The following is a 56,119-nucleotide window of genomic DNA, read 5'->3' on the forward strand; positions in this document are numbered from 1 at the left end:
TGACCCCGAGCAGCAGCAGTTGCAGGAACGGCTCGCCCTCGGTCTGCGCGCGCACGACGAAGGCGGCGAAGAGCATCAGGAAGCCGGTGAGCATCCGGATCGAGCCGTTGCCCCAGAGCGCCACCACCACGGTCCGGCCGAGGGACTGGCGCTTCGGCTTCTGGGGCCTGGCCCGCAGCGACGTCGGCACCTCGCCCTCGGTCAGCTCCACCCAGGACGGGATGCGCAGGCACAGGACGGCGTTGCCCAGGCACAGCGCGGCGGTGAACCAGAGCGCGCCCGGTGAGCCGAAGATGTTCGCGAAACCCGCCGCGACCAGCCCGAACACGCCGCCCGCCGCCAGGCCGAAGACGGTCATCCGCGCGTTGGTCTTGGACAGCGTGATGTCCGGTGGCAGCACCCTCGGCGTGATCGCGGCCTTGAGCACGGTGAACGACTTCGACAGGACCATGCTGCCCAGCGCCGCCGGGTAGAGGCCCCAGTTGTCGAAGTTCACCGCCATGACGACCGACAGGACGACCCGGAGCACGCACGACGCCGCCAGCGCGACCCGCCTGCCGTGCTGGATGCGGTCGAGCGCGGGTCCGATCACGGGCGCCACCAGGGCGAACGGGGCCACCGTGATCAGCAGGTAGAGCGCCACCTTGCCCTTGCTCTCGCCGGTCGCGGCCGAGAAGAACAGGGTGTTGGCCAGGGCCACCGCCATCGCCGCGTCGGCGGCGTAGTTCATCATCACCGCGTAGGTGAGCGACGACAGGCCGGACTGCTTGGCCCCGTCCGCGTGGGCCGCCTTCCGGAACGCCGCCACCGCCTGCGCGCTGAGCTGCCTCGTCCGCCACAGCGCCACGCGGGTGACCGTCAGCTTCTTCGGCATGGTCGGCGCGGTGGGCCGCTCGTCGGCCGGTGGTGGCGGCGGTGGCGGGGCGCCGGTCGGGTACGGCCGGGTGCGCGGCTTGTACTCGTCGCCTTCCCACGGGTACCGCCGTGACTGGTCTTCCGGCCGTTGACGCGTCACGGGCTCAATCCTGCCTCACGCGCACCGCCCTGTCCCGGACATTGCGCCCGGTGAGCACGGTTGCGGCAGGTTCACCCGGTGGCGTCGACCGCCGCCCGCCGGCGGGCGTCACCCCGTCCTGAGGCGCACGCGGAACAGCTTCGGCCAGTTCTTGCCGGTGACCAGGAACTCGTCCGCCGCGCCCGGCACGGCCGCGATGCCGTTGAGCACGTCGGTCCTGGGCACGTCCGGCGGGCGCAGGGAGGTCAGGTCGACGGTGGCGAGCACGTCACCGCTCGCCGGGTCGATCCTCACCACCTCGTCCTGCTGCCAGAGGTTCGCCCAGACGTGGCCGCCGACGCACTCCAGCTCGTTGATCCGCACCAGCGGTACGCCGTTGCGCCGCACGGTCACCCGGCCCCGCTCGGCGAACGTCTCCGGGTCCACGAACCGCAGCTCCTCGGTGCCGTCGCTCATCACCAACCGGTCGCCGTCCCGGCACAGGCCCCAGCCCTCGCCGTCGTACGTGACGCGCTTCACCTCTTCGAGGGTGCGCCGGTCGCGCAGGATGGCGACGCCGTTCTGCCAGGTGAGCTGCCAGATCCGGTCGTCGACGACGGTCACGCCCTCGCCGAACAGCGGCGGCGGCAGGTCGACCCGCTGCCGCACCTCGCCGGTGGCCGGGTCCACGCGGCGCAGCGAGGACCGCCCCACCAGGCCGGTGCCCTCGTACAGCTCGCCGTCGGCCAGCTCCAGGCCCTGCGTGAACGCCGCCGGGTCGTGCGGGACCTCGCCCAGCACCTCCACGCCGGGTCCGGGCCGCTCCGGCTCGTCCGGGGGCGTCGTGCACGCCGTCGTCAGGACGAGGACCAGAGCCATCGGGAGCCACCGCACGTCCGAAAGAGTGGCACGTGTGCACGGGCCCGCGCGGTCGTGCGGCACAATTCACCCGTGACCGCCACACCGACCCAGCAGCCCGACCCAGTGCTCGCCGACCCGGTGCTCGTCGACTCCGGGGCGGTGGCGCTCGCCCGAGCGGCGGCGCAGGAGGAAGCAGGCGCCGAGCCCGTCGGCGACCACGTGGGTGTGCTCGCCGAGGACGAGGCGTCGGTCACCCACCTGTTCCCCGCCGAGCACGCCGGCTACCGGGGCTGGAACTGGGCGGTGACGGTCGCGTTCGCGGGCCCCGGCACGCCGGTCTCGGTCTCCGAGGTCGTGCTGCTGCCCGGCCAGGACGCGCTGGTCGCGCCGGACTGGGTGCCGTGGCGCGAACGGGTGCGCGCGGGCGACCTGGGCGTCGGCGACCTGCTGCCGCCGCGCGAGGACGACCCGCGGCTCGCGCCCGGCTACGTGGGCTCCGACGACCCGGCGGTCGAGGAGGTCGCGCTGGAGGTCGGGCTCGGCCGCGTGCACGTGCTGTCCCGCGAGGGCGTGCTGGAGGCCGCGTCGCGCTGGCAGGGCGGCGACTTCGGCCCGCGCAGCGACATGGCCCGCGGCGCGCCCGCGAAGTGCGGCACGTGCGGCTTCTACCTGCGGGTGGCCGGTTCGCTGGGCGCGGCGTTCGGCGTGTGCGCGAACGAGCTGACGCCCGCCGACGGCCACGTGGTGCACGTCGAGTACGGCTGCGGCGCGCACTCCGAGGTCGAGGTCGAGCACGGCTCGGCCGTGCCGGTGGCCGACGTGGTCTACGACGACGCGGTGCTCGACGTCGAGGTGAACGCGACGCCCGCGGCGGACGCGGCCCCCGAGCCCGGTCGGTGAGCCGCGACCCGTTCGGCACCGAGGCGCTGCGCGAGTCGGTGCTGGCGGCGTGGCGCGGTTCGCCCACCCGCTTCCGCGAGGACGCCAACGCCGAGGAGGACCTGAGGCTCGGCGGCTACCGCGACCGGCTGCTGGTGGAGCTGGCGCAGAACGCGTCCGACGCCGCCGGTGGCGCACCGGGCGTCCTGCGGCTGTCCCTCATGGACGGCGAGCTGCGGGCCGCGAACACCGGCGCGCCGCTCACCGCGTCCGGGGTGGCGGCCCTGGCGTCCCTGCGCGCCTCCGCGAAGTCCACCGACACCGTCGGCCGGTTCGGCGTCGGTTTCGCGGCCGTGCTGGCGGTGACCGACGCGCCACGCGTGGTCTCGACCTCCGGCGGCGTGCTGTTCTCCGCCTCCCGCACCCGCCAGGCCGTGCCGGAGCTGGCGTCCGCGCGCGGCGGCGACGTGCCGGTGCTGCGGCTGGTGTGGCCGACCGACGAGGCGGACCTGCCCGCCGGGTTCGACACCGAGGTGCGGCTGCCGCTGAAGGTCGACGGCGCGGCGCTGCTGGCCGAGTTCGCCGAGCAGGCGCCCGACCTGCTGCTGGCGCTGCCGGGCCTGCGCCGGGTGGAGATCGGCGCGGACGCCTGGGAGCGCACCGAGGACGCCGGCGTGGTGGTCCTGACCGGACCGTCCGGCGCGGCCCGCTGGCGGGTGCACCGGGTGGGCGGCGAACTGCCCTCGTCCCTGGTGCAGGGCGTGGAGGCGCGTCCGCACTGGACGGTCTGCTGGGCGTGGCCGATGGACGAGCCGCTGTCCGGCGACGTGCTGCACGCGCCGACGCCCACCGACGAGAAGACGTCCCTGCCCGCGCGGCTGATCGCCTCGCTGCCGGTGGAACCGTCCCGGCGGCGGGTCCTGGTGGGCCCGGCCGCCTCCTACGTGCTGGACCAGGCCGCCCGCGCGTACCCGGACCTGGTGGCCGCGCTGCCCGCGGTGGAGCGCACCGCGCTGGTGCCGCTGCCCGGCTTCCCGCTGTCCGAAGTGGACGGGGTGCTGCGCGCCGGCGTGCTCGCCGCGCTCCGGGAGGCGGCCTGGCTGCCCCTGGCCAGTGGCGACTGGGCGGCCCCGGCGGCGGCCAGGGTGCTGGACGCGCCGTCCGAGGACCTGGTCGAGCTGCTGGAAGACGTCGTGCCGGGCCTGCTGGACGCCGAGCTGACCCTGCCCGCGCACGCGAAGGCGCTGGCCGCGCTGGAAGTGCCCCGCATGTCGGTCGCCGAGGTGGTCGAGGCGCTGGCCGGCGTGGGCGGCGACCCGGAGTGGTGGCGCCAGGTCTACGAGGCGCTGTCCCCGCTGGCGGACGTCGACCCGTCGGCGCGCGAGGACATGGGCGGCCTGCCCGTGCCGCTGGCCGACGGGCGCCTGGTCGGCTCGCCGCGCGGGGTGCTGCTGCTGTCGTCGGACCTCCCCGTGGAGCTGTCCGGGCTGCGCATCGCCCACCCGGCGGCGGCCCACCCGCTGCTGCTGCGCCTGGGCGCGGCGGAGGCGGGCCCGGCCGAGCTGCTGGACTCCGACGCGGTGCGCGAGGCCGTGGACCGCAGCCTGGACGACCCGGCGATGGACGGCCCCGACCTGGTCCGCACCGTCCTGTCCCTGGTCGAGCGGGCAGGGGGCCGGCCCTGGCTGGCCGGGTTGGCGCTGCCCGACGCGGACGGCGAGTGGCGGCGGGCCGACGAGCTGGCCCTGCCGGACTCGGCGCTGCGGTCGGTGCTGGAACCCGACGCGCCCATCGGCGTGCTGGACCCGGCGCTCGCCGCCGAGTGGCCGCGGTCGGTGCTGACCGACGTCGGCGTCCTGGACGGCTTCACGGTCGTGGTGGACGACGCGCCGACCGAGCCCGACCACGACCTGGCCGACGAGGGCTACTGGTGGGACGGCGCGGACGAGCCGCCGACCCGCGTGCGCGGCATCCGCGACCTGGACCTGGTGGCCGGCGACAAGTGGCCCGAGGCGCTGCGCATGATGGCCGCCGACCCGGTGACGTGGCGGGCGGTGACCGAGCCCGACGGGTACACCGGCTGGTGGCTGGCGCGGTACGCGGCGTTCGACGGCGCGCCGCCGCGCGCGTGGCGGCTGCCGGACGCGGTCGGGCTGGACGGCCTCTACGACGTGGTGCCGGACGTGGACCTGCCGCCGCACGTGCTCGCGGCGGCCGGTGTGCGGACGACCTTGGCGGTGCTGGACGAGGACGACGTCGCCGACCTGCTGGACCGCCTGGGCGACCCGGACCGCGCGCTGTCCGACGCCCTGGTGCTGCGCGTGCACGCGGCCCTGGCCGAGGTGGCGGACGCGGTGAGCGTCGAACCACCCGATCGGGTCCGGGTGCTGACCGGGCGGGCCGTGCCCGCCGACGACGTGGTGGTGCTGGACCTGCCGTGGCTGCTGGGCGTCCTGCCCGGCGCCAGGGTGCTGGCCGCCGAGGGGGCGGCGGAGGCGCTGGCCGAGCTGCTGGCGCTGCCCCTGGCCTCGGAGGAGGTCGACGGCGAGGTGGTCGGCGAGGGCGACGAGGTCGTGTGGTCCGAGCTGGGCGCGGTGCGCCTGGCGTGCGAGCTGCTGGGCGTCGAGCTGCCCGCCACGCCGGTGGTCGTGCACGACGAGCTGGTGGTCGCCGCCGACGGCGAGGAGCACGAGGTGTCCTGGTGGGTGGCCGACGGCGTGCCGCACGCCGCCGACACGCCGGAGGGCCTGGCGCGGGCGCTGGCGTGGTCGGCCGGCCGCTGGGCCGACCGGCACACGTTCGCGGCGCTGATCACCGACCCGACGCCCACCGTCCTGCTGGGCTGACGGCGCGCGTCCGGGCGCTACTCGACCAGGCCCTGCTGGGCCGTGCGGGAACCCCGGCGGGCGGCCGAGCGCTGCCACCGGAAGATGCCGTAGCCGAGCAGCCCGAGCCCGCCGCCGGACAGGCACGTCCACAGCAGCGTGGTCCGCTCGCGGAAGAACAGCAGCACCACGAGGAACGCGAGGAACCACAACGCCGTGCCGCCGGCGATCGCGGGCACCGGGTCGGCCAGCCGCGCGGGCAGCGGCGGCGGGGCGGGCGGCGATTGGGTCTGTTCGGCCACGTCAGGCAGGCTACCCGCCGGGGCGTCGGCGCGGCGCGCGCCGAAGCGCCCCGGCAGGACCGACCACCCCGGACCACAAGGGAGACGACATGGCCACGAAGGCCGCCGGCCTGGACGGCTTCTTCAAGATCTCCGAGCGCGGCTCCACGCTCGGCCGCGAGGTGCGCGGCGGAGTCGTCACCTTCGTCACGATGGCCTACATCATCGTCCTGAACCCGCTGATCCTCGGCAGCTTCGCGGCCGACGACCCGTCGGCCAAGAAGGACCTGCTCGGCGCGATCCTGCCCGTCTCGCAGGTGGCCGCGGTCACCGCGCTGGTGGCGGGCGTGCTGACGATCCTCTTCGGACTGGTCGCGAACTACCCGTTCGGGCTGGCGGCGGGGTTGGGCATCAACTCGTTCCTGGCGGTCACCATCGCGCCGCAGATGACGTGGCCCGAGGCGATGGGCCTGGTGGTGGTCAACGGCGTCGTGGTGCTGCTCCTGGTGGTCACCGGGGTGCGCACGGCGGTGTTCAACGCGGTGCCGCCGGAGCTGAAGGCCGCGATCGCGGTCGGCATCGGGTTGTTCATCTGCTTCATCGGCCTGGTGGACGCGGGGTTCGTGCGGCGCGTCCCGGACGCGGCGGGCACGACCGTCCCGGTAGGACTGGGCATCAACGGCTCGATCGCGTCGTGGCCGACGCTGGTGTTCGTGGTCGGGCTGCTGCTCACCGGCGTCCTGGTGGCGCGCAGGGTGAAGGGCGCGATCCTGATCGGCGTGCTCGGGTCGACCGCGCTGGCGATCGCGCTGGAGGCGGTCGTCCAGGCCGGGCCGTCGAAGGGCGTTCACCCGGAGGGGTGGAACCTCGGCTACCCGGCGCTGCCCTCGCAGGTGTTCGGCCTGCCGGACCTGTCGCTGCTGGGCGACGTGTCGTTCGGCGCGTGGACGCGGGTGCCCGCCCTGACCGCCGCGCTGCTGGTGTTCACGCTCGTCCTGACGGACTTCTTCGACACCGTCGGCACCATGACCGGCCTGGGCAAGGAGGCCGACCTGATCGACAAGGACGGGCAGCTCCCCGGCGTGAGCAAGGCGCTGTTCGTGGACGGCCTGGGGGCGGTGGCCGGCGGCGCGGCCTCGGCCTCGTCGAACACGGTCTTCGTCGAGTCGGCGGCGGGCATCGCGGAGGGCGCGCGGACCGGCCTGGCGAACGTGGTCACCGGCCTGCTCTTCCTGGCGGCGATGTTCCTCACCCCGCTGTACTCGATCGTGCCGGTGGAGGCGGCGGCGCCCGCGCTGGTGATCGTCGGCGCGCTGATGATCGCGCAGGTGCGGGAGATCGACTTCGGCGACTTCTCGGTGGCGCTGCCCGCGTTCCTGACGATCGTGGTGATGCCGTTCACGTACTCGATCGCCAACGGCATCGGGGCGGGCTTCGTGAGCTACGTGCTGCTGCGGGCGTTGACCGGGCGGGCGCGCAGCGTGCACCCGTTGCTGTGGGTGGTGTCGGCGGCGTTCGTCGTGTACTTCGCGATCGAGCCCGTGCGCGCGGTGCTGGGCGGGTGACGGACGGGACCGGCGGTGATGGGCAAGTTCACACGATGGGTGCAGAGATCGTGAGGTATGCTAACTACGTGGCGGAGATCGACGCGGAACGGGGACTGGCCAGCCGGCTGCGGCTCGCCGTGGTCCGCTTGAACCGGAGGCTCCGCGCGCAACGGGTGAACTCGGCGATCTCGCTGACCCAGGTCTCGGCGCTGTCCACGCTGCACAAGTGCGGACCGCTGACGCCGGGCGAGCTGGCGGCCAAGGAAGGCGTGCAGCCGCCGTCGATGACGCGGGTCATCGCGGCGCTGGAGGAGTACGGGTTCGCCACCCGCCGCCCGCACCCCACCGACGGCAGGCAGGCCATCGTGGAGCTGAGCGAGGCGGGCAACAGCTACATCCAGGAAGAGGTGTCGGCGCGCGAGGCGTGGCTGGACAAGCGGCTCGCCGAGCTGACACCGGAGGAACGGGGCGTGCTGTCGCGCGCCGCCGAGATAATCGACAGGATGGCGGGGCAGTAACGGGTGCCGGCGTACGCGGGTGGTGGAGAGTCCGATCAGCTCGATCGAGGCAACGCCCTACCCGCACCGCCACCGCCCGCCGCGCCGCCGGGCCCACCGGGTGACGCCGGTCCGGGCGAGCGGTCCGGTGGACCGCAGTCACCGCCGAAGAACCGCATGTTCGGCTCGCTGCGGGTGCGCAACTACCGCCTGTACGCCTCGGGTCAGGTGGTCTCGCTCGTCGGCCTGTGGATGCAGCGCGTCGCGCAGGACTGGCTCGTCCTGGAGCTGTCCGACGGCTCGCCGGTGGCCCTGGGCGTCGCGGCGGCCCTCCAGTTCGCGCCGACGCTGTTCCTGTCGCTGTGGGCGGGCGTCCTGGCCGACCGGATGGACAAGCGGAAGCTGCTGCTCGTGCTAGAGACCGGGCTCGGGCTCTGCGCGCTGACCCTCGGCCTGCTCGACGTGACCGGTGTCGTGCAGCTGTGGCAGGTCTACCTGCTGTGCCTGCTGCTGGGCGCGGTCTCGGCGGTGGAGACGCCGGTGCGGCAGTCGTTCGTGGTGGAGATGGTCGGGCGCGACCAGCTCACCAACGCCGTCGCGCTGAACTCGATGACGTTCAACCTGGCCCGCATGGTCGGTCCGGCGGTCGCGGGCGGGCTGATCGTCTTCGTCGGCACCGGCTGGGTGTTCCTGATCAACGCGATCAGCTTCGTCGGCGTGCTCACCGGCCTGCTGCTGATGAACGCGCGCGAGCTGCACCGCGGCGACCCGGTGCCGCGCGAGAAGGGCCAGCTCCGCGAGGGCCTGCGGTACGTGCGCCGGCGCGCCGACCTGGTGATCCTGCTGTGCCTGGTGTTCTTCATCAGCACGTTCGGCCTGAACTTCTACGTGACGCTGGCGGTGCTCGCCCGCAACGAGTTCGGCGGTGACGCCGACGCCTACGGCCTGCTGTCGACCATGCTCGCGGTCGGCACGCTCGCGGGCGCGACGCTGGCGGCCAGGCGCAGCGCGAAGGGCAAGCCTCGCCTGCGCCTGCTGATCCTGGGCGCGCTCGCGTTCGGCGTCCTGGAGATCGCGGCCGGCCTGATGCCGTCGCTCTGGCTGTCCGGCGCGGCGCTGGTCCCGGTCGGCATCGCGATGATGACCTTCACGACCACGGCGAACGCGACCGTCCAGCTCGCCGTGTCGCCGGCCATGCGCGGCCGGGTGATGGGCCTCTACATGCTGGTCTTCCTCGGCGGCAACCCGGTGGGCGGCCCCGTGATGGGCTGGCTGGCCGAGCACTTCACGGCACGCGCGCCGCTCGTGTTCGGCGGCGCGGTGTCCATCGTGGCGGCGCTGGTCGGCGGGGTCGTGCTGGCCCGGCGGGGCGGCCTGGCGCTGCCCGGCCACCGCCTCGGCCTCCGCCGCCGCGCCCGCGTCTGATCGGATACCGCCGTGGTCGTCACGATGGACTGGGCGCGCCTGCTCGCCGTGTGCGCGCTCTTCACGGCGGCGGCCGGCGGGACGCTGTGGTGGGCCGGCCTGGCGTCGCCGGCACCGGTGGTCAAGGCGGCGCTGCGGGCGGTGGCCCAGCTGGCGGCCGTGTCGGCCGTCCTCGCGGTCGTGCTCGCCTCGCTGCCGCTCACGGCCGCGTTCCTGGTCCTGATGGCGGCGGTGGCCACCGGCACGTCGGCCGCCCGGACGAGGACGGGCCGCCGGGGCGCGTGGGTGGGCGTGGCGATCCTGGTGGGCACGGTCCCGGCCCTGGCCGCGCTCGTGCTGACCGGGCTCCTGCCGCCGGCCGGCCTGGCGCTGGTCCCGGTGGGCGGCATCCTCATCGGCGGCGCGATGACCGCGACCACGCTGTCCGTCCGGCGGACCCTGGACACCCTGAGGGACCGCCACGGCGAGTACGAGGCCGCCTTGGCGCTGGGCTTCACCGAGCCGGTGGCCGTGCGGGAGCTCGTCCGGCGGCCCGCGGCGGAGGCGCTCCTGCCCGCCCTGGACCAGACGCGGACCGTCGGCCTGGTGACGCTGCCCGGCGCGTTCGTGGGCATGCTGCTCGGCGGCGCGCCGGTCTGGCAGGCGGGCGCGCTGCAACTGGTCGTGCTCCTGGGCCTGCTGGCGGTGCAGGCGGCGGCCATCGCCACCGTGGTGGAGCTGGTGGCGCGCGGCCTGGTGCGCAGGACTTCCCCTGAAGGCGAAGTTAGGCTAACCTAAGTGTCGTCGCTTCGTGGTGGGAGCGGCAGTCAGTTCGGGAACAGACGAGGCCCCGCCACCCGGTCGAGCACCGGGTGGCGGGGCCTCGTCGTGCCGGCGGAGAGGGCTTGTCGGAGCACCCACCGCCGAGCCTGGGCCCTCAGCGCGTCACTGGGCGGGCAGCTGGAGGCCGTTCTGGCCGGCCCGCGCCGCCTCGAACCGGGCGTTCACGTCGTCCCAGTTGACGACGTTCCACAGCGCCGAGATGTAGTCCGCCTTCAGGTTGCGGTACTGGAGGTAGTACGCGTGCTCCCAGATGTCGAACACCAGGAGCGGCGTCGTCGCGATCGACAGGTTGGAGTGGTGGTCCTTGAGCTGCTGGGTGATGAGCCGCTGACCCACCGGCTCCCAGGCCAGGATGCCCCACCCGGAGCCCTGGATCGTCGAGGCGGCGGCGCTGAGCTGCGCGCGCAGCTTGTCGAACGAGCCGAAGTGCTCGTCCACGGCCGCGGCCAGCTCGCCGACCGGCTTGTCGCCGCCGTTGGGCGAGAGGTTCTTCCACCACACCTGGTGCAGCGCGTGGCCGGCCAGGTGGAACGCCAGCGTCGTCTCCAGGCCGACGATCGAGCCGTAGGAGTCCTTCTCCCGCGCCTCGGCGATCTGCTCGATCGTGTCGTTCGCGCCCTTGACGTAGGCGGCGTGGTGCTTGCTGTGGTGCAGCTCGTTGATCTCGCCGATGATCGCCGGTTCGAGGGCGCCGTAGTCGTAGTCGAGATCCGGCAGCACGTACTGGGCCATGACCATCCCCTCGTTGCAACTCCCTTGTACCTGCAATCTACTTGCAACTAAGGTGCGCCGAAACCGGGTGCTGATCACAGGACTTCTTGCGAAGATCGGGAATGTGCAGGCGCTGACCGCTCGCGGCATCACGTTGTCGCTCGGACCGAGGACCGTCCTCCGGGGAGTGGACCTGGACGTCGGCGCGGGTCAGCGCGTCGGCCTGGTCGCGCCGAACGGGGTGGGCAAGTCCACCCTGCTCCGCGTGCTGGCCGGTGAGCTGACGCCCGACGAGGGCGTCGTCACCGCGCGCGGCGCGGTGGCCCACCTGACCCAGGAGACGACCGTCGAGCCGGGCGAGGCGCTGCGCGCCCACCTGGCTCGGCGGACCGGCGTCGCGCGGGTGGTCCGGCGGTTCGACGAGGCGACCCGCGCCCTGGCCGCCGGCGAACCGGGCGCCGACGACGCCTACGCCCGCGCGTTCGACGCCTGGACCGCCGCCGGCGCGGCGGACTTCGACGAGCGCGCCGACGAGGTCTGCGAGCGCCTCGGCCTGCCCGCCGGCCTGCTGGACGGCGAGCGCACCCTCTCCGGCGGGCAGTCGGCGCGGCTGCGCCTGGCGTCGGTGCTGCTCGTGCGCGCGGACGTGCTGCTGCTGGACGAGCCGACCAACGACCTGGACGCGGCGGGCCTCGCGCTGCTGGAGGACCACGTGCTGGGCAGCCCGGCGGCGATGGTCCTGGTCAGCCACGACCGCGAGTTCCTGGCCAGGACCGCGACGGCGATCGCCGAGCTGGACGAGTTCACCCACGGCCTGACCGTCTTCGGCGGCGGCTGGGACGCCTACGTGGCCGAGCAGGCGTCGGCGCGGCGCAAGGCGCGCGAGGAGTACGAGACCTACGCGGCCAAGCGCGACCACCTCGTGCAGCGCGCCCGCCAGGCCCGCGAGTGGTCCAGGGCGGGCGTGCGCCGCAACGCGAAGTCCGACGAGCGCGACAAGAACATCAAGTTCGCCCGCAAGCAGGGCGCGGAGAACACGGCGGGCAAGGCGTCCGCGGTGGACCGGGCGCTGGAGCGGCTGGAGGAGGTCGAGGAGCCCCGCGAGCCGTGGGAGCTGCGCCTGGCCCTGCCCACGGCCGGCCGCGGCAGCCAGGTCGCGTTCACGCTGCGGGACGCGGTCGTCAGCCGGGGCGACGTCACCCTCGGCCCGATCGACCTGACCGTCGGCGCGGGCGAGCGCTGGCGCATCACCGGTCCCAACGGGTCGGGCAAGTCGACCCTGCTGGCCGCCCTCCTGGGCCGCCTGCCCCTGCGCTCGGGCGAGCGCGGCCAGGGCGCGTCGGTGGTGGTCGGCGAGGTCGACCAGGTGCGGGCGTCGTTCGCGACGGACGCGCCCGCGCTCGCCGTCGTCGCGGAGGCGACCGGCCTGCCGGAGGTCGAGGTGCGGACCCTGCTGGCCAAGTTCCGGGTGGGCGCGGACGCCGTCCTCCGCCCCGCGCGCACCCTGTCGCCCGGCGAGCGCACCAGGGCGTGCCTGGCCGTGCTCCAGGCGAGGGGCACCACCTGCCTGGTCCTGGACGAGCCGACGAACCACCTCGACCTGCCCGCCATCGAGCAGTTGGAACAGGCCCTGGAGACCTACGGCGGAACCCTGCTCCTGGTGACCCACGACCGGCGACTGGCCGACGCGGTGGGGGTTGACCACACGCTCGACGTGCGGACCCTGGCAAGATGACCGCATGGGCACCGAGGAGGACTGGCCGATCGAGCAGACGTGGTCACTGCGCAACACGCACTGGCACGCCTATGTGGAACACACGTCCCTCGACCACGCCTCCCCGCGGCAGGAACGCCTGGAGCGCACGCCGGAGGAGGTCCTGACCACGCCGACGGAGGTGGCGGCCTGGCTGGAGGTCAACCTCCGCAGCGCCACCAAGCCGGAAGAGGCGGGCAAGAAGCGCACGAAGGACGACCGCGACTTCTCCGACTCGAACCGCGTGCACACCTCCCTGGCGTCGGCGGGCGAGTCGATCTACACCGGCGTCAAGGGCATGCTGACCCTGGCGGTGGAGGCCGTGACCCCGGACGAGTGCCGCAGCTCCCACGACGGCGCGGACGTGGCCCCCCTGAAAGCCGGCCGCCGCCGCTGACCCCGGCTCCCTCGCTCGTGCCACCGCCGGCACGGACCACGGTCGAGCGTGTCATCCCCGTATGGCCTGCCCGCAGGGAACCGCGCTTGTCCGGCCAGGTCAAGCACGCTTTCCGCTTGACCTGGCCGGACAAGCGCGGTTGTCTTCAGACCAGGCCATACGGGGATGACACGCGCAAAGCTTCAAGCGAAGCTTGAAGCTTTGCCCCCATCCTCGGTGGCCGGCCCGTCCGGCGAGGACGCTTTTCCAGCTTTGACCAGGACCCGAGCCGCTCCAGCTCGTTCTTCGACCAATCCGCGCCGCCCCTACAACCCGACCGGCCACGTGTGCACGGGCTCCCCGCCGTGCATCAACTCGACGTACTGCCCCAACATCGCGCTCAACGCGCCTTGCCGGTCCACCCCGCGCGACTCCAACAACGCCACCGTCTCGCGCTGCCACTGCGACCCCGTCCGCCGGGACAGGCACCGGGCCTCGATCACCCCCAGGTACCGCTCCCGCGCCGAGTCCGACACACCGCACGCCTGCAACCCCTCGTGCGCCAGCGGCAGCAGCCGGCGCAGCACCAGCTCGTCCGGCGGCACCCACCCGATGCCGGGCCAGTACAGCTGCGCGCCCATGCCGTGCCGAGACCCGGCGTACAGGTTCTCCTCCGCCGCGTGGAACGACATCTGCGTCCACAGTGGACGCTCCAAAGTAGTCAATGCCCGTTGCGCGCCGTAGAAGAAGGCGGCGTTGGCCATCGTGTCGAGCACCGTCGGACCGGCGGGCAGCACCCGGTTCTCCACGCGCAGGTGCGGCACCCCGTCCACCACGTCGTACACGGGCCGGTTCCAGCGCCACACGGTCCCGTTGTGCAGCCTCAGTTCCGTCAGCGACGGCGTGCCGCCTCCGTCGAGCACCTCCAACGGGTCCTCGTCGCCGGTTTCCGGCAGCAGGGCCGGGAAGTACCGGACGTTCTCCTCGAACAGGTCGAAGATCGAGGTGATCCACCGCTCGCCGAACCACACCCGCGGTCGCACGCCCTGGTTCTTCAGCTCCGGCGTCCGGGTGTCGGTGGCTTGCAGGAACAGCGGTATGCGCGTCTCGTGCCACAGCGCCTTGCCCAGCAGGAAGGGGGAGTTGGCCGCGATCGCGACCTGCACGCCTGCCAGCGCCTGCGCCGCGTTCCAGTGCGCGGCGAAGTCGTCCGGCGCGACCTGGAGGTGCAGCTGCACCGACGTGCAGGCGGCCTCCGGCACGATGGACTCCGCGTAGCTGAGCAACCGCTCCGCCGGTGACCCGCCCGGCATGGGCGAACCCTCCATCGACAGCACCGTCTCCTCGCCGCGCGCGGCGAGGATCTGGTCGTTGAGCAGGCCGTAGCGCGGGCTGTTCGACAGCCACCGCCGGTCGAAGTGCTCGTGCCGCAACGTGGGCAGCACGCCGATCATGACGATCGAGGTGCCCGCGTCGTGCGCCTTGACGTCCGCCGACGCCAGCGTGTCGCACAGCTCCTTCTCCAGGTCCAGCGTCTCGTTCCCGGCGAGTTCGCGCGGCGGGACGTTGACCTCCAGGTTGTGCTGCCCCAGCTCCAGGGTGAAGGACGGGTCGCCGATCTTCTCCAGCACCTCGGCGTTGGCCATCGCGGGCCGGCAGTCGTCGTAGACCAGGTTCAGCTCGATCTCCAGGCCCATCTGCTGGCGGGGGAAGGAGAAGCTGTCCTCGGCCAACATGGTTCCCAGCGCGTCCAGGCACCGCTGGACCCGCTCGCGGTAGCGCTGCCGGTCCTCCCTGGTGAACGTCCGACTGGACACATTGCTACCCATGCCGCCTCCCAATCGGTCGGGCTGCTCCGGCGGGCTCAGCGGAGCCCAACCGTGACACAGCGCCCCCCGACCCGCCAGCGTCCAAATCGGTGCTCTCTGTCACATCGCAGTAACAATGAGCGAGAAGACGCAGGTTGGAGGCTTGTGGTTCGGCCCTCTGGACTACGAGCAGTGTTCACATGTCGAGAAGTGGGACACTTTCGGGGTGATCGAGATCGACGACCCGGCGGACCCGCGACTGGACGACTTCCGGGACCTGTCGACGGCCGACCGGAGGCCCGACCGGCCCGGTGGCCGGGGACTGGTGATCGCCGAGGGCGTGGTCGTCGTCGAGCGGTTGCTCGCCTCGCCGTACCCCGTCCGGGCGTTCCTGGGCGTCCGCCGCCGGATCGAGGCGTTGGGCGACCTGCCCGCGCCCGCGTACGTGGCGTCGGCCGACGTCATGGCCGAGGTGGTGGGCTTCCACCTCAACCGGGGCGTGCTGGCGGCGGCCGACCGGGCGCCGCAGCCCGCCGCCGGCGAACTCGCCCGCACCGCGCGCCGGCTGGCCGTCCTGGAAGGCGTTGGCGACCACGAGAACCTGGGTTCGCTGTTCCGCAACGCGGCGGCGCTCGGCATCGACGGCGTCCTGCTCGGACCGGGGTGCAGCGACCCGCTGTACCGGCGCAGCGTGCGGGTCTCGATGGGGCACGTCCTGCGGGTGCCGTTCGCCCACCTGCCGGATCTCGCGGGTGGGATGGACATGTTGCGGCACAACGGGTTCACCGTCGCCGCCCTGACGCCGAGGCCGTCCGCCACGAGCCTCGCCGACGCGGGGCTGCGGCACCGGCGGGTCGCCGTGCTGCTCGGGTCGGAGGGGCCGGGCCTCACCGAGGAGGCGATCGCCGCCGCCGACGTGGCCGTGCGCATCCCGATGGCGTCGGGCGTCGATTCGCTGAACGTGGCCACCGCTGCGGCCATCGCCTTCTACGCGATCGCCTGACCGACTACGGTCGAGGCAGCATCCGTGAGGAGGACATTCGTGGAACTGCGGGTCCAGGGCGGCCGTGCCGTGCTGGCGGGCGACGACGACGCGGGTGTGCGGGAGGTCGACCCGCACACGTTGCCGCTCGGCGCGGGCCTCGCGGAGGCGCTGCACGAGTGGGCGAAGGTCGCGGAAGCCGTGCTGCGCACGGACCCGCCACCCGACGGCGCCGCCGGCGCGCTGGTGACCAGGCGCGGTCGCCAACTGGCCGGGCGCGTGGCCGCCGACATGGGCGCCCCCGTCGCGTACACCGACCCGGTGACGGGTGAGCAGTACGTGGTGGAGGCGCCCGTGAACGGCGCGGCCGCGCCCGAGCCCGCGCCGGACGCCGCGCCCGCGGAGTCGTCCGAGCCGGCGGAGCCGACCCCGTGGGGCACCGGCCTGACGGTCAGCGTGTTCTGCGCCGCCGTGGTGGCGGTCATGGTCGTCACGCTGTCCCTGGGCCTGGGTGAGACCGGCTGGTGGCTCGCCCTGCTGGCGAACGTGCTGGTCGTGGGCGGGATCTCGCCGTCGGTGTGGCTGGCGCGCACCGTGCCGGTCTGGCGGTGGGTGGCCTACGGGGTGGTGGCCGGCGTGCTCCTGGCGTGGTTCGCGCTGCTGCTGACGCTGCTCTGACGGGAGCCGACCCGCGGGTCGGGTGAGCGTGGATCGGATCGAGTGAGGCCGGATCGAGTGAGGCCGATCGTCCGAGCGAGCCCCGGACCGAGCGAGCCCCGGATCGAGTGAGCCCGATCGGACCGGGCCGGCGCCCGGACCCGATCGGGCTCCCCGAACTTCGCAGACCTAGGCCAGCGAGTCCCGCCAAGCGGTGTGCAGCGCGGCGAACCGCGTCCGCCCGCCGATCAGCTCCTCCGGCGTGCCGTCCTCCACGATCCGCCCCGCGTCCATCACCAGCACCCGGTCCGCGATCATCACCGTGGACAGCCGGTGTGCGATGATGAACGCCGTCCGGTCCGCCAGCACCGTCTCCAGCGCGCCCTGCACGAGCCGTTCCGAGGGCACGTCCAGGCTGGAGGTGGCCTCGTCCAGCACGAGCACCGCCGGGTCGGCCAGGAACGCCCGCGCGAACGCCACCATCTGCCGCTGACCGGCTGACAGCCGACCGCCGCGCTTGCGCACGTCCGTGTCGTACCCGTCGGGCAGCGCGCTGATGAACTCGTGCGCGCCCACGGCCCGCGCGGCGGCCACCACCTCCTCACGGCTCGCCGAGGGCCGCCCGAGCGCGATGTTGTCCGCCACCGACCCGTCGAACAGGAAGTTCTCCTGGGTCACCATGACGACGGCCCGCCGCAGGTCGAGGTCGGTGACCGACCGCAGGTCCACGCCGTCGAGCCGCACCGCCCCGTCGGACGGGTCGTAGAACCGCGCCACCAGCTTCGCCAGCGTCGACTTGCCCGCGCCGGTCGTGCCCACCAGCGCGACCGTCTGCCCGGCGGGCACGTGCAGGTCGAACGACGGCAGCACCACCGGGGTCGTCGGCGAGTACCGGAACTCCACCCGGTCGAACGCCACCTGCCCGCGCACGTCCCGCAGCGGGGCCGGGTCCTCCGGCTCCGGCACGGACGGCCGCTCCTCCAGCAGGCCGGAGATCTTCTCCAGCGCCGCCGTGGCCGAGGCGTACGAGTTGGCGAACATGGCGATCTCGTCGAACGGGTCGTAGAACCGCCGCACGTACAGCGTGAACGCGGCCAGCACGCCCAGCTCCAGGTCGCCGTCGGCGACGCGCCACGCGCCCCACGCCAGGATCACCGCGAGCGACACGTTGCCGATCACCCGCACCAGCGAGGTGAACGTCGCGACCACCCGGAACGCGTCGGCGTTCGCGTCGCGGAACCGGACGTTCAGCTCGTCCATGATCTTCTCGTTGCGGTGCTCGCGGCGGAACGCCTGCACGGCGCGGATGCCGTTCATGGTCTCCACGAACTGCACGATGATCTTCGCGATCGCGCCGCGCGTGCCGCGGTAGATCCGGCCCGAGCGCCGCTGGAACCAGCGGATCAGCAGCATCAGCGGCAGGAACCCGAACAGCACGGCGAGCGCCAGCGGCGGGTCCAGCGCCAGCATCACGACCGAGATGCCGACCACCGACAGCAACGACGTGAAGAACCCGTCCAAGCCCTGCTCCAGCAGGTCCTGCAACGAGTCGACGTCGCTGGTCAGCCGCGAGATGACCTTGCCGGAGGTGTACTTCTCGTGGAACGAGACGGACAGCCGCTGCACGTGCCGGAAGACCCGCTCGCGCAGGTCGAACAGCAGGTCCTGGCCGATCCGCCCGGTGAGCCGGACGAACGACCAGCGCAGCACCGTCGCCGCCAGCGCCGTCACGACGTACCCGCCGACGCACCAGGCGAGCACGTCGGGCCGGCCGTCCAGCGCCGCGGGCACACCCCGGTCGATGGCCGCCGCGATCAGCAGCGGGCCGGCGAGGTTGGCCAGGTTCTCCGTCACCACGATGACCAGCGCCAGCACCGCGGCGCGCGCGTGCGGGCGCAGCAGCGAGCCGAGCAGCCGCCGCGACCGGGCCTGGAGCTTCAGCCCGGTGGCGCGGTCGAGGTCCTCGGTGTCCTCGGCGGCGACACCGCGCCAGCTCTCCTCGTCCTCCGCCGCCCCGGTGTCGGCGCTCGTCGTGCCCGCGGTCACGCCGGCACCTCCTCATCCTCCATAGTGGACAAGAGGTGTCGGTACTCCTCGTTGTCCGCCAACAGTTCCCGGTGCGACCCGACGGCCGCGATCCGACCGTCCACGAGCATCGCCACCCGGTCGGCGAGCTGCACGGTGCTCGGCCGGTGCGCGACCACCAGCGCCGTCACGCCCTTGAGCACGCGGTGCAGCGCGGCCTCCACCTCGGCCTCCGTGTGCACGTCCAGCGCGGACAGCGGGTCGTCCAGCACGAGCACCGCCGGGTGCCCGACGACTGCGCGGGCCAGCGCGAGGCGCTGCCGCTGCCCGCCGGACAGCGACAGGCCCTGCTCGCCGATGCGCGTCGCCAGGCCCCACGGGAGGGCGTCCACGAACTCCTCGGCCCGCGCCACCCGGAGCGCCTCGCGCACCCGAGCCTCGCCCACGTCGTGGTTGCCCAGGGCGATGTTCTCGGTGACGCTCGCGGAGAACAGGATCGGCTCCTCGAACGCCGTGCCGACCACCGCGCGCAGCTCCGCCAGGCCCAGGTCGCGCACGTCGACGCCGTCGATCGTGACGCGCCCGGCCGTCACGTCCGCGAGCCGCGGCACCAGCGCCGTCACGGTGGTCTTGCCGGACCCGGTCGCGCCGACCAGCGCGATCGTCTCGCCCGGCCGGATGTCCAGGTCCACGCCGCGCAGCACCTCGCGGTCGCTGCCGGGGTGCGCGAAGTGCACGCCCTCGAACCGCACGTGCCCGCGCACCCGCTCGGGCAGCGCGGCAGGCCGCTCCGGGTCGGTGATCGTCACCGGCGCGTCGAGCACCTCGAAGAACCGCTCGGTCGCGGACGCGGTCTGGTTCGTCTCGGCCAGCAGCCACCCGATCGAGTCGATCGGCCACCGCAGGAACGCGCTGACCGTGACGGCGGCGACGAGCGTGCCCACCGTGACGGTGCCGTCCGCGATGCCCACCGCGCCGAACGCGAGCTGCCCGGCGATGGCCAGCTCGGGCAGCACGATCAGCACCGCCCACAGCAGCGCGAACACCCGGACCTTGGCCAGCTCGGTGTCCCGCAGCTCGCGGGCCTGCTGCCGGAACCGCTTGGTCAGGTGCGGTCCCCGGCCGAACGCCTTGAGCACGCGGATCCCCAGCACCGACTCCTCGACCACGGTCGTCAGGTCGCCCGCCTGGTCCTGGGCCTTGCGCGCCACCACCTTGAACTTCGACTCGAAGAGGTAGGACAGGGCGATCAGCGGCAGCGTGCAGCCCAGCACGATCGCGCCCAGCGCGGGCGACAGCCAGAACAGCACGACCAGGCCGACCAGCACCACGACCGTGTTCACCACGAGGAACGTGACGACGAACGCGCCGAACCGCCGCACGGTGTTCAGGTCGGTGGTGGCGCGCGACAGCAGCTGCCCCGACTGCCACCGGTCGTGGAACGACACGGGCAGCCGCTGGAGGTGGTGGTACATGTCGGCGCGCATCCGCGCCTCGACCTCGGACGCCGGCCGCGCGATGAGCCGGCGGCGGGTGTAGAAGAAGGCCGCCTCGGCGATGCCCAGCAGCAGGACGAGGCCGACGAGCGGCGGCAGCGCGCCCAGGTCGCGCGCGGCGATCGGGCCGTCGACGATGCGTTGCGTGATGAGCGGGATGCCGAGGCCGCACAGCATCGCCAGCAGCGCCGACGCCATGCTGAGCAGCATGGGCGCGCGGGCGGGCCGGAAGTACGGCCACAGCCTGGCCACGGTGGCCGCGGTGGAAGTGCGTCGTTCAGCGGTGTTGGATGGTGGCTCCGCTTGGTCGGTCACTGGTGCAGTCCCCCTCAAGTCCGCTTCCACGTTACGAACCCCACCCCGCGGGGGCATCCGGTTTTCCCGCCCGTGAACTTGCAGGCTCGACTTAGGTGGAGGTCAAGATGGATGTGCGCTACCTCCGCGCGGAACCGGTCATGGCGTTCCCGCGCGGCAGGCTGCTGGCGGTGCGCGGCGGCCGGCTCCACGTGCTGGCACCCGACGGGTGGGACGCGCTGGGCGGCACCCGTGCCGAGGGCGCTCGGCCGATCACGCGGGAGGAGGCCGAGGAGTGGTGCGAGCGCGAGGGGTGGGACCAGCGGCTGCTGGACGAGGTGCCCCGACCCGACCTGGAGCTGTGACCCGGTTCTCGCCGCGCCCCTGGCGGACCGGCGCCCTCGACCGACCTGAGAACCCCCTCAGCGCCGGCACGCCGGATTGTCGTGCCCCCGTGGGACGATCGAAGCGGGGGCCGGAGGCCAAGCCCGTTCTGATCGGGGCCAGGCCCGCGCCTGACCAGGGGGCACGTTCGCGCCTGGTCAGGGCCAGGTTCGTACCTGGTCAGGGCCACGTTCGCGCCTGACCGGAGGCCAAGCCCGTTCCTGACCGGAGGCCAAGCCCGTTCCTGATCGGGGCAATGCCCGTGCCTGACCGGGGCCACGTCCGCGCCTGGCCGGGGCTGCGTCTGCCTGGCCGGAAGCCTCGTCTGTCGCGCGGATCGGCGGGGTGTGGGGGCGCGCGGCAAGCCGGGCCGATCGTCGTGCGGCGAAGATCGAGCATCCCGAGGCCCCGGGTCGGAAAGAAGGGGGATTTCGGCTGAGATCGGGTCTCAGCGAAGGGGTGGTCGTTCTGCGTGGCGTTCCCGACGACCATCCAAGACTTGCGTAGCTGGGGCTCACCCGGCCGTCGTGGTCACCCTGCTGTGGTCCCGTTGCTTCAAAAGCGGTGCTCGGAGCCTCTGCGGGCGGGTGCGGCGGATGTCAGTCACGGCGGGCCGCGCGGCCCGCGACGTGCCGCGCTGTCACGGGTGCGGCCAGCGCGAACCCGAGCGCACCGGCCGGCACCGCGCCGGCGGGCACCGAGATCCACGCGGTCGCCAGCGTCAGCACCGCGGCGAAGGACACCCCGACCAACGCCATCCCCAGCGGTCGGTCGACCCGCGCGGCGGACAGCACGGCCCACCCGAGCAGGACGCCGACGACGAGGCCGACCGGGATGGCGAAGAGCCCGGCCGCCAGGCAGCCGAAGCCCTCCGTGGTGCAGACGGCACCGGACGCGATCAGTTCCCGCACGCCCCACCAGGCCGCGCCGAGGCCGGCGCCGACCACCGCGCCCACCGCGATCCGCCCCAGCATGGCCGGGGACTACCCGACGCCCGCCCAGCGCAAACGAACCCGTGCACACCGAACCCCGCCGACCGATCCCGCCCAGCCCGAAGCCGACCGCGTGCCGCGCGGTCCGAACCCGGCCGCGTCCCGCCCAGCCCGAAGCCGACCGCGTCCCGCGCGGTCCCAACCGGCCGCGTCCCGCGCAGGTCGAAGTCCGTACCGGCCGGACCCGCGCACGCCGAAGGGGCCCCGCCGGGAGGCCCCTTCGACGTCAGCCGCGGTTCGAGCGGACGCCCAGCAGGACGTCCTCCCACGACGGCACGATCGGGTGGTTCTTCTTGCCGCGCTTGGGCGGTTCCTTCTTGCCCTGCCCGGACGACGGCGTCGGCGCCGCCGGCGGTTCCTCCACCAGCGGCGCGGGCGTGGGCGTCGGGAGCGGCGCCCTGGCCGTCACCGGCAGCGGCTCCGGTTCCGGCACGGGCTCCTGCACCACCGGTGGCGGTGGCGGCGGGGTCGGCTCCTCGCGCGCCAGGATCTCCGGTTCCGCCGCCTTCTCCAGCGCGAGCGCCTGCCTGGCCAACTGGGTGACCGGGCGGACGGTGCGCAGCGTCCGGTTCGGGTTCGGGTCCATCAGCTCGACCGCGCCGTCGTCCAGCGCGGTCACCGTGCCGCCGTGCGCCCCGGGGTGGAACGCCCAGTGCGCCCGGTTGTCCGAGCGACCCGCCGTCCACTGGAGCTGCACGACCCAGCGGCCGTCCTCGCCGCGCCACGAGTCCCAGCTCACGTCGGTGTAGTCCTGACCGCGCAGGCCGAAGGAGTGCGCGACGACCTCGCCGAGGGTCTGCACGTCCGGCCCGTCCTCGCGCACCGGGTGGGCGCGCTGGGCCAGCTCGGCCGTGCGCGACCGCTCCAGCAGCACGGGGTAGGCGTACCGCTCGACCCGGTGGGTCGGGATGCCCGCCGCCGCGGCGACCTGCTCGACGGACTCGCCCGCGCGGATTCGCGCCTGGATCTCCCGTGGACGCATCTGGCTCTCCACCTCGATCTCGATCTGCCCGAGTCGGGTGAGGTCGCCGCGCGCAGCCGCGCGCAGCCGTTCGTCAGCGGGCAGCACGAAGCGCTCGCCGCGATCCGGGTCTTCGAGGATGACGGACTTGCCGTCGTCTTCGAGCCCGATGACCCGCAGCGCTCGCATCATGGCCTCCCGTATGACTTCACCTCGCCAGGTGCCGACGTTAATCCGGCGTGCCGCCTTGACGCGGGAGGCTCGCCGGGTCCACCGATATCTTCATGTGATCTTGCCGTATGTCGTCGGTGTCCGCACGCCTGTTACGTCAAGGTTCACCTCGACGACGGCGGGGCCCTCCCCGTGCTCGGGAAGGGCCCCGCCGTCCGCCCCGGTGGTCAGAGCTTGGCCACGACCCAGTCGACGGCCTTGGTCAGCGCGCTCACGTCGGTCGGCTCGACGGCCGGGAACATGGCGACCCGGAGCTGGTTGCGGCCGAGCTTGCGGTACGGCTCGACGTCCACGATGCCGTTCGCCCGCAGCACCTTGGCCACCACGGAGGCGTCCACCGAGTCGTCGAAGTCGACGGTGCCGACGACCTGCGACCGGTACGCCGGGTCCGCCACGTACGGCGTGGTGTAGGAGGTCGCCTCCGCCCACGTGTACAGCCGCGACGACGAGTCGGCGGTGCGGTCGACGGCCCACGACAGGCCGCCGTTGGCGTTCAGCCACTCGATCTGGTCGTTGAGCAGGAACAACGTGGCCAGCGACGGCGTGTTGTACGTCTGGTCCTTCGTCGAGTTGTCCAGCGCCGTGGTCAGCGACAGGAACTCCGGCACCCACCGGCCGGACGCCCCGATCTCGGCGACGCGCTCCAGCGCGGCCGGGGACATGAGGGCGATCCACAGGCCGCCGTCGGAGGCGAAGCACTTCTGCGGCGCGAAGTAGTAGACGTCGAAGTCCTCCGCCTTCACCGGCAGGCCGCCCGCGCCGGACGTGGCGTCGATCGCGATCAGCGCGCCGTCGGAGCCGTCCGGCCGCGACACGGGCACCGCGACACCGGTCGACGTCTCGTTGTGCGCCCACCCCACCAGGTCGGCGCCCTCGGCGTAGGCGATCTCCGGCGCGGAGCCGGGCTCGGCCTTGACCACGATCGAGTCGCCGAGGAACGGCGCGTCCGAGGTGACCTTGGCGAACTTCGAGGAGAACTCGCCGTAGGTGAAGTGCTGCGCGCGCTCGCGGACGAGGCCGAACGCCGCCGCGTCCCAGAACGCCGTGGTGCCGCCGTTGCCGAGGACGACCTCGTAGCCGTCGGGCAGCGAGAACAGCTCCCGCAGGCCGGCGCGGACCGAACCGACCAGGGACTTCACCGGCTTCTGCCGGTGGGAGGTGCCCATCAGCGCGGCGCCCTCGGACGCCAGGGCGGCGAGGGCCTCCGGGCGGACCTTGGACGGGCCGCAGCCGAACCGGCCGTCGGACGGCAGCAGGTCGGAGGGCAGGACCAGGGTGGTCGGGTCGGCGGTCTGGGTCATCGCGAAGCCTCCGGTCACGGGGGAGGGGGACAGCCTGACCGGCGCCGTTGCCGGAGGGGCACCAGTGTTGCAGCCGCGTGGACGAATGGTGACGTCCGGGTGTCGCTGCTCACGTTGGTCGCGATGCGCCCGGTCCTGACCAGGGCGGACGGGACCGGTCGGTGACGGGCGGGCGATCGGGGGCGCACCGGCCACCCGGTGGGCGGCACCGCCTACCCGGCGCGGGCAGCACCGCCCCACCTGGCGCGGGCAGCACCGGGTGGGCGGGTGTCGCCGGCGTGGCGGGCGAGCGCGGTGTCACCGGTGGGGCGCGGTGTCACCGGTGGGGCGAGGTGTCACCGGTGGGGCGAGGTGTCACCGGTGGGGCGCGGGTGTCACCGATGGGCAGCGGGTCAGGCGATCTCCGCCCAGCCCTCCACCTCGGACGGCACGCGCGGGCCGGGGCCCACGTAGGAGGCGGACGGCCGCACGAGCCGGCCGGTGCGCTTCTGCTCCAGGATGTGCGCCGACCAGCCGGCCGTGCGGGCGCACGTGAACATCGCGGGCATCATGTGCGGCGGCACCTGCGCGAAGTCGAGGACCACCGCCGCCCAGAACTCGACGTTGGTCTCGATCGCGCGGTCCGGCCGCCGCTCGCGCAGCTCCGCCAGCGCCGCCTGCTCCAGCGCGGCGGCCACCTCGTACCGGCTCGCGCCCAGCTCGCGGCAGGTCCGCCGCAGCACCCTGGCCCGCGGGTCCTCCGCCCGGTAGACCCGGTGGCCGAAGCCCATCAGCCGCTCGCCCCGGTCGAGGATGCCGGTCACCACGGCCCGCGCGTCACCGGTCCGCTCGACCTCCTCGATCATCGGCAGCACCCGCGCCGGCGCGCCGCCGTGCAGCGGGCCGGACATGGCCCCGATGGCGCCGGACATCGCCGCCGCCACGTCCGCGCCGGTGGACGCGATGACGCGCGCGGTGAAGGTCGACGCGTTGAGCCCGTGCTCGGCGGCCGACACCCAGTAGGCGTCCAGCGCCTTCACGTGCGCCGGGTCGGGCTCGCCGCGCCACCGGGTCAGGAAGCGCTCGGTGATGGTGCGGCACTCGTCGATCCGCCGCTGCGGCACGGCCGGCCGCCCGATGCCGCGCGCGGACTGCGCCGCGTACGACAGGGCCATCACCGACGCGCGGGCCAGCTGGGCGCGGGCCTCGTCATCGGTGATGTCCAGCAGCGGCTGGTAATCCCAGATCGGCGCGACCATCGCCAGCGCGGCCTGCACGTCCACCCGCACGTCGCCGGTGTGCACGGGGATCGGGAACGGCTCGGCGGGCGGCAATCCCGCCCCGAACCGGCCGTCCACCAGCAGCGCCCACACGTTGCCGAAGGTGACCTTGCCCGCCAGGTCCTCGATGTCCACCCCGCGGTAGCGCAGCGCGCCACCGTCGCGATCAGGTTCGGCGATCTCGGTGCGGAAGGCGACGACCCCTTCCAATCCCGGTCGGAACCCGTCCTGCTCGGTCTGCTGCACCACGCTGTGCGCTCCTCGTCCGCGAGAGTCAGAAGTGGGGAAAACCTTGCTCCCCCGCGGACCCGCCGGCAACGACGCATTTCCGTGGCGTCGGTCACGATTCAGGAACCGATTCAGAAAGAACCGGCCTCGGTGGTCCGGGATTTCCGTTCTGCGGTATCGGCGTTTCGCTGGGCAGAGTCGGCTGCGGCGTTCGGGTGGTGCGCTGGTCCGAGTGGCGGCGGTGCCGCTCCGGCGCGCTCGGCCGTCCGGCGAGCGCCCGGCGGGCGTGGTGTTGCCCACCTGAGCGGTCCAGCGCGGTCCGGTGGGCGTCGACCCCGTCACCACGACGGCCGACGCCCACCGGGCCGGGCACCGTGATTCACCGGGCACCGTGCTTACTCTGTGCTTACTCGGCTCGCTGCGCTCACGCGCGCACGCTGGTCACGGTCAACTGGTTGCCGAACGGGCTGACGTCGCCCGCGCAGCCGTACTGGTCGGTCATCGGCAGGTAGAGCGGCGCGGTCTCGTCCGGCGGGAACACCTTGATGCCCCACACCGGCGTCTTCCGGCAGACGTCCGGGTCGAAGTTGTCGACCTGGGCGAACCCCACGTCCGAGGTGACGGTCGCCCCGTGCGGCAGCGTGAGCAGCGGGCCCCGCTCGCCGACCCGCACGGCCGCCGCGCCGACCTGGTTCCTCCCCGCGTCCACGTAGGACACGCCGGGGAAGCCGCGCAACACGCACGTGGCCGGACCCCGGTTGGTGAACAGCACTTCCCGGTAGACGGTGCCCGCCGCACCTCCGGTGCGCCCGAACGCGATGCCCAGGTCGACGGACTTGCACGTGTCGACCTCGGCCGGGGCGGGTCGGGCGGCGGCCGTGCCGCCCAGTGCCGACAACGACGCCATGGCGGCCACGGCGACACCGACGAATCTCCTCATCACGATCTCCCCCGTATTCGTGGACGGAAAAACCCGTCCACTCGGAGGACGTGACGCAGAACGCCTGGGGTTGCTCGTCGGGGCGACAAGAACGGCCTGGAATACCGGACCGCGATCGCCGTGCGGCCGAATGCCCGGCAACCGGGGAATCACGGGTACCCACCGAACCGGTGTTTCACACCTTCGAGGGTCACTCGTTCAGTCGGCACGTTGTGGTGCTCCGCCGACCGTCCCGGCTGACCGGGAGCCGTGGTCCTGACCGGCGACGATGCGGCGTTCCCTGGTCGAGTGATGATCTGACTCGATCTCGTGCTCGATTCCGATCGGAAGATCACACCGTCCGTCACGGGACGGGTGGTCCTCATCACCGCGCAGGCGGTTTCGCGCGGGCGCGGAAACCCGTACGGTCGCTGGATCGTTGGGTGCCACAAGTGCCTTGCCAGGTAGAACCTGCTCGGGAGGTCGGGATGTCGGAGACGACGAACATCGCTTTGCCGTCGATGCGCGTGTCTTACGAACAGGGCTCGCTCACGGAAGGCGATCTCGCCGCCACCTGGCACGAGCAGTTGCAACTGTGGCTGGACCAGGCCGCAGGCGCGGGACTGCCCGAGCCCAACGCGATGGTGCTCGCCACCTCCGACACCGAGGGCCGCCCGTCGTCGCGCACCGTCCTGGCGAAGGGCCTCGACGCGCGCGGGCTGGTGTTCTTCACCAACTACACGTCCGCCAAGAGCCACGACCTGATGGCGACCCGCTACGCGTCGGCGACGTTCCCGTGGTTCGCGATGCAGCGCCAGGCGCACGTGCGCGGCACGGTGGAGAAGGTCGGCGCGGAGGAGACCGCCCGGTACTGGGAGAGCCGCCCGCGCGGCTCGCAGATCGGGGCCTGGGCCTCGCCGCAGTCCCGCGTGGTGTCGGGTCGGTCCACGTTGGAGAGCGCGCTGCACAAGATCGAGCGCCAGTTCGCCGACGCCGACCGCGTACCGGTGCCGCCCCACTGGGGCGGCTGGCGCATCCGGCCCGAAGAGGTCGAGTTCTGGCAGGGCCGCCGCGACCGGATGCACGACCGGCTCCGCTTCCGCCTCGGGCGGGACGGCTGGGAACTCCAGCGCGTGGCCCCCTGACGGTTCCCCGCTCCGACGTCGTGCGGGCCCGGCGGCTCCGGTCGCCGGGCCCGACCGCGCCGGGCCCGACCGCGCCGTGGACGTGCGAGCCGTGGACGTGCCGGCAGTGGTCCACGTCTCGGTGAACGAGCTGTTAGTTGTCGTACGCTAACTGGAGTGAAAAGCCTGCTCGGCAAGGTAGCGATCGACACCCGCCCGTTGCGGATCAAGGCGTTCCGCCGGCTCTGGTTGTCCACCGTGATCACGGCCGTGGGCAGTCAGTTGACCGCCGTCGCGGTGCCCAAGCAGGTGTACGACGTCACCGGCTCGTCCGGGTGGGTCGGCGTCGCGGCGGGCGTCGCGCTGGTGCCGCTGCTGGTGTTCGGGCTGTGGGGCGGCGCGGTCGCCGACGTCGTGGACCGGCGCAAGCTGCTGGTCGTGACCAACGCGGGCATCGCCGTCACGTCGGTGCTGCTGTGGTTGCAGGCGGCGTTCGACACCCGGTCGGTGTGGGTCGTGATCGCGCTCCTCGGCCTCCAGCAGGTGTTCTTCGCCGCGAACTCACCGGCCCGCACGGCGTCGATCGCGCGCCTCGTGCCCGAGGACCAGATCCCGGCCGCCGTCGCGCTCAACTCCACGGTGATGATGTTCGGCGGCGTGTTCGGCCCGATGCTGGCCGGCGCGCTGATGCCGGTGGTCGGCCTGTCGACGCTGTACCTGGTCGACGCGGTGGCGCTGACGCTGACCATCTGGGCGGTGTGGAAGCTGCCGCCCCTGCCGCCGCTCGACGGGGTGTCCCGCCGGCCCGCGCTGGCCGACGTGGTCGACGGCTTCCGGTACCTGGCGTTGCAGAAGGTGCTGCTCGCGTCGTTCCTGCTGGACATCATCGCGATGGTGTTCGGGATGCCGCGCGCGTTGTTCCCGGAGATGGCCGAGGAGACCTTCGGCGACCCGGTCGGCGGCGGCCTGGCGCTCGGGTGGCTGTTCGCGGCCATCCCGCTGGGGGCGATGGTGTGCGGGCTGGCGTCGGGCTGGACGTCGAGGGTCCACCGGCACGGCGTCGGCGTGGTCGTCTCGATCGTGGCGTGGGGCCTGGCGATGGTCGGGTTCGGCATGTCGCACGCGCTCTGGTTGGCGGTCGTGTTCCTGGCGATCGGCGGCGCGGCGGACATGATCAGCATGGTGTTCCGCAGCGCGATCCTCCAGTCGGCGGCGACGGACGAGATGCGCGGGCGGATGCAGGGCGTGTTCATCGTCGTGGTGGCGGGCGGGCCGCGGTTGGCGGACCTGCTGCACGGGACGACCGGCGCGGTCGTGGGCGCGGGGGCCGCCACCGCCTGGGGCGGTGTCGCGGTGGTCGTGGCGACGGTGCTGGCGGTGGTGGCGATCCCGTCGTTCTGGCGTTACCGGTTCAGCGTCGGGTCTGTCGGAGGAAGCGTGCCCACGAAGCAGCCGGCAGGCTGATCGTCGGGCTGGGGTTCTTGGAGTCGCGGGCCAGCACGTGGTCGGCGTGGTGCGCCACCTCGACGCAGTTGGCGGAACTGGCACTGCGAGAACTCTTGCGCCACAGGGTCATGCACCCATGATTTCATGTCAGGTGTTTCAGGAACTCGACCGTTTCCGCAGGTGTGAGAGCGAGTTCGCGGAGTGATGCCCAAGTGGACTCGAAGACCTCGATCTGCTCGGGCTCGTCGAGGAAGAGGCTGGAGACCTTGTTCTCCAGCAGGACCAGGCTTGCTTCCTCGTCGTACTCCAGGATCACGAACCCGCCGGTCATCGCTGCGTGCAGTTCGACGTCCGAGGGCAGCACCTGAACGGTGACGTTCGGCAGTTCGGCGGTGTCCAGGAGGTGTCGGATCTGACGCGCATGGGCTCCAGGCCCGCCGAACCGCCGCCCCACCGCGCTTTGCTCGATGATGACGTGCAACTTCAGCGGGTTGGCCCGGTGCAACATCCCCTGGCGTGCCATCCTGCTCGCGACCAGAGCCTCGACCTCGTCGGCGGTGAGGCCGTGCCCGGTCACTTGGATGATCGAGGCCGCGTATTCGGTGGTCTGCAACAGACCTGGGATCATCATCGGCTCGTAGAAGAGCAGGCCATTGGCCTCCTCCTCGAAGTCGGCCCAGGTCTGCCAGTCTTCTCCCGGCAGGTTGGTGTTGTTGATGCGCAGCAGCCCTCGCTGCTCGGCGTGCCGGGCGAGGTCCAGCAGGTAGACCCGCTGCTGCTTGGTGACGTTGTAGAAGTCGAGCAGCTTCTCGACCTCGTCCAGGTAGATGCCGCTGTCGGCGCTCTCGACGCGGCTGATCTTGCTGGCGGACATGTCGACCGCCTTCGCGACGTCGGCACCGGTGAGGCCGGTGGCGCGGCGCAGCTTGCGGAGGGTGACTGCGAGTCGGCGTGAGCGGACGGACGGTCCGGCGCGGCGTGCCATGTCCTCACGTTAGGACTGTGCGCAACTAGTCGACAGCATGGTCACTCGATCGTGTAATTGAGTAAGTGAACGCAAGCTTGCGATTATTCCCCCATGAACCAAGAGCGGATCATCAAGGTGGACGAGCCGAGGCGTGACTGGGTGTTGCGGTGCGAAGGGGCCGCGAAGAGGGTGTTCGAGCTGGGCGTGAGCCGGGGGACGGTCGAAGTCCACCTGCCGGTGGGCGTCGACTGCATCCGGCTCGAACTCCAGCAGATCGTGGACTTCAGGTCCGCCCTGGACGAGGCCATCGAGCGGGCCGAGGCGGACCTCCGGGCCGGGCTCGCGGCGGGCTGAACCTCAAGGCTTGCCCAAGCCCCGTCGATCCGACTACCCCGGCCTGGTGTGATCCGGCACACTCATCCGGCATGGCGGAACCGACGAGCGCACCGGCGCAACCGGAACTGAACCGGGCCATCGGCCCGAAGTTGCTGCTGTTCTTCGTGGTCGGCGACATCCTCGGCACCGGGATCTACGCCCTGACGGGCAACGTGGCCGGCAAGATCGGCGGCGCGCTGTGGCTGCCGTTCCTGATCGCCTTCGTCGTCGCGTTCCTGACGGCGTTCAGCTACCTCGAACTCGTCGGCAAGTACCCGCGGGCGGCCGGCGCGGCCCTGTACACCAACCGCGCGTTCAAGATCCAGTTCCTCACGTTCATGGTCGCGTTCGCGGTGATGAGCTCCGGCATCACCTCCGCCTCGTCGGCCGCGCTCGCGTTCGGCAAGACCTACCTCCAATCCGTCATCAAGGAGTTCTTCTCCGACACGTTCACGGTGTCGGCGACCCTGGTCGCGGTCCTGTTCATCGCCGGGCTCGCGGTGGTCAACTTCCGGGGCGTGTCCGAGTCGGTCAAGGCGAACGTCGTCCTGACCTGCATCGAGCTGTCCGGCCTGGTGATCATCATCGCGATCGGGGTGTACGCGATCGCGGCCGGCGACGGCGACACCGCCCGGCTGACGCAGGTGGACCCGGCGCCCGGCCAGTCGGCCCTGGTCGCCATCACCTCGGCGACGGCGCTGGCGTTCTTCGCGATGGTCGGGTTCGAGGACTCCGTGAACATGGCCGAGGAGACCCGCGACCCGGTGCGGATCTTCCCGCGCGCCATGCTGTGGGGCATGGGCATCGCCGCCCTGATCTACGTGCTCGTGGCGGTCACGTCGTCGCTGCTGATCCCGGCCGACGAGCTGGCGACGGCGGGCAGCTCGGCGCTGCTGCGCGTGGTGCAGGTGGGCGCGCCCGGCTTCCCGCTGTGGGTGTTCTCGCTGATCGGCCTGTTCGCGGTCATCAACTCGGCGCTGATCAACATGCTGATGGCGAGCCGGCTGGTCTACGGCATGTCGCGGGAGCGGATCATCCCGAAGGTGTTCGGGACCGTGCACCCGTTCCGGCGGACGCCGTGGATCTCGATCGTGTTCACCAGCGGGGTGGCGATCATCCTCGTGTCCACCGCCGACATCGCCAAGCTGGGCGGCACGACGGCGTTGCTGCTGCTGGTGGTGTTCACCATCGTCAACGTCGCGGTCCTGGTGCTGCGCAAGGAGAAGGTCGGGCACCGGCACTTCCGCGCGCCCACCTGGGTGCCGGTGCTCGGCGCGCTCACCTGCGCGTACCTGGCGAGCCCGCTGTCCGGCCGGCCCGCCGACGACTACCTGATCGCCCTCTACCTGCTCGGCGCGGGCCTGGTGCTGTGGTTGATCAACCGGTTGGTGCACGGCAAGGTCGAGTTCGACGCCGAGAAGCTGTCGAAGTAGCGCCGGCGCGGGAGGATGACGACCATGCTGGAGATCGCCCGCGGCGCGGCGCGCGCCGTCGTCACCGCGGACGGCGCGGGGCTGAAGTCGTTCGAGGTCGGCGGCGTGCCCTACGTCGAGACCTACGACGCCGAGCCGCCGATGGGCAGTGGCGCGGTGCTGGTGCCGTGGCCCAACCGCACCGCCGGCGGCCGGTGGGTGCTGGACGGCGTCGAGCAGCGGTTGGCGATCACCGAGCCCGAGCGCGGCAACGCGATCCACGGGCTGGTCCGGCGCGTCGCGTGGACCGTGGTCGAGCACACCGGGTCGCGGGTGTCGCTGGAGGCGCCCGTCGCCGGGGCCGGGTGGCCGGTGGAGCTGACGACCTCCGTCACCTACGCGTTGGACGACCACGGGCTGACCGTGTCCCACGGCGTGCGCAACGCGGGGTCGGCGCGCACGCCGTTCGGGGTCGGCGCGCACCCGTACCCGCGTGCCGGGCTGTCGTCCACCGACGAGTCGGCGCTGTCGCTCGCGGCGACGACCGTGCTCCCGCTGGACCGCGCGACGATGATCCCGTCCGGCCCGGCGGTGCCGGTGACCGGCGAGGACGACTTCCGCGTGGCGCGCCTGCTGGCGGACGTCCGGCTCGACACCCCGTTCGGCGGCTGCGAACCGGTGGACGGGCTGGTGCGGCACGTGCTGCGCGGTCCGGGCGGCGCGGTGGAGGTGTGGGCCGACCCGGACTTCCGGTGGGTGCAGGTCTACACGCCCGACGACTACCCCGGACGCGGTCGGGCGGTCGCGGTCGAGCCGATGACGTGCCCGCCGGACGCGTTGAACTCGGGCGTCGACCTGCTGTGGCTGGAGCCCGGCGAGTCGTGGGCGGGCCGGTGGGGTTTGCGCCCGCTGGCCTAGGTTGTTAGCGTCGCTAACTATGAACGTCGCGATCACGGGTGGCCACGTCGTCCCGGTGGCCGGTGAGCCCGTCGAGGGTGGCACGGTCCTGATCAGGGACGGGCGGATCGTCGCGGTCGGCGCGGACGTGGCGGTGCCGGACGACGTGCCGGTCGTGTCCGCCGAGGGCGCGTGGGTCCTGCCCGGATTCGTGGAGGCGCACGGCCACCTCGGCGTCCACGAGGAGGGCGAGGGCTGGGCGGGTCAGGACACCAACGAGATGACCGACCCCAACGGCGCGCGGCTGCGCGCCCTGGACGCCATCAACCCCGCCGACACCGGGTTCGCGGACGCGCTGGCCGGCGGCGTCACCACGGCCGTGATCAAGCCGGGCTCCGGCAACGTGATCGGCGGCCGGACCGTCGCCGTGAAGTGCTGGGGCCGGACGGTGGACGAGATGCTCGTCCGCGAGCCGGTCAGCGTGAAGAGCGCGCTCGGCGAGAACCCCAAGCGGGTCTACGGCGAGCAGAAGAAGATCCCGTCGACGCGCCAGGGCGTCGCGGCGGTGATCCGGGACGCGTTCACCAGGGCGCAGGACTACGCGGAGCGGAAGGCGGCGGCCGACGGCCCGTTCGAGCGGGACAACACGCTGGAGGTGCTGTCGCGCGTGCTGGACGGCTCGCTGCCGTGGTGCCAGCACTGCCACCGCGCCGACGACATCGCGACGGCGCTGCGGCTGGCCGAGGAGTTCGGGTACCGGCTCGTCGTCAACCACGGCACCGAGGGCCACCTCGTCGCGGACCTGCTGGCGGAGCGCGGCGTCCCGGTGATCGTCGGCCCGCTGTTCACCACGCGGTCGAAGGTCGAGCTGCGGTCCCGCTCGCTGCGGACGCCGGGCGTGCTGGCGCGGGCGGGCGTCGAGATCGCGATCACCACCGACCACCCGGTGGTGCCGATCAACTTCCTGGTGCACCAGGCGACCCTGGCCGTGAAGGAGGGGCTGGACCGGGACGTCGCGCTGGCGTCGATCACCGCCAACCCGGCCCGCATCATGGGCCTGGACGACCGGGTCGGCTCGCTGCGCCCCGGCCTGGACGGCGACGTGGTGATCTGGTCCGGCGACCCGCTGGACGTGATGAGCCGCGCGTTGCGGGTGTTCGTGCAGGGGCGCGAGGTCTACCGGTACGCCGACGGCGAGGGCGTCGTGACCGACCCGTTCTACCGGGAGCCCTGACCGCGGCGCGGTTCACCGGTCCCGTTCGTCGGACTCGGCGTTCCCGTCCACCGACCCGATCTGGATGGCGGGCCCGTGGACCACCGAGTTCTCGATCGTGTTGGTGACGGTGCGCCCGGACGCGGGCGGTCCGGCGGGCGGTTGTTCCCGCCGCGCCGGGCGGCGCAGGCCGACGAGCGACACCGCCAGCCCCGCGACGCCGGCGCACGCGCCGACCACGCTCGCCACCTGGTCGGCCCGCTCCAGGCCGACCAGCGCGACCCCGACGCCCACCGCCACGAGGAGCAGGCCACCCGCCGCCCAGAGCCACCGCATGGCACCGAGTATCCACGGGCGAGGGGTGTCAGCGGCGCAGGTCGCGACCGATCACCACGCGCTGGATCTGGTTGGTGCCCTCGAATATCTGGAGCACCTTGGCCTCCCGCAGGTACCGCTCCACCGGGAAGTCCCGCGTGTACCCCGCGCCGCCCAGCACCTGGACGGCGTCCGTGGTGACCTTCATGGCGGCGTCGGTGCACACCAGCTTGGAGATGGCCGCCTGACGGGTGAACGGCAACCCCCGGTCACGCCGACGGGCCGCGGCCAAGTAGGTGGCGCGGGCCGATTCGACGGCCGCCGCCATGTCCGCGAGCAGGAACTCCAAGCCCTGGAAGTCGATGATCGCGCGGCCGAACTGCGTGCGCTGCTTGGCGTACGCCACCGCCTCGTCCAGCGCCGCCTGGGCCAGGCCGACGGCGCAGGCCGAGATGCCGAGCCGCCCGGAGTCCAAAGCGGACAGCGCGATCCGCAGCCCGTCGCCCTCCTCGCCGATGCGGCGGTCGCGGTCGATCTCGACGCCGTCGAACACGAGCTGGGCGGTGGGCGAGCCGGTGAGGCCCATCTTCCGCTCCGGCGTGGCGGCGGTCAGGCCCTCGGCGCGGCCGGGCGCGAGGAAGCAGCTGATGCCCTTGCTCCCGGTGTCCGCCGTGCGGGCCATGAGGGTGTAGAAGTCGGCCACGCCGGCGTGCGTGATCCACGCCTTGGTGCCGTTGACGACGTACCGGTCGCCAGTCGGCACGGCGCGGGTGGACAGCGCGCCCGCGTCGGACCCGGCGTGGGACTCGGACAGGGCGTAACCGCCGAGCAGGTCGCCGCCCAGGATCTCGGGGAGCAGGCGCTCGCGCTGCTCGTCGGTGCCGAACGCCGCCAGGGCGTAGCTCGACATCACGTGCACCGAGAGGCCGACGCCGACGGTCATCCACGCGGACGCGACCTCCTCCAGCGCCTGGAGGTACACCTCGTACGGCTGCTCGCCGCCGCCGAACCGCTCCGGGTACGGCAGGCCCAGCAGGCCGCTCTTGCCCAGCAGGCGGAACGCGTCCCTCGGGAAGCGCCCGTGCTCCTCGGCCTCGGCCGCGTGCGGCGCGAGTTCGTCGCGGGCGATCTCGCGCACGAGCGCGAGCAGGTCCTCGGCTTCGGTGGTGGGCAGCAGGCGCTCGGCGGGCATCGTCGACCTCCGGGACGGGCTGATCCGTCGGCTAGGTGGGGACCGTACTGTGTGGAGTACTCTAGGACGTACCACAGTACTGCCGCCAGGGAGTGTGACACAGTTTCGCCATGACCTCGATCGCGCACAGGCCGCTCACGCCCCGGCAGGTCGACCTGCTCGGCAGGCTGGAGGCGCTGGTGCTCGCCGAGGGGTTCGCGCACTTCACCCTGGACGACCTCGCCGCGCGCCTGCACTGCTCGAAGTCGACCCTGTACGCGCTCGCGGCCAGCAAGGAGCAGCTCGCCGTCCGGGTCGTCGGCCGGTACTTCAAGGGCGCGGCCGAGCGCATCGAGCAGCGCGTGGCGGGGATCAAGGACGTGCGCGCCCGCGTCGGCGCGTACCTCGCGGGCGCGGCGGAGGAGCTGCGCCGCGCGTCCGCCCAGTTCATCGCGGACGTGTCGGCCTTCGCGCCGACCCGCTCCACCTACGAGCGCAACGCGCGGGCCGCCGCCGAGCGCATCCGCTCGTTCATCCAGGAGGGCGTGCGGGACGGCGTGTTCCGGGAGGTCCACGCGACCCTCGTCGCCGAGATGGCGGGGCTGCTCATCGAGGGCATCCAGACCGGTGTCCTGACCCGTCGGGCCGCGGTGTCCGACGCCGAGGCGTTCACCGCACTGGGTGAACTCCTGCTCGACGGACTGCGGAGGGAGCGGAGCGAGGCATGATCGTCGTCGCGGGAGAGGCGCTGGTCGACCTTGTGCCCACGGCCGGGGGCGCCCTCGTGCCGCGTCCGGGCGGCGGGCCGTACAACGTGGCCGTCGCCGCCGGGCGGCTGGGCGCGCCGGTGGCCTTCCTGTCGCGGGTGTCCGCGGACCTGTTCGGCGACCGCCTCGTGGAGCGGCTGCGCGCCGCGGGCGTCGGCACCGACCTGGTCCAGCGCGGCCCGGAGCCCACCACGCTGGCCGTGGTGGGGCTCGCCGACGACGGGTCCGCGCGGTACTCGTTCTACGTCGAGGGCACGGCCGACCGGCTGGTCGCCGACCCCGGACCGCTGCCGCCGACCGTGCGCGCCGTGTCGTTCGGCACGCTGTCGCTGGTTTTGGAGCCGGGCGCGAGCACGTACGAGCGCGTGCTGCGGCGCGAGGCCGAGCGGGGCGCGCTGACGGCGCTCGACCCGAACGTCCGACCCGACCTGATCCGCGACCCCGCGGCCTACCGCGCGCGGTACGCCTCGTGGCTGCCGCACGTCGGCCTGCTCAAGCTCTCCGTCGACGACGCGCGCTGGCTCGCCGAGCTGCCGCCCGACGCGCCCGAGGACGCGGTGCTCGACGTCGTCCGCGACTGGCGGGCCGCCGGGCCGGCGGCCGTCGTGCTCACCCTCGGTAGCGCCGGGCTGGCCGTGCTCACCGGCGGTGACGAGGTGATACGCGTCCCACCGGTGCCCGTCGACGTGGTCGACACCATCGGCGCGGGCGACACCGTGCAGGGCGCGCTGCTGGCGTGGCTGCACGACCGCGACGCGCTGTCCGCCGAGGCCGTCCGCGGTCTCGACCGTGCCGAGTGGACGCGAGCGCTGACCCGTGCGGGCGAGGCGGCGGCCCTTACCTGCTCGCGTGCCGGAGCGGAACCCCCGTTCGGGAACGAACTGGGGATGACCTAGCTCTCACCCGGTGTGAGGTGGAGAAACACGGCGAACGGGCTACGGTGGTGGGTGCACGCTAGCCACCGTGCATCCGCGTGTGATGCCGGTCCCATCTCGCAGAATCGGTTCACGCCGCGGCTGTCGAGCGGGTTGGCCGCCGACTAGCGTGGCACAACTGACAGGACCCCAACGGGGTGGTGCTGTGTGGTGCGGGACGCCCCGCGTCCGCGCGCCGGCGAGTGCGAGAGACCCGCACGCGGCCACCCCGCCCTAGCGTGAGAGGGACTCTGAATGCCCGACGCGACGACTGCGCCGAACGACACCCGTACCGTCGCGCTGCGCCATCAGGGCGGAGAGCACGAGATGAAGGTAGTACCGGCCACCGAGGGTGCGCCCGGTATCGATCTCGGCAAGCTCCTGGCCAACACCGGCCTGGTCACCCTGGACAGCGGTTTCGTCAACACCGCTTCCTGTTCGTCCGAGATCACCTACATCGACGGTGACGCGGGGATCCTGCGCTACCGCGGCTACCCGATCGAACAGCTCGCCCAGCGCTCGAACTTCATCGAGGTCAGCTACCTGCTCATCTACGGCGAGCTGCCGACGCAGGCGCAACTGGACGAGTTCTCGTCCAAGATCAGCCGACACACCCTGCTGCACGAGGACCTGAAGCGGTTCTTCGACGGCTTCCCGCGCGACGCGCACCCGATGCCGGTGCTGTCCTCCGCGGTGTCCGCGCTGTCCACGTTCTACCAGGACAGCCTGAGCCCGTTCGACGCCCGCCAGGTGGAGATCTCCACCATCCGGCTGCTGGCCAAGGTGCCGACCATCGCGGCCTACGCCTACAAGAAGTCCGTCGGCCAGCCGTTCCTCTACCCCGACAACTCGCTCGGCCTGGTGGAGAACTTCCTGCGCATGACGTTCGGCTTCCCGGCCGAGCCCTACGACGTGGACCCGGACCTGGTCCGCGCGCTCGACCTGCTGTTCGTGCTGCACGCCGACCACGAGCAGAACTGCTCGACCTCCACCGTCCGGTTGGTCGGCTCGTCCGAGGCCAACCTGTTCGCGTCCATCTCGGCCGGCATCAACGCCCTGTTCGGCCCGCTGCACGGCGGCGCGAACAGCGCGGTGCTGGAGATGCTGGAGAAGATCAAGGCCGAGGGCGGCGACGTCGCCGCGTTCGTGCGCAAGGTCAAGAACAAGGAGGACGGCGTCCGCCTGATGGGCTTCGGCCACCGGGTCTACAAGAACTACGACCCGCGCGCCGCGATCATCAAGAAGACGGCCGACGAGATCCTGGGCAAGCTCGGCGCGGACGACGAGCTGCTGGAGATCGCCAAGAAGCTTGAGGAGACCGCGCTCGCGGACGACTACTTCGTGTCGCGCAAGCTGTACCCGAACGTGGACTTCTACACCGGTCTGATCTACCGGGCGATGGGCTTCCCGACGAAGTTCTTCACCGTCCTGTTCGCACTGGGCCGCCTGCCGGGCTGGATCGCGCACTGGCGCGAGATGATCCAGGACCCGGCCACGAAGATCGGCCGCCCGCGGCAGATCTACGTCGGCTCCCCGGAGCGCGACTTCGTGCCGGTCGAGCAGCGCTGACCAACGACGGACCCCAAGGCCCGCGCCACCCCGGTGGCGCGGGCCTTCCGTCTTCCCGCCCGTCGTGCGGCGCGGTCCGGGTGCTCCTGGGGCCGGCCCGTGGACTCCGCGACCGTCGTCTGGTTCCGCCGCGACCTGCGGGTCGCCGACCACCCCGCGCTGGCGGCGGCCGGCCGGGCCGCGCGCGGGCCGGCCCTGTTCGTCCTGGACCCCAGGCTGCCGGCGGTCGCGGGCAGGTCGCGGGTGGAGTTCCTGCTCCGGTGCCTGCGGACGCTGGACGACCGGCTCGGCGGTCGGCTGATGGTGGTGTCCGGCGATCCCGTGGACGTGGTGCCCGAGGTCGCGCGATCCGTTGGCGCGTCGTCGGTCCACGTGTCGGCGGACGCCGGACCCTATGGGCGGCAACGGGACGCGGCCGTCTGGGCGGAGGTCGAACTCGTGCGGGTCGGCTCGCCGTACGCGGTGACGCCCGGCCGGGTGGTCAAGGCGGACGGGACGCCCTACCGGGTGTTCACGCCGTTCCGCCGGGCGTGGGCGGACCGCGGGTGGCGGGCGCCCGCCGGCACCGATGAGTCCACTGTGGACTGGATGCGGCCGGGTGGGACCGAGGCGCTGCCGGACGTCGCGCCGCTGGAGGACGCGGCCGAGCTGTGGGCGCGGTTCCGCGACGAACGGCTGCCCGACCACGCCCGTGACCGCGACCGGCCCGACCTGGACCGCACGAGCCGGCTGTCGGCGTACCCGCGCTGGGGCGTGCTGCACCCCCGCACCGGCGGCCGTTGAGTGATCGGATGCAACGAATGGGGTCGCTTCCGCATTAGGGGTGCGAAATCGAGGTCGAGTCGACGAGCGGGAGTGGCCGATGGAGTTCGCGGAGTACGTGGCGAGGCAACGTCCCGCGCTGATGCGGTTCGCCACGGTCCTGACCTGCCGGACGTGGCTCGCCGAGGACCTGGTGAGCGACGTGCTGGGCCGGGCGTTCGAGCGCTGGGAACGGATCTCGGGGATGGCCGAGCCGAACGCCTACGTGCGGCGGATGGTCGTCAACGAGTACCTGTCCTGGCGCAGGAGGCTGACCCGCACGTCACCGCGCGCCGAGGTCGAGCCGGTGGTGACCTCCGACGGCGCGACCGAGCGGGCCGAGCGGGACGCGATGATCCGCCGCCTCGCCCGCCTGCCGAGGAAGCAGCGCGCGGCCGTGGTGCTGCGCTACTACGCGGGCCTGTCCGACCGGGAGATCGCCACCCAGCTGGGGTGCCGGGAACCGACCGTGCGCAGCCAGATCCACCGGGCGCTCAACGCCCTGCGCATCGACCTCACCGCCGGCGCCCCCGACTTCCAGGAGACCTCATGAGCGACCTGCGCACCCTCCACGATGCCTTCGCCGAGCTGGAGCGGCGCGCCGACGCCGCGGGCACGGCCCCGGTCGCGGGCACGGCCCCGGTCGCCCGGCCGCGCCGGGCCGTGCGGCTGGTGCCCGTCGCGGCCACCGCCGCCGCGGTGGCGGGCCTGGTCGCGGGTGCGGTGTGGCTGGTGCCGGGCGACCCCGGCACGCACGCCGCCGACCCGCCGACCACCTCGTCGTCGACCGCACCACCCACGACCGGGGCGCGCAACCCGGTCCTCCCCTCGCCGGACGACCTGATCGCCCGGTTCAGGGCGGTGCTCGGCGACACCGCGACGTTCGAGGTGTCCGGCAAGACCACCGTGCCGGGTGCTTCCCCGTCCCGGCAACCGGGGACGGGATCGGTCGTGACACCGCTGGAGGACCCGAACGGCAGCCCGCTCGTCAACGGCACCCTGACCTCCGCGGGCGTCACCGGGAGCTTCGCCCTGATGATCCTTCGCGCGGATGCCGAGCCCGACCAGTGGTGCGCCCTGTCCGGCACGGAGGACTGCGCCGTCGGCACGCTGCCCGACGGCTCCCGGCTGGCGTCCGGGACCGGGCGGGCGGCCCCCGGCGCGGTGTCGCACATGGCGGCCCTCAAGCGGCCCGACGGGTCGTTGGTCGTCATGAACGTCGGCAACCAGGAGGACCCCCGTGGCGCCGCGGTCCACTCGCCGGGCGGTCGGATCTACTCGCCGCAGCCACCGCTGACCCTCGACCAGGTGAAGGCGATCGTCACCTCCGACAAGTGGTGACGGTGTTCGCGACGGCCGGCCACCCCGATGGCCGGCCGTCCGGCCGGCCCGCCTGAGACCCGGGTGTCAGCGCAGGGCGTCCCGCAGCTTCACCCGCGCGCCGGTCCGCAGCACGGCGTTGGCGTAGACCCGGCCGCCCAGCCAGGTCATCGCCGCGATCGCGCCGAGGGCCAGCACGACGGCCAGCAGCACCTGCCACAGCGGCGCGACGCCGAGCGCCATCCGGCCCGGCATCAGGATCGGCGCGAACGGCGGCAGCACGGACAGCACCGCCACCAGCGCGTCCGACGCGTCCTGGATCATCAGGTTCACGCCGACCACGAACGCGACCACGATCGACATGCTGATCGGCGTCAGCACCGACTGGAGCTCCTCCTGGCGCGACACCAGCGCCGCCGCCGCCGCGAAAACGGTGGCGTACAAGAAGAACCCGAGCAGGTACCACAGGACGCCGGTGGCCAGCGCGCCACCGGCCACCCCGGTCACGTCGACCACGCCGGACACCGACGACAGCACCAGCCCGATGCCGCCGATCAGCACGAGCTGGACCAGGCCGACGAGGCCGAGGCCGATCACTTTGCCCAGCAACAACTGCCACGGCCGCAGCGTCGACAGCAGGATCTCCACGACCCGGCTGGACTTCTCCTCCACGACGCCCTGCGCGACCATCGTCCCGTACACCAGCAGCGAGTAGTACAGCAGCGCGGCGATCACCAGGCCGATCGCGAGCCGTTGCCCCCGTTGGGGGTCCTCCGGCTCCAGCGCGACGACCGCCACCTCGGCGCGGGCCACGTTGCGCTCCACGTCGGCCGGGTCCAGCCCCGCCTCCGCCGCCTGCGCGCTGAGCACCTGCTGCTTGACGATCAGGTCGATCGAGTTGCGCAGCGCGTCGTCCAGGCGGTCCTTCACCACGACGCGCAGCGCGTCCGGCGCGCCCGTCACCAGCGCGTCCAGCTCGCCCGCGCGCACCTGCCCCTCGGCGGCGGCGACGTCGGTCACGTCCACGACCGCGATCTCGCGCCCGAACGACTCCGCCGTCCGCCGCAGGGGTTCCGCGAGCACGGTCGCCTGTCCGCTCAACGCCACCGCGTCCCGGCCCGCGCGGTCGAACAGGACCGCCTGGAGCAGCACGTACCCGGCCAGCACGGCGACCACGACCGCCGTGCCCACGAGGAACGACCTGGTGCGCACCTTGGCCAGGAACTCCCGCCGGGCGACCAGGAAGACCGCCCGGCCAGGGGGCAGGGTGCTCATGCGCCGCGCTCCTCGGTGACCACGCTGCGGAACAGCTCGGCCAGCGACGGCCGCCGCCGGGTGAACTCGCGGACCGGGCCGGTCGCGAGCGCCGCGCGCAGCACGACCTGGTCGTCGGCGTCGGGGGCCAGCTCCAGGACGGTCCGGGCGCCCCGCAGGGACGCCCCTCGCACGCCGGGCAGCCCGTCCGCCCAGCCGGCGGGCGCGGCCGGGGCGTCCACCACCAGCTCCACCGCGCCGCCCGCGCGCAGCTCGTCGACCGTGCCCGCGGCCACCAGCGAGCCGTCGCGCACGATGCCCACCCGGTCGCACAGCCGCTCCACCAGATCGAGCTGGTGGCTGGAGAACACCACCGGCACGCCGGCGGCGGCCCGCTCCCGCAGCACCGCGCTCATCACGTCCACGGCGACCGGGTCGAGCCCGGAGAACGGTTCGTCCAGCACCAGCACGTCCGGCTCGTGCACCAGGGCCGCCGCGAGCTGCACGCGCTGCTGGTTGCCCAGGCTGAGCTTCTGCACCTCGTCGCCGCGCCGGTCGCGCAGGCCGAGCCGGGCGACCCAGGTCTCCGCCGAGCGGTGGGCGGCGTTGGTGGGCAGGCCGTGCAGCTCGGCCAGGTACACGAGCTGGTCGAGCACCTTCATCTTCGGGTAGAGCCCGCGCTCCTCCGGCATGTAGCCGATGCGCCGCCGCGTCTCCAGCGTCACCGGCTCGCCGTTCCAGCGCACCTCGCCCGCGTCGGCCGCGAGCACACCCAGGGCGATCCGCATGGTCGTGGTCTTGCCCGCGCCGTTGCTGCCGACGAACCCGAACAGCTCGCCCGCCCGGACGTCGAACGTCATGTCCCGCAACGCGACGACCTCGCCGTAGCGCTTGGAGACCCGGTCGATCTCCAGCACGCCCTGTGCCACGGTCGCTCTCCTCCTCGTCGGTCAACCACCGTAGACCCGTGTCGACAGCGGCTCGAACGGTTCGCGGCCGAACACCGCCTCCACCGGCAGACCGAAGACCTCGCAGATCCGCATCGCGAGGTCCAGGCTGGGGTAGTGGTCGCCCCGTTCCAGCGCGCCGATCGTCTGGGGGTTGACCTCCACGGCCTGTGCCAGACCCACCCTGGTCATACCCCGTTCGGCCCGCAGCACCGGTATCCGGTTGTGTATCCGCCGCGTTGGGCCCTGGCGCGCCCGACTCATGCTACGAAGTGTTGCGAAAACCCAACAGAACGGCAAGTAAACGATTCACGCAATAGGCCGTTCGGCGGTAGCCGACGGGGCCGGGTCCGGAAATCACGATTCGGTGAAACGATACGGGGCCGGGAACCGAATCGAACGTCGACCGGTCGAACGCGTCGTGGGCCGCAAGCCCCGTTGCCTGGAGGGGTGACTCTGATGGAGCCGATGGAGCCGGACCAGTGGCTCGCGCAGTACGGCCAGAAGATCGAGCAGGCCAAGCGGAACGCCGAGCAGGCGCAGGAGCAGCTGGGCGGCGTCGGCGGCAGCGCCACGTCCCCCGACGGCCTGATCACGGTGACGGTCAACGCGTCGGGCGCGCTGACCAACCTCATCCTGCGGCCGGGCCTGCGCGGCGAGGACCCGGAGCGCGTCTCGGGGGCGATCATGAGCGCGGTGGGCCAGGCGCAGCGCGCCGCCGCGGGCCAGGTCGTGCAGATCATGAACGACTTCGTCGGCGAGGGCCCGGCGCTGGACTTCGTCAAGGCGAACATGCCGAACGGCTATTCGGGTGACGGCGACGACCCGGTGGAACCGGAGCCGGAGATCCAGCGTCGGGACACCAGGCCCGACGACGACTACTTCACCAATCCACCAGACGTGATGGCCTGAGCAGGGGGTAGATGTCCATGTACGTGTCGTTCCACGTGAGCCCGGAGGAGATCCGGGCCCACGCCGGCACGGTCGACCAGTTGACGCAGCGGATGCTCTCGGCCACCAGGACCGCGGACCCGTCGCTGTCGACCGACGCCTTCGGCGTCTTCGGCTCCTTCCTGGCCTCGTTCCTGCTGAAGACCGCCGGCGCGTCCCAGGACATCCTCGGCCAGGCGACCGAGACCGTCGCCGACATGTGCCAGGGCCTCAAGGAGGTCGCCGACCTGTACGAGAACGTCGACCTCGACAACGCGTTCGGGTTCACCGGGAGGGCACGGGGATGACGACCCAGGCGACCACGCAGGGACGCGACCCGTCCCACCTGATCGGCGACGTGCAGGGCACCGTCGCGGCCGTCGAGCGCGGCGACTGGGTGCAGGCCGGGCTGGGCATGGCGAACACGGCGATGGGCATCGTCGGGCTGGCGTCGAACCCGCTGTCGGGCCTCCTGTCCGCCGGGTTCAGCTGGGCCGTGCAGCACGTGGACTTCCTGCGCGAGCCGTTCGACGCGCTGCTGGGCAGCCCGCAGGCGATCCAGAAGATGTCCGACAGCTGGGCGTCCGCGGCCAAGCAGATCGAGGGCGTCGTCGCCGACTACCGGCGCACGTCGGTCGAGGAGACGCGCGGCTGGCGGGGGCGCTCCGCCGACGGCTACCGCGCGGCGAGCCAGAAGCACGCCAGCGGCCTGGAGACGCTCGCCAAGGCGGCGCGGGGCATCTCCGGCGCGGCCAAGGGCGCGGGCGAACTCGTGGCGCAGGTCCGCAAGACCATCATGGACCTGATCGGCCAGGCCGTGTCCGAGATGGTCATGAAGATCATCCAGTGGCTGGCGGCGTCGTTCCTGACGTTCGGCGCGGCGATCGCGGCGGCGATCTCGGACATCGTGCAGCTGGCCGTGAACTACGCGAAGAAGCTCGCGGACTTCCTCCAGAAGCTCGGCGACTCGCTGAAGAAGCTCATCGACCTCATCAAGTCGGTGCAGCAGATCGCGGCCACCGCCAAGCAGATCCTCCAGGCGATCACCGCGATGACGCACTCCAACAAGGGTTCCGGCGGCGGCGGTGGCGCGGGCCCGCGCAACACGCGGGACGGGTTGGGGCTCACGCAGGAGCAGTTGGCGAACATGGACCGCAACGCGCGTGACCGGTACGCGTCCGGCGGCGGTGGCGGCGGCGGGAACACCGACACCAGCGGCTCGCCGAACGCCGGCCCCGTGGTCAACCGCCCGCCGACGTTCGGCGGGCAGGCGGGCGCGGACGGCGTGGGCGGCCCCGGTGGCTTCGGTGACGGCGTGTCGACCGGCGGTCCGCGGGTCAGCCGCCCGCCGCAGGTCGGTGGCGGGTCGGGTGGCGGCGCGTCGAGCGGCGGCCACTGGGAGCCGGGTCGCTGGGTGCCCGCCGGTGGCGGCTCGACGTCCGGTCCGCGCGTCACGCCGGTGCCGTTCCCGGCCGGGACGCGGGACGTGACCCACGCGACCAACAACACCGCCACGCACACGACGCCGCACGTGCCGACGACGCGTCCGCTCTCCGCGCCCGACCTGCCGGTGTCGTCCGGTGCCGGTGGTGGCGGGTTCGGCGGTGGCGGGTTCGCCGGTGGTGGTGTCGGCGGTGGTGGTGTCGGTGGCGGTGCTGTCGGCGGCGGTGTCGGTGGCTCCGGTGGCGGCGGCGCGGGTGGCGCGGGCCAGGTGCTCCAGGCCGGCGGCTCGTCCGGTGTCCTGCCCGCCGGTGCGGGCGCGGGCGCGACCGGTGGTGCGGGTGGTGCCGGCGGCGGTGGTCGCGGCGGCGCGGGTGGCGTCATGGGCGGGATGGTGCCGCCGATGGCGGCGACCCCCGGCCAGGGCGACGCCAAGGACCACCAGCGCAAGGTGCGGCTGGAGGGCGAGCGGCTGATCGACGAGCCGCCGAAAGCGGCCAAGCCGATCATCGGCGAGTGAGCAGCGGGGGGACCTCCAGGCCGGGGGTCCCCCTTTTTCGGCTTGCGCCAGGGGTTTTGGCAGGGCGGGGGCGGGGTGCGCCGGCCGCCCCGGTCCGGTTCACGGGTCGGGCTCACGGGTCCGGTTCACGGGTCGGGCTCAGGACAGGGCGGCCAGTTCCTCCTCGACCCGTTGGCGCGCCTCGGTTTCCCGCGCGCGGCGGTCGGCGGGCACCAGGCCGATCCGGGTGCGGCGGTCCAGCACGTCGGCCACGTCCAGCGCGCCCTCGTGCCGCACGGCCCACGCGAACTCGCCGACCTCGGCGACCCGGTGGGCCTCCGTGCCGTACCGCGCGACCAGGTGCGCCGGACCGCGGGCCGGGCCGACGCCGAGGAGCGGCAACGACTTCGTGCGCGACGGGACGGCCGTCAGCCCGGTCGCGTCCACCGCGTCCGCCGCCATCCGCCGGTACGTCGTGAGCTTGCCGCCGACGACCGTGGTGACGCCGTCCGCGGTGAGCACGGCGTGCCGGCGCGACAGGTCGGCGCTCGGCCCGTCACCGGTGTCCAGCAACGGGCGCAGGCCCGCGAACGCGCCGAGCACGTCGGCGCGGGTCAGGGTGCGCTCCAGCACCGACGACGCCACGTCGAGCAGGAAGTCCACCTCGGGCTCGGGCACGGTGGGCACGTCCGGGATCGGGCCGGTCACGGGCTCGTCGGTCAGCCCGACGTAGACGCGGCCGTCCTGCTGTGGCAGCACCAGCGCGTAGCGGTTGCGCTCGCCGGGCACCGGCACGGTCAGCGCGGTGCGGCTCAGGCCGACGGCGTCGGCGGCGAGCACCAGGTGCGACCCGCGCGACGGGCGCAGCCGCACGTCGACCAACCCGCCCGCCCAGACGCCCGCCGCGTTGACCACGGCCCTGGCCCGGATGGTGAGCGTCTCGCCGGTCAGGCCGTCGCGGACGCGCGCCTCGCGGCCGGACAGCCCGGTGACCTCGGCCCTGGTGATGATCCGCGCGCCGAACCCCGCCGCGGTGCGGGCCAGGGCGACCACCAGGCGGGCGTCGTCGACGAGCTGGCCGTCGAACCCGAGCAGCCCGCCGCGCAGGTCGTGCCCGCGCAGGCCCGGCGCGAGCGCGCGGGCGGTCACCGCGGGCACGCGGCGCGGTCCGGGCAGGACGCGGGACGGCGTGCCCGCCAGGCGGCGCAGCACGTCGCCCGCGCGCAGGCCGGCCAGCACCAGCGGGTCGTTCGCCCGGCCGTGCAGCGGTACCAGTTGCGGCAGCGCCCGCACCAGGTGCGGCGCGGTGCGGGTCATCAGGATGCCGCGCTCGACCGCGCTCTCGTACGCAAGCCCGACCTCGCCGCGCGCCAGGTAGCGCAGGCCGCCGTGGACCAGCTTGCTGGACCAGCGGGACGTGCCGAACGCGAGGTCGCGCGCCTCCAGCAGGCACACGTCCAGGCCGCGCGAGGCGGCGTCGAGGGCGACGCCCGCGCCCGTGACACCGCCGCCGACCACCAGCAGGTCCACGGTCCCGTCGGCGACCGAGGCGAGCTCGCGGCGGCGGCGGGCGGCGTTGAGCGACGTGTTCACGACAGCGCACCGTCGAGGAAGGCCGCCAGTTCGGCGAGCAGGTCGTCGAAGTCCAGGTCGGTGGTCGCCGGCCGGACGGACAGCACCATCGACTGCGCGGTCAGCAGCACCAGGCGGGCCTGCGCGGCGGCGTCGCCCGGCCGGACGGAGCCGTCCGCGTGCCCCGCCTCGACCTGGGCCAGGAGGAACGCCTCGACCAGGCGCTGCGTGTCGCCCAGCCGCTGCACGAGGTAGGGCAGCATCAGCTCGGCGTCCAGGTCGAGCACCCGCCGCATCAGCGGGTCGGCGGCGAGCAGCCGGACACCCGTGATGACGCGGCGGACGAGGCGTTCGCGGGCGTTCCCGCCCTCGGCGCCCGGCGCTCCCGCGCCCGACACTCCCGCGCCCGACACTCCCGCGCCCGACACTCCCGCGCCCGACACTCCCGCGCCCGACACTCCCGCGCCCGACACTCCCGCGCCCGACACTCCCGCGCCCGACACTCCCGCGCCCGACACTCCTGGGCTGGACCCGTCGAGTTCGCCGGCACCCGGTCGGTCCGCGGCCACTTCGTCGGCGCGGCGCAGGAGCGCGCCGAACTCGCGGGTCATCAGCGCCCGGACGAGCGTGCGGACGTCGGGGAACCGCCGGTAGAGCGTCATCCGGCTCACGCCGGCGCGTTTGGCGATGTCCGTCAGCGTGGTGCGGCGGACACCGACCTCGACGACGCAGTCGCGGGCCGCGTCCAGGAGGGCGTCATCACTGTGACGTTGGGACGTCATGTGTAACACTGTAGCGGTGACGGAGCGCATCGACCACACCCTCCGGGACCGCTGGACACCGACGACGGGACCGCTGCCCGCGCACGCCCTCGCGTGGCTGCGGCGGCGGACGGGACTGGCGGAGGCCCGGACGCCCGCCCGGACGCCCGAGGTGCCCGCCTCCGCCCTGTCGGACGCCGCGCGCACCGCCCTGGCCGCCGTGGTGGGGCCCGGATTCGTCCGCGTGGACCGGGATTCGCGCCTCGGGCGGGCCGGCGGCATGTCCTATGTGGACCTTTTGCGGCGGCGCGGCGAGGGCGGGTTGGCCGTGCCCGACGCCGTGGTGCTGCCCGCGACCCCGGAGCAGGTCGCGGACGTGCTGCGGACGTGCGCCGAGCACGACGTGGCGGTGGTGCCGTTCGGCGGCGGCACGTCCGTGGTCGGCGGGGTGGCGGCGCTGCGCGGCGACAAGGCGGCCGTGCTCGCGCTCGACCTCGCGCGGCTGGACCGGCTGGTGTCGGTCGACCCGGTGTCGCGGGTGGCCGTGCTCCAGGCCGGGCTGCCCGCGCCGGAGGCCGAACGGCTGCTCGCGCCGCACGGGCTGACCACCGGGCACGTCCCGCAGTCCTACGAGCGGGCCACCATCGGCGGGTTCGCGGCGACGCGGTCCGCCGGCCAGGCGTCGTCCGGCTACGGGCGGTTCGAGGACATGGTCGAGGGCGTGCGGCTGGCCACGCCGGTCGGCGAGTGGCGGCTGGGCGCCGCGCCCGCGTCGGCGGCCGGGCCGGACCTCAAGCAGCTCGTGATCGGCAGCGAGGGCGTCCTCGGCGTCATCACCGAGGTGGCGGTGCGCGTGCGCCCGCGGCCCGCGGTGGAGCGCTACGAGGGGTTCGTCGTGGACGGTTTCGCGCGCGGGACGGAGGTGGTGCGCGCGCTGGCGCAGCGCCGCGTGCTCGCCGACGTGACGCGACTGTCCGACGAGGACGAGACCGAGGTGACGCTGGCGCTGGCCGGCGGGTGGAAGACCGCCGCGCTCAAGGCGTACCTGCGGGCGCGCGGCATCGCCCGGCCGTGCCTGCTGGTCCTCGGGTGGCACGGCGCGACCGAGGCCGAGGCGCGGCGGCGTGCGCGGGTGGTGCGCGGCGCGGGGCTCGTGCCGCTCGGCCGCGCGCTCGGCGAGGCGTGGCGGCACGGGCGCTTCAACGGCCCGCGGCAGCGGGACGCGCTGCTGGACGTCGGCGTGTGCGTCGAAACGCTGGAGACCGCCACGCACTGGTCGCGGGTGGCCGAGCTGCGGAGTGCCGTGCGACGCGCGCTGGTCGACGCGCTGGGCGACTGCGTGGTGATGTGCCACATCTCGCACGCGTACGAAACCGGCGCGTCGCTGTACTTCACGGTGCTCGCCGCGCGGGACGCGGGCGACCCCGTCGGGCAGTGGCAGGTGGCGAAAGCCGCCGCGTGCGAGGCGATCGGCGGCCTCGGCACCATCAGCCACCACCACGCGGTCGGCACGGACCACGCGCCCTACCTGGAGGCCGAGATCGGCGGTCCGGGCGTGGCGGTGCTGGCGTCCGTCAAGCGGACGCTCGACCCGACCGGCGTGCTCAACCCTGGCAAGCTGATCCCGCGCGGGCTAGCTTGACCGGCGTGACCGGTGACCTGCTGATCCGCTCGGTGCGCCCGTGGCCCAACAGCCCCGGTGAGCCGGCGGTGGACGTGCTGTGCGAGGACGGGCTGGTGGCGGCGACGGGCGCGGGCCTGGACGCGCCGCCGGGAGTGCCCTCGGTGGACGGTGGCGGCGGTGTGCTGCTGCCCTCGTTCGTCGACGCCCACGCGCACCTGGACTCCACCCGGCTGGGGCTGCCGTTCCGCCCGCACAGCGCGGGTACCGGGCTCGCCGAGCTGATCGAGAACGACCGGCGGAACTGGCGGTCGGCGGAGCGGGGCGTCGCCGAGCGGGCCACCTACGCGCTGGGCCGGACGATCGCGGCAGGCGCGACGGTGGTGCGCAGCCACGCGCAGGTCGACGTGGACTCCGGGCTGGCGAAGCTGGAGGGCGTGCTCGCCGCGCGGGAAGCGCACGCCGGGCGGGCCGCGGTCGAGGTCGTGGCGTTCCCCCAGTGCGGCATCCTGCGCGAGAAGGGCACCGCCGACCTGCTGGAGGCGGCGCTGGGTGCCGGTGCGGACCTGGTCGGCGGGCTGGACCCGGCGGGCTACGACCGCGACCCGGTGCGGCACCTGGACGTCGTGTTCGGGCTGGCGGAGAAGCACCAGCGCGGCGTGGACGTGCACCTGCACGACGACGGGTCGCTGGGCGCGTTCCAGGTCGAGCTGATCTGCGAGCGGGTCGCGGCGCTGGACATGCGCGGCAAGGTGACGGTGAGCCACGCCTTCGCGCTGTCCGGTGTGGACGCCGATCGGCAGCGCGAGCTGGTCGACCTGCTCGCCGAGCACGACGTGGCGGTGACGACGGTCGCGCCGGGCGCGCGCGAACCGCTGCCGCTGCGGCAGCTCCGCTGGGCGGGCGTCCGCCTGGGGCTGGGGCAGGACGGGATGCGCGACTACTGGTCGCCGTACGGCAACGGGGACATGCTCGACCGGGCGTGGCAACTGGCCTACCGCAACGGCTTCCGGCAGGACGCGCTGGTCGAGATGTGCGTCGACATCGCCACGCGCGGCGGCGCGGCGGTGGTCGGCCGGCCGCACGGGCTGACCGAGGGCTCACCCGCCGACCTCGTGGTGGTGCCGGGCGACACCGTGACGGCGGCCGTGATGGACCGCGCGCCGCGCACGCTGGTCGTGCACGCGGGCCGGGTGGTGGCGGCGGGCGGCGAGCTGGTCTGAGCCCGCACCGGCCGGGTCCCGAACCGGGTCCGGGCCCGGCCGCGGTGTCCGCGGACCGGGCCCGTCGCGCCCTCGCTACAGCGCGACCAGCGCCTTGCCCGTGTTCTCCCCGCGCAACATGCCGAGGAACGCCTCCGGCGCCTTGGCGATGCCGCCCTCCGTGATGGTCTCGCGGTGGCGGAGGCTGCCGTCCGCGAGCCAGCCGCCGACCTCCCGCAGGAAGTCCTCGCGCCGGTCGTCGTGGTCGTGCACCAGGAAACCCCGCAGCGTCACCCGCTTGGCGACGGCCTGGATGAGGTTGCGCGGGCCGGGCGGCAACGTCGACTCGGTCGCGTTGTAGGTCGAGATCGCGCCGCACAGCGCCGCCCGGCCGTAGTCGTTGAACGACTCCAGCGCCGCTTCCAGGTGCTCGCCGCCGACGTTGTCGAAGTACACGTCGATGCCGTCCGGAGCCGCCGCCGCGAGCTGCTCGGCCACCGGGCCGTTGCGGTAGTTGAACGCCGCGTCGAACCCGAGTTCCTCGACCAGGTACCGCACCTTCTCGTCGGTGCCCGCGCTGCCGACCACCCGTGCCGCGCCGCGCAGCTTCGCCACCTGGCCCGCGATCTGCCCGACCGCGCCCGCCGCGCCCGACACGAACACCACGTCGCCCTCCTTGAACGCCGCCACGTCCAGCACCCCGACGTACGCGGTCTGGCCGGGCATCCCCAGCACGCCCAGGTACGCGGTCAGCGGCGCGCGCTCCGGGTCGACCTTCACCGCGGTGGAGGCGTCCACGGCGGCGTACTCGCGCCAGCCGAGGTTGTGCAGCACCTTGTCGCCGACCGCGAAACCATCGACGTCGGAGGCGACGACCTCGCCGACCGCGCCGCCCTCCAGCGCCGCGCCGACCTCGAACGGGGTGGTGTACGACTTGCCGGCGTTCATCCGGCCGCGCATGTACGGGTCGACGCTCATGAACAGGTTGCGCACCAGCAGTTGGCCGGGGCCCGGCGTCGGCACCGGGGCCTCCACGAGCGCGAAGTTCCCCGGTGTCGGGAAGCCCTCGGGGCGGGAGGCGAGGTGGATTTCCTGTGCGGTGTTCGGCACGGTCATGACCCCGTCAACGGGGAATCTTCGCGATCTTGTTCCGGCCGCTCGGTGTGACCTGCGTCTCGCAGGGCGGTGACGTCGCGGTAGGCGAACCCGAGCCGTTCGTACACCGTGATCGCGGCCCGGTTCCCCGCGTCCACCATCAGGGCGCAGGCCCCGTGCTCGGCGAGCAGCGCGCCGGTGAGGAACGCGCACACGCGGGTGGAAAGGCCACGTCCCCGGTGGTCGGGGTGGGTCGCGACACCGGCGATGAAGCCGATGCCGGGCGCGGACCAGGCGTCCGCGCCGACCGCGACCAGCGTGCCGTCGTCCGCGCGGACGCCCGTCCAGCGGCGCGGTCCCGGCTCGTACGGGCGGACGTAGGAGTTGGGGTTCGCTTTGCGCAGCAACGACTCCACGTCGTCCCACGCGGACTCGTCCAGCCACGGCAGCGCGGGCGCGGGCAGCTCGCCGGTGCGCTCCATCCACCCGAACGTCGCCGCCGCGGGGAACTCCGGCAGCGCGGCGGCCGTCCCGGCGGTGACCAGCGGTCGGAGGCCGGGACGGGCGCGGGCGCGCAGGATCGCCCGGACGTCCTCGACGGGACCGGCGAGCACCAGCCGGTCGTGCCGGTTCAACGCAGGCGCGTGCACGCCCACCGCGTCGCCGTGCGACCACGCCACACCGCCCCGGCCGGGCGCGAGGCACTGGGCCGCCCAGCGCACGAGGGGGTCCGGGTTCGCCGCCGCCACCTCGGCCGGGGTTCGCAGAACACGCATGACGGCATCATCGCCGACGAGCCGCCCGCGCGAAGACCCGGCGGCATCGCCCAGGGGTCGCCGACGAGCCGCCCGCGCGGAGACCCGGCGGCACCGCTTCGGACGCGCCCGCGGTTCGCGGCCGGGCCGGTCGGGGCGCTGCCCGCCGAGCGTCGCGGCTCAGGCGGAACCCTTGCGGCGCAGCAGACCTCGCTTCTGGAGGAGGTCCTCCAGCGCCTGGTAGGCCACGTCCATCGCGACGAGGTAGTCGCGCTGGTCGCGGGGCGGCACCGACTCCTCCGGCTCGGGCAGCGGGGGCATCCGCATCCACCGCTCCTCCCACAGCGCCTCGACCGCCGCGTCCCACAGCAGCCGCACGCCGAACCGCGTCAGCTCCTCCTGCTCGATGAGCGCGGCGACGCGGTCCTGCGACGCGGCCAACCGCTCGACCAGCTCGGCGATCCGCTCGCGGTCCCGCTCGCGCATCCGGTTCACCGACTGATCGGCCAGGGCGACGACCTCCTTGTACCGCTCGACCGCCGACACCGGCGCGGCCTCCGGCCCGGCGTCCCCGGTGCGCTGCGGTGGCACGACTGAGGCGTTGCCGATCACGTTTCCTCCCCGGTGTCGAACGGGATGACCACCTGCGGCCGCGAGTGCTCGAAGCGGTCGAAGAACAGCGCGCGGTGCGGTCGCGGCGACCACGCCATGACGTGCTCCGGACCGAACGACAGGAGTTCCTTGCCCTGGACGTCGAACGCCAGCCACGCGCCGATGTCGTCGTAGACCCCCGGCGGCAGGCTGTTCTTCAGCCGCTGCACGCCGCGCCACCAGCCCAGGACGTGCGTGCGGTTCTCCGGGCCGTGCTTGAGCACCGTGCGCAGGCTGTCCACACCGGACGCCCGCGAGGGCGGGGTCTTCTGCTCCAGCAGGGTGTGCGCGGCGTCGACGGCGTACACCACCAGGTAGTGGGGCGGCAGCGACACGCCGGTCTCCCCCGTGAGCGACGCGGTGATCCCGGCCGCCGTGGCGTCCACCAGGTCGCGGATGCTGTCCAGCCCGAGCAGCTCGGCGGTGTGGCCGGCGTCCCGGAGCCGCTTGGCCAGCCGGTCCGCGTGCGGCCACGCGTCCTGGGCCAGGCACGCCAGGCTGAACCGGGCCTGACCCGGCTCGTGCTGCTGGGCCAGCGACAGCGCCGCGCCGCCGAGCACGCTCGCCGCGTCCTCCGCCAGCGAGCCGAGCACCGCGATGTTGCGGCCCGGCGTGCGCGCGAACCGCACCTTGGCCGCGCTGCCCGCCATGTCGATGACCTGGCCCAGCAGCACGGTCGGGTTGCCCTCCGCCGGCCGCAGCGCCCGGAAGTCCGGCAGCGCCTGGAGGCTCGGGACCTTGCTGCCGTCGAACAGGACCGGTTCGGCCAGGCCGGGCGGGCGGCGGGCGTGCAGCTCGGCCTGGAGCCGGTCGAACGTGCCCCGGCCGGTCGCGTCCGGGATGCGCGCGATCTCGTTGCCCGGCCGCACGCCCGACTCGTGGTTCACCACGGCGTGCCACCGGGGCAGCTCCACGGCGGCGTCGTTCTGCGGCTCGGCCAGCACCCGCCGCGCCTTGGGCAGCGCGATCCGGACGGTGAACTGCTCGAAGATCGCCGACTTGCCCCAGAACCCCTCGATGCCGGACACGTCCTGGCTCGACAGCACCAGGTGGATGCCCTGCGACCGACCGCGCCTGGCCACGTCCTCCAGCAGCTGCGTGGCCTGCGCGGTGACCTGGTCGCGCTCGCCGAACAGGTACTGGAACTCGTCGACCACCGCGACGATCCGGGGCCAGTGGCCGTCCGGGTCCTCCTCCCGCAGCTGCTCCAGCTTGGTGACCTCGTGCCGCTTCGCCGCGTCCGCCCGCCTGCGCATCTCGTCGGACAGGAACTTCAGCAGCGCCACGCCGAACTCGCGGTCGGTGTTGACGTTCACGCCGACCAGGCGGGCGTGCGGCAGCCACGTCGGGTCCTTGCGGCCCGGCGCGAACTGCGCGAACGACACGCCCTCCTTGAAGTCCAGCAGGTACAGCTCCAGCTCGTCCGGGTGGTAGCGGGCGGCCAGGCTGCCGAGCATCGCGTACAGGAAGTTCGTCTTGCCCGAACCGCTCGGACCGCCGATCAGAGCGTGCGGCGACGTGTCGCCCAGCGCCACGTGCACCGGCTCGCCCTCGTGGTAGCCGACGGGCGCGACGACACCGGCCGACGAGTCCTCGCGCCACAGGCTTTCCGGCAGCAGGTCGGCGAACGTGCTCAGCCGCAGCCTGCGCTCCTCGCGCCTGTCCGCGATCGCGGCGCACGCGCGCGGCACCTGGTTCGGCGGGAACGGCGGGTCGAGCGCGACCCGCACGTGCCGGCCGGTCACGGTGGTGGTCGCGGACTGGTCGGCGGCGATCGTCACGGTCTCGATCGGCGAGTTCACCGTGATCGGGATGTCCACGATGATCAGCTGCACCCCGCACGCCAGCCCGTTGCGCGCCACCCGCTGCAACTGCTGCTGGTGCTCTTCCTTGAGCGCCTGCCGGTTGCCGAACAGCACGGCCACGCGCCAGGGCTCGGTGCGCCGCCCGCCGACCGCCCGCACCGACTGGTGGCCCTCGACCAGCACCCCGGTGTGCACGCGCCGGATGTGGTCGGACAGCTCGTCGAGCAGCTCGTGCAGCCGTGCCGGGTCGTGCACGGTGAGCAGCCCCGCGCGGGTCAGCGGGTACAGGCCGGGCAGCGAACCGGTGAGCTGGTTGACGTCCCACACGTGGACGTGCACCAGCCCCGGCTGGAAGTAGCTGACCAACCGCAGGAGCAGGTTCTCCACCACGGCGTCGGCGGTGACCCGGCTCTCCGGCCGGCACGACACGTGCAGGTGCGAGTGGTCCAGCAGCGGCACGGCCACCGGGAACGCCTGCGGCTCGGGGGCGCTGGGCACCACGCCCGTGCCGATGCGCCACAGCTCCGGCACGCCGTCGCTGCCGTCGGCCGCGCCCGGCCTGCCGAGCCACCTCTCGGGCGGCCACGACGCCGGACCGGGCGCGACGGCGTCGACCAGCTCGGCCAACCGGCGGGGGCCGCGCTCGGACCACTCGCGGAAGGCCGTCACGCGGTCGATCAGCGTGGCGGCCAGCACCCGCTCGAACTCCTTCTTCCGCAACGCCTTCGCGAGGGACGGGTCGGCGAGCGCGCGGTCGACGCCGTCCCCGCGCAGCACCACCTCGAACA

At 73.3% G+C, this 56,119-nt stretch carries 52 protein-coding genes and 1 pseudogene (2 of these 53 running past the window's edge); 28 read left to right on the forward strand and 25 right to left on the reverse strand.

Annotated elements, in window-relative coordinates; genetic code table 11:
- On the reverse strand, window positions 1-1,015 hold the 5' portion of the coding sequence (locus C8E97_RS04120) for an MFS transporter (RefSeq protein WP_121001786.1). 467 nt of this gene lie to the left of the window's left edge; 1,015 of the gene's 1,482 nt are visible here — the first part of the coding sequence; its start codon is at window positions 1,013-1,015; the stop codon falls past the left edge of the window.
- A 108-nt stretch (window positions 1,016-1,123) separates the two neighbouring features.
- The gene (locus C8E97_RS04125) at window positions 1,124-1,873 is read right to left on the reverse strand and encodes a glutaminyl-peptide cyclotransferase (RefSeq protein ID WP_121001788.1); all 750 of its coding nucleotides are present in this window, start codon (window positions 1,871-1,873) and stop codon (window positions 1,124-1,126) included.
- A 54-nt stretch (window positions 1,874-1,927) separates the two neighbouring features.
- Between C8E97_RS04125 and C8E97_RS04130 the strand changes: the two genes are divergently transcribed.
- Both C8E97_RS04130 and C8E97_RS04135 read left to right on the forward strand, forming a co-directional pair.
- The gene (locus C8E97_RS04130) at window positions 1,928-2,755 is read left to right on the forward strand and encodes a DUF3027 domain-containing protein (RefSeq protein ID WP_425470470.1); all 828 of its coding nucleotides are present in this window, start codon (window positions 1,928-1,930) and stop codon (window positions 2,753-2,755) included.
- Window positions 2,752-5,580: a sacsin N-terminal ATP-binding-like domain-containing protein gene (locus C8E97_RS04135; RefSeq protein WP_121001792.1), complete on the forward strand. Its 2,829-nt coding sequence runs from the start codon at window positions 2,752-2,754 to the stop codon at window positions 5,578-5,580. Before C8E97_RS04130 ends, C8E97_RS04135 begins: the two co-directional genes overlap by 4 nt.
- Before the next feature lie 17 nt (window positions 5,581-5,597).
- On the opposite strand, the gene C8E97_RS04140 is transcribed toward C8E97_RS04135, so the two are convergent.
- Entirely contained in the window at window positions 5,598-5,861 is a 264-nt protein-coding gene (locus tag C8E97_RS04140; RefSeq protein ID WP_121001794.1) for a DUF2530 domain-containing protein, read from the reverse strand.
- 89 nt (window positions 5,862-5,950) lie between these two features.
- Here C8E97_RS04140 and C8E97_RS04145 point away from each other — a divergent pair, with 89 nt between their 5' ends.
- Genes C8E97_RS04145 through C8E97_RS04160 form a run of 4 tightly spaced genes read left to right on the forward strand, consistent with a single transcriptional unit; the run spans window position 5,951 to window position 10,086 of the window.
- Window positions 5,951-7,405 (forward strand): NCS2 family permease, encoded by a 1,455-nt coding sequence (locus tag C8E97_RS04145; RefSeq protein ID WP_121001795.1) that lies wholly within the window; start codon window positions 5,951-5,953, stop codon window positions 7,403-7,405.
- A 35-nt stretch (window positions 7,406-7,440) separates the two neighbouring features.
- Window positions 7,441-7,905 (forward strand): MarR family winged helix-turn-helix transcriptional regulator, encoded by a 465-nt coding sequence (locus tag C8E97_RS04150; RefSeq protein WP_121001797.1) that lies wholly within the window; start codon window positions 7,441-7,443, stop codon window positions 7,903-7,905.
- Window positions 7,906-7,908: 3 nt separating this feature from the next.
- Window positions 7,909-9,309 carry an MFS transporter gene (locus C8E97_RS04155; protein WP_121001800.1) on the forward strand — a complete coding sequence of 467 codons (1,401 nt, stop codon included), beginning with the start codon at window positions 7,909-7,911 and terminating at the stop codon, window positions 9,307-9,309.
- 12 nt (window positions 9,310-9,321) lie between these two features.
- Complete coding sequence (locus tag C8E97_RS04160) at window positions 9,322-10,086, forward strand: ABC transporter permease (protein WP_121001802.1); 765 nt, start codon at window positions 9,322-9,324, stop codon at window positions 10,084-10,086.
- Window positions 10,087-10,233: 147 nt separating this feature from the next.
- On the opposite strand, the gene C8E97_RS04165 is transcribed toward C8E97_RS04160, so the two are convergent.
- On the reverse strand, window positions 10,234-10,863 hold the full coding sequence (locus C8E97_RS04165) for a superoxide dismutase (protein ID WP_121001804.1): 630 nt from the start codon (window positions 10,861-10,863) through the stop codon (window positions 10,234-10,236).
- Window positions 10,864-10,930: 67 nt separating this feature from the next.
- Between C8E97_RS04165 and C8E97_RS04170 the strand changes: the two genes are divergently transcribed.
- Both C8E97_RS04170 and C8E97_RS04175 read left to right on the forward strand, forming a co-directional pair.
- Window positions 10,931-12,577: an ABC-F family ATP-binding cassette domain-containing protein gene (locus C8E97_RS04170; protein ID WP_342776183.1), complete on the forward strand. Its 1,647-nt coding sequence runs from the start codon at window positions 10,931-10,933 to the stop codon at window positions 12,575-12,577.
- A gap of 4 nt (window positions 12,578-12,581) precedes the next feature.
- Window positions 12,582-12,992, forward strand: a complete 411-nt coding sequence (locus tag C8E97_RS04175; protein ID WP_121001808.1) for a hypothetical protein — start codon at window positions 12,582-12,584, stop codon at window positions 12,990-12,992.
- A gap of 305 nt (window positions 12,993-13,297) precedes the next feature.
- Here the strand turns inward: C8E97_RS04175 and C8E97_RS04180 are convergent, their stop codons facing one another.
- Window positions 13,298-14,800 (reverse strand): glutamate-cysteine ligase family protein, encoded by a 1,503-nt coding sequence (locus C8E97_RS04180; protein ID WP_121001810.1) that lies wholly within the window; start codon window positions 14,798-14,800, stop codon window positions 13,298-13,300.
- Window positions 14,801-15,005: 205 nt separating this feature from the next.
- On the opposite strand from C8E97_RS04180, the gene C8E97_RS04185 reads away from it, so the two are divergent.
- Both C8E97_RS04185 and C8E97_RS04190 read left to right on the forward strand, forming a co-directional pair.
- Entirely contained in the window at window positions 15,006-15,782 is a 777-nt protein-coding gene (locus C8E97_RS04185; RefSeq protein WP_246018666.1) for a TrmH family RNA methyltransferase, read from the forward strand.
- A gap of 39 nt (window positions 15,783-15,821) precedes the next feature.
- Complete coding sequence (locus tag C8E97_RS04190; RefSeq protein WP_121001815.1) at window positions 15,822-16,439, forward strand: DUF2537 domain-containing protein; 618 nt, start codon at window positions 15,822-15,824, stop codon at window positions 16,437-16,439.
- A 168-nt stretch (window positions 16,440-16,607) separates the two neighbouring features.
- Here C8E97_RS04190 and C8E97_RS04195 read toward each other — a convergent pair whose 3' ends face one another.
- Together C8E97_RS04195 and C8E97_RS04200 are read right to left on the reverse strand one after the other, a co-directional pair.
- Complete coding sequence (locus C8E97_RS04195) at window positions 16,608-18,464, reverse strand: ABC transporter ATP-binding protein (RefSeq protein ID WP_121001817.1); 1,857 nt, start codon at window positions 18,462-18,464, stop codon at window positions 16,608-16,610.
- Window positions 18,461-20,191 (reverse strand): ABC transporter ATP-binding protein, encoded by a 1,731-nt coding sequence (locus C8E97_RS04200; RefSeq protein ID WP_246018667.1) that lies wholly within the window; start codon window positions 20,189-20,191, stop codon window positions 18,461-18,463. The genes C8E97_RS04195 and C8E97_RS04200 overlap by 4 nt, the downstream gene beginning before the upstream one ends.
- Before the next feature lie 170 nt (window positions 20,192-20,361).
- Between C8E97_RS04200 and C8E97_RS04205 the strand changes: the two genes are divergently transcribed.
- Complete coding sequence (locus C8E97_RS04205; protein ID WP_121010733.1) at window positions 20,362-20,598, forward strand: hypothetical protein; 237 nt, start codon at window positions 20,362-20,364, stop codon at window positions 20,596-20,598.
- Between the two features lie 618 nt (window positions 20,599-21,216).
- On the opposite strand, the gene C8E97_RS04210 is transcribed toward C8E97_RS04205, so the two are convergent.
- The 5 genes from C8E97_RS04210 to C8E97_RS04230 form a co-directional block, all read right to left on the reverse strand.
- Window positions 21,217-21,591, reverse strand: coding sequence for a hypothetical protein (locus tag C8E97_RS04210; RefSeq protein WP_121001821.1), 375 nt, complete (start codon window positions 21,589-21,591; stop codon window positions 21,217-21,219).
- A 244-nt stretch (window positions 21,592-21,835) separates the two neighbouring features.
- A complete protein-coding gene (gene sepH / locus C8E97_RS04215) occupies window positions 21,836-22,759 on the reverse strand; it encodes a septation protein SepH (RefSeq protein ID WP_121010736.1) in 924 nt (307 codons plus the stop codon).
- Between the two features lie 209 nt (window positions 22,760-22,968).
- Window positions 22,969-24,102 (reverse strand): phosphoserine transaminase, encoded by a 1,134-nt coding sequence (serC, locus tag C8E97_RS04220; RefSeq protein ID WP_121001823.1) that lies wholly within the window; start codon window positions 24,100-24,102, stop codon window positions 22,969-22,971.
- A 392-nt stretch (window positions 24,103-24,494) separates the two neighbouring features.
- Window positions 24,495-25,610 carry a citrate synthase 2 gene (locus C8E97_RS04225; RefSeq protein WP_121001825.1) on the reverse strand — a complete coding sequence of 372 codons (1,116 nt, stop codon included), beginning with the start codon at window positions 25,608-25,610 and terminating at the stop codon, window positions 24,495-24,497.
- Between the two features lie 403 nt (window positions 25,611-26,013).
- Window positions 26,014-26,529, reverse strand: coding sequence for a DUF4232 domain-containing protein (locus tag C8E97_RS04230; protein WP_147454993.1), 516 nt, complete (start codon window positions 26,527-26,529; stop codon window positions 26,014-26,016).
- 467 nt (window positions 26,530-26,996) lie between these two features.
- Between C8E97_RS04230 and pdxH the strand changes: the two genes are divergently transcribed.
- Both pdxH and C8E97_RS04240 read left to right on the forward strand, forming a co-directional pair.
- Window positions 26,997-27,653, forward strand: coding sequence for a pyridoxamine 5'-phosphate oxidase (pdxH, locus tag C8E97_RS04235; protein WP_121001829.1), 657 nt, complete (start codon window positions 26,997-26,999; stop codon window positions 27,651-27,653).
- A gap of 156 nt (window positions 27,654-27,809) precedes the next feature.
- A complete protein-coding gene (locus C8E97_RS04240) occupies window positions 27,810-29,096 on the forward strand; it encodes an MFS transporter (protein ID WP_121001831.1) in 1,287 nt (428 codons plus the stop codon).
- On the opposite strand, the gene C8E97_RS04245 is transcribed toward C8E97_RS04240, so the two are convergent.
- Window positions 29,044-29,208 carry a DUF397 domain-containing protein gene (locus C8E97_RS04245; RefSeq protein WP_211346905.1) on the reverse strand — a complete coding sequence of 55 codons (165 nt, stop codon included), beginning with the start codon at window positions 29,206-29,208 and terminating at the stop codon, window positions 29,044-29,046. The two genes, C8E97_RS04240 and C8E97_RS04245, sit on opposite strands and share 53 nt — an antisense overlap.
- Before the next feature lie 12 nt (window positions 29,209-29,220).
- Window positions 29,221-30,063 (reverse strand): helix-turn-helix domain-containing protein, encoded by an 843-nt coding sequence (locus C8E97_RS04250; RefSeq protein WP_121001833.1) that lies wholly within the window; start codon window positions 30,061-30,063, stop codon window positions 29,221-29,223.
- A gap of 93 nt (window positions 30,064-30,156) precedes the next feature.
- On the opposite strand from C8E97_RS04250, the gene C8E97_RS04255 reads away from it, so the two are divergent.
- The 4 genes from C8E97_RS04255 to C8E97_RS04270 all read left to right on the forward strand — a co-directional run bounded on the left by C8E97_RS04255 (window position 30,157) and on the right by C8E97_RS04270 (window position 33,963).
- Entirely contained in the window at window positions 30,157-30,399 is a 243-nt protein-coding gene (locus C8E97_RS04255; RefSeq protein ID WP_121001835.1) for a hypothetical protein, read from the forward strand.
- Window positions 30,400-30,470: 71 nt separating this feature from the next.
- Window positions 30,471-31,853 carry an APC family permease gene (locus C8E97_RS04260; protein ID WP_121001837.1) on the forward strand — a complete coding sequence of 461 codons (1,383 nt, stop codon included), beginning with the start codon at window positions 30,471-30,473 and terminating at the stop codon, window positions 31,851-31,853.
- Between the two features lie 24 nt (window positions 31,854-31,877).
- Entirely contained in the window at window positions 31,878-32,750 is an 873-nt protein-coding gene (locus tag C8E97_RS04265; RefSeq protein WP_121001839.1) for an aldose 1-epimerase family protein, read from the forward strand.
- 19 nt (window positions 32,751-32,769) lie between these two features.
- Window positions 32,770-33,963, forward strand: a complete 1,194-nt coding sequence (locus tag C8E97_RS04270) for an amidohydrolase (protein ID WP_121001841.1) — start codon at window positions 32,770-32,772, stop codon at window positions 33,961-33,963.
- 12 nt (window positions 33,964-33,975) lie between these two features.
- On the opposite strand, the gene C8E97_RS04275 is transcribed toward C8E97_RS04270, so the two are convergent.
- Both C8E97_RS04275 and C8E97_RS04280 read right to left on the reverse strand, forming a co-directional pair.
- On the reverse strand, window positions 33,976-34,278 hold the full coding sequence (locus C8E97_RS04275) for a hypothetical protein (RefSeq protein ID WP_121001843.1): 303 nt from the start codon (window positions 34,276-34,278) through the stop codon (window positions 33,976-33,978).
- 28 nt (window positions 34,279-34,306) lie between these two features.
- Window positions 34,307-35,449 carry an acyl-CoA dehydrogenase family protein gene (locus C8E97_RS04280; protein ID WP_121001845.1) on the reverse strand — a complete coding sequence of 381 codons (1,143 nt, stop codon included), beginning with the start codon at window positions 35,447-35,449 and terminating at the stop codon, window positions 34,307-34,309.
- A gap of 110 nt (window positions 35,450-35,559) precedes the next feature.
- Here C8E97_RS04280 and C8E97_RS04285 point away from each other — a divergent pair, with 110 nt between their 5' ends.
- The 6 genes from C8E97_RS04285 to C8E97_RS04310 all read left to right on the forward strand — a co-directional run bounded on the left by C8E97_RS04285 (window position 35,560) and on the right by C8E97_RS04310 (window position 40,820).
- The gene (locus C8E97_RS04285; protein WP_121001847.1) at window positions 35,560-36,156 is read left to right on the forward strand and encodes a TetR/AcrR family transcriptional regulator; all 597 of its coding nucleotides are present in this window, start codon (window positions 35,560-35,562) and stop codon (window positions 36,154-36,156) included.
- Window positions 36,153-37,091 carry a carbohydrate kinase family protein gene (locus C8E97_RS04290; protein ID WP_121001849.1) on the forward strand — a complete coding sequence of 313 codons (939 nt, stop codon included), beginning with the start codon at window positions 36,153-36,155 and terminating at the stop codon, window positions 37,089-37,091. Before C8E97_RS04285 ends, C8E97_RS04290 begins: the two co-directional genes overlap by 4 nt.
- A 273-nt stretch (window positions 37,092-37,364) precedes the next feature.
- Window positions 37,365-38,678 carry a citrate synthase gene (locus tag C8E97_RS04295; RefSeq protein WP_121001851.1) on the forward strand — a complete coding sequence of 438 codons (1,314 nt, stop codon included), beginning with the start codon at window positions 37,365-37,367 and terminating at the stop codon, window positions 38,676-38,678.
- 99 nt (window positions 38,679-38,777) lie between these two features.
- Entirely contained in the window at window positions 38,778-39,461 is a 684-nt protein-coding gene (locus C8E97_RS04300) for a deoxyribodipyrimidine photo-lyase (protein ID WP_121001853.1), read from the forward strand.
- A gap of 79 nt (window positions 39,462-39,540) precedes the next feature.
- Entirely contained in the window at window positions 39,541-40,032 is a 492-nt protein-coding gene (locus tag C8E97_RS04305) for a SigE family RNA polymerase sigma factor (RefSeq protein ID WP_121001855.1), read from the forward strand.
- Complete coding sequence (locus C8E97_RS04310; protein ID WP_121001857.1) at window positions 40,029-40,820, forward strand: hypothetical protein; 792 nt, start codon at window positions 40,029-40,031, stop codon at window positions 40,818-40,820. The genes C8E97_RS04305 and C8E97_RS04310 overlap by 4 nt, the downstream gene beginning before the upstream one ends.
- Window positions 40,821-40,886: 66 nt before the next feature.
- Here the strand turns inward: C8E97_RS04310 and C8E97_RS04315 are convergent, their stop codons facing one another.
- From C8E97_RS04315 to C8E97_RS04325, 3 genes are read right to left on the reverse strand one after another with little or no spacing between them, the layout of a single operon-like run.
- Window positions 40,887-42,074 (reverse strand): ABC transporter permease, encoded by a 1,188-nt coding sequence (locus tag C8E97_RS04315; protein ID WP_121001859.1) that lies wholly within the window; start codon window positions 42,072-42,074, stop codon window positions 40,887-40,889.
- Window positions 42,071-42,982 (reverse strand): ABC transporter ATP-binding protein, encoded by a 912-nt coding sequence (locus tag C8E97_RS04320; RefSeq protein WP_211346906.1) that lies wholly within the window; start codon window positions 42,980-42,982, stop codon window positions 42,071-42,073. Before C8E97_RS04320 ends, C8E97_RS04315 begins: the two co-directional genes overlap by 4 nt.
- 21 nt (window positions 42,983-43,003) lie before the next feature.
- The gene (locus C8E97_RS04325) at window positions 43,004-43,264 is read right to left on the reverse strand and encodes a helix-turn-helix transcriptional regulator (RefSeq protein ID WP_121001861.1); all 261 of its coding nucleotides are present in this window, start codon (window positions 43,262-43,264) and stop codon (window positions 43,004-43,006) included.
- 195 nt (window positions 43,265-43,459) lie between these two features.
- Between C8E97_RS04325 and C8E97_RS04330 the strand changes: the two genes are divergently transcribed.
- From C8E97_RS04330 to C8E97_RS33955, 3 genes are read left to right on the forward strand one after another with little or no spacing between them, the layout of a single operon-like run.
- The gene (locus C8E97_RS04330) at window positions 43,460-43,912 is read left to right on the forward strand and encodes a YbaB/EbfC family nucleoid-associated protein (protein ID WP_121001863.1); all 453 of its coding nucleotides are present in this window, start codon (window positions 43,460-43,462) and stop codon (window positions 43,910-43,912) included.
- An 11-nt stretch (window positions 43,913-43,923) separates the two neighbouring features.
- Complete coding sequence (locus tag C8E97_RS04335; protein ID WP_121001865.1) at window positions 43,924-44,238, forward strand: type VII secretion target; 315 nt, start codon at window positions 43,924-43,926, stop codon at window positions 44,236-44,238.
- The gene (locus C8E97_RS33955) at window positions 44,235-45,890 is read left to right on the forward strand and encodes a WXG100 family type VII secretion target (protein ID WP_147454994.1); all 1,656 of its coding nucleotides are present in this window, start codon (window positions 44,235-44,237) and stop codon (window positions 45,888-45,890) included. Before C8E97_RS04335 ends, C8E97_RS33955 begins: the two co-directional genes overlap by 4 nt.
- Before the next feature lie 138 nt (window positions 45,891-46,028).
- Here C8E97_RS33955 and C8E97_RS04345 read toward each other — a convergent pair whose 3' ends face one another.
- Window positions 46,029-47,462 carry a glycerol-3-phosphate dehydrogenase/oxidase gene (locus C8E97_RS04345; protein WP_121001867.1) on the reverse strand — a complete coding sequence of 478 codons (1,434 nt, stop codon included), beginning with the start codon at window positions 47,460-47,462 and terminating at the stop codon, window positions 46,029-46,031.
- Between the two features lie 548 nt (window positions 47,463-48,010).
- Window positions 48,011-48,223 (reverse strand): annotated as a pseudogene (locus tag C8E97_RS04360) (TetR/AcrR family transcriptional regulator); the annotation flags it as partial.
- A gap of 16 nt (window positions 48,224-48,239) precedes the next feature.
- Here C8E97_RS04360 and C8E97_RS04365 point away from each other — a divergent pair.
- Both C8E97_RS04365 and C8E97_RS04370 read left to right on the forward strand, forming a co-directional pair.
- Entirely contained in the window at window positions 48,240-49,844 is a 1,605-nt protein-coding gene (locus tag C8E97_RS04365; RefSeq protein ID WP_121001869.1) for an FAD-binding oxidoreductase, read from the forward strand.
- Between the two features lie 5 nt (window positions 49,845-49,849).
- A complete protein-coding gene (locus C8E97_RS04370) occupies window positions 49,850-51,046 on the forward strand; it encodes an amidohydrolase (protein WP_121010746.1) in 1,197 nt (398 codons plus the stop codon).
- A gap of 75 nt (window positions 51,047-51,121) precedes the next feature.
- Here C8E97_RS04370 and C8E97_RS04375 read toward each other — a convergent pair whose 3' ends face one another.
- From C8E97_RS04375 to C8E97_RS04390, 4 genes are all read right to left on the reverse strand, one after another.
- Window positions 51,122-52,141, reverse strand: a complete 1,020-nt coding sequence (locus C8E97_RS04375; protein WP_121001871.1) for an NADP-dependent oxidoreductase — start codon at window positions 52,139-52,141, stop codon at window positions 51,122-51,124.
- Window positions 52,138-52,896: a GNAT family N-acetyltransferase gene (locus tag C8E97_RS04380; protein WP_121001873.1), complete on the reverse strand. Its 759-nt coding sequence runs from the start codon at window positions 52,894-52,896 to the stop codon at window positions 52,138-52,140. Before C8E97_RS04380 ends, C8E97_RS04375 begins: the two co-directional genes overlap by 4 nt.
- Before the next feature lie 159 nt (window positions 52,897-53,055).
- Window positions 53,056-53,487: a hypothetical protein gene (locus tag C8E97_RS04385; RefSeq protein WP_121001876.1), complete on the reverse strand. Its 432-nt coding sequence runs from the start codon at window positions 53,485-53,487 to the stop codon at window positions 53,056-53,058.
- Window positions 53,484-56,119, reverse strand: partial view of an FtsK/SpoIIIE domain-containing protein gene (locus C8E97_RS04390; protein WP_121001878.1) — the 3' portion only. 130 nt of this gene lie beyond the right edge of the window; the window shows 2,636 of its 2,766 coding nt (coding positions 131-2,766); the start codon falls outside the window, past its right edge; it ends in the stop codon at window positions 53,484-53,486. Before C8E97_RS04390 ends, C8E97_RS04385 begins: the two co-directional genes overlap by 4 nt.

It is taken from the genome of Saccharothrix australiensis, assembly GCF_003634935.1.
GTDB lineage: Bacteria > Actinomycetota > Actinomycetes > Mycobacteriales > Pseudonocardiaceae > Actinosynnema > Actinosynnema australiense.

Excerpts from the sequence above, each read along its gene's own strand:
- C8E97_RS04125 (WP_121001788.1), bottom strand. The coding sequence starts at position 1,873 with ATGGCTCTGGTCCTCGTCCTGACGACGGCGTGCACGACGCCCCCGGAC.
- C8E97_RS04145 (WP_121001795.1), top strand. The coding sequence starts at position 5,951 with ATGGCCACGAAGGCCGCCGGCCTGGACGGCTTCTTCAAGATCTCCGAG.
- C8E97_RS04150 (WP_121001797.1), top strand. The coding sequence starts at position 7,441 with ATGGGTGCAGAGATCGTGAGGTATGCTAACTACGTGGCGGAGATCGAC.
- C8E97_RS04165 (WP_121001804.1), bottom strand. The coding sequence starts at position 10,863 with ATGGCCCAGTACGTGCTGCCGGATCTCGACTACGACTACGGCGCCCTC.
- C8E97_RS04175 (WP_121001808.1), top strand. The coding sequence starts at position 12,582 with ATGGGCACCGAGGAGGACTGGCCGATCGAGCAGACGTGGTCACTGCGC.
- C8E97_RS04180 (WP_121001810.1), bottom strand. The coding sequence starts at position 14,800 with ATGGGTAGCAATGTGTCCAGTCGGACGTTCACCAGGGAGGACCGGCAG.
- C8E97_RS04205 (WP_121010733.1), top strand. The coding sequence starts at position 20,362 with ATGGATGTGCGCTACCTCCGCGCGGAACCGGTCATGGCGTTCCCGCGC.
- C8E97_RS04210 (WP_121001821.1), bottom strand. The coding sequence starts at position 21,591 with ATGCTGGGGCGGATCGCGGTGGGCGCGGTGGTCGGCGCCGGCCTCGGC.
- sepH (WP_121010736.1), bottom strand. The coding sequence starts at position 22,759 with ATGCGAGCGCTGCGGGTCATCGGGCTCGAAGACGACGGCAAGTCCGTC.
- serC (WP_121001823.1), bottom strand. The coding sequence starts at position 24,102 with ATGACCCAGACCGCCGACCCGACCACCCTGGTCCTGCCCTCCGACCTG.
- C8E97_RS04230 (WP_147454993.1), bottom strand. The coding sequence starts at position 26,529 with ATGAGGAGATTCGTCGGTGTCGCCGTGGCCGCCATGGCGTCGTTGTCG.
- pdxH (WP_121001829.1), top strand. The coding sequence starts at position 26,997 with ATGTCGGAGACGACGAACATCGCTTTGCCGTCGATGCGCGTGTCTTAC.
- C8E97_RS04245 (WP_211346905.1), bottom strand. The coding sequence starts at position 29,208 with ATGACCCTGTGGCGCAAGAGTTCTCGCAGTGCCAGTTCCGCCAACTGC.
- C8E97_RS04250 (WP_121001833.1), bottom strand. The coding sequence starts at position 30,063 with ATGGCACGCCGCGCCGGACCGTCCGTCCGCTCACGCCGACTCGCAGTC.
- C8E97_RS04255 (WP_121001835.1), top strand. The coding sequence starts at position 30,157 with ATGAACCAAGAGCGGATCATCAAGGTGGACGAGCCGAGGCGTGACTGG.
- C8E97_RS04260 (WP_121001837.1), top strand. The coding sequence starts at position 30,471 with ATGGCGGAACCGACGAGCGCACCGGCGCAACCGGAACTGAACCGGGCC.
- C8E97_RS04265 (WP_121001839.1), top strand. The coding sequence starts at position 31,878 with ATGCTGGAGATCGCCCGCGGCGCGGCGCGCGCCGTCGTCACCGCGGAC.
- C8E97_RS04270 (WP_121001841.1), top strand. The coding sequence starts at position 32,770 with ATGAACGTCGCGATCACGGGTGGCCACGTCGTCCCGGTGGCCGGTGAG.
- C8E97_RS04275 (WP_121001843.1), bottom strand. The coding sequence starts at position 34,278 with ATGCGGTGGCTCTGGGCGGCGGGTGGCCTGCTCCTCGTGGCGGTGGGC.
- C8E97_RS04280 (WP_121001845.1), bottom strand. The coding sequence starts at position 35,449 with ATGCCCGCCGAGCGCCTGCTGCCCACCACCGAAGCCGAGGACCTGCTC.
- C8E97_RS04285 (WP_121001847.1), top strand. The coding sequence starts at position 35,560 with ATGACCTCGATCGCGCACAGGCCGCTCACGCCCCGGCAGGTCGACCTG.
- C8E97_RS04290 (WP_121001849.1), top strand. The coding sequence starts at position 36,153 with ATGATCGTCGTCGCGGGAGAGGCGCTGGTCGACCTTGTGCCCACGGCC.
- C8E97_RS04295 (WP_121001851.1), top strand. The coding sequence starts at position 37,365 with ATGCCCGACGCGACGACTGCGCCGAACGACACCCGTACCGTCGCGCTG.
- C8E97_RS04305 (WP_121001855.1), top strand. The coding sequence starts at position 39,541 with ATGGAGTTCGCGGAGTACGTGGCGAGGCAACGTCCCGCGCTGATGCGG.
- C8E97_RS04310 (WP_121001857.1), top strand. The coding sequence starts at position 40,029 with ATGAGCGACCTGCGCACCCTCCACGATGCCTTCGCCGAGCTGGAGCGG.
- C8E97_RS04315 (WP_121001859.1), bottom strand. The coding sequence starts at position 42,074 with ATGAGCACCCTGCCCCCTGGCCGGGCGGTCTTCCTGGTCGCCCGGCGG.
- C8E97_RS04325 (WP_121001861.1), bottom strand. The coding sequence starts at position 43,264 with ATGAGTCGGGCGCGCCAGGGCCCAACGCGGCGGATACACAACCGGATA.
- C8E97_RS04330 (WP_121001863.1), top strand. The coding sequence starts at position 43,460 with ATGGAGCCGATGGAGCCGGACCAGTGGCTCGCGCAGTACGGCCAGAAG.
- C8E97_RS04335 (WP_121001865.1), top strand. The coding sequence starts at position 43,924 with ATGTCCATGTACGTGTCGTTCCACGTGAGCCCGGAGGAGATCCGGGCC.
- C8E97_RS33955 (WP_147454994.1), top strand. The coding sequence starts at position 44,235 with ATGACGACCCAGGCGACCACGCAGGGACGCGACCCGTCCCACCTGATC.
- C8E97_RS04375 (WP_121001871.1), bottom strand. The coding sequence starts at position 52,141 with ATGACCGTGCCGAACACCGCACAGGAAATCCACCTCGCCTCCCGCCCC.
- C8E97_RS04380 (WP_121001873.1), bottom strand. The coding sequence starts at position 52,896 with ATGCGTGTTCTGCGAACCCCGGCCGAGGTGGCGGCGGCGAACCCGGAC.